Consider the following 55689-nt stretch of genomic DNA (forward strand, 5'->3'; position numbering starts at 1 on the left):
CGCTGGCCGTCCACAGCGCCCACCGCGCCGCCGTCGACTACCCGGACGGCCGGCTGTACGCGGACCTGCGCGGGGCCGACGAGTCGCCCGCCGACCCGGCCGGCGTCCTCGCCGCCTTCCTGCGCGCCCTGGGCGCGGACCCCCGGGAGATCCCGGCCTCCCTGGAGGAGCGTTCCGCGCTGTACCGCACGCTGCTGGCCGGCCGCCGCACGCTCGTCCTGCTCGACAACGCCGCCGGGGAGCAGCAGATCGGCCCGCTGCTCCCGGGCACGCCGGCGGACCCGGCCGGGCACGGGCCGGACCGCCCGGCCGTCCTGGTCACCAGCCGCGCCGCGCTCACGGCGCTGCCCGGCTCGCACCTCGTCGACCTGCACGAACTCGACGCGCCCCACGCCCGGACGCTGCTGCGCCGCATCCTCGGGGACCGCCGGGTCGCCGCCGAACCGGTGGCCGCCGCCCAGATCGTCGAGCTGTGCGGCGGCATGCCGCTGGCCGTCCGCATCGCCGGGGCCCGGCTGGCCGCCCGGCCGCGCTGGACCCTGGCCCGGCTCGCGCACCTGCTGCGCGACGAACGGCGCCGGCTCGACGAACTGGCCGCGGGGAACCTGGCCGTACGGGCCGGCTTCGCCGTCGGCTACGCCCGGCTTCCTGAGCCGACCCGCCGGACGTTCCGGCTGCTCGGACTGCTCGACGCGCCCGACTTCGCGCCGTGGGTCGCGGCGGCGGTGGCGGACATCCCGCCGGAGCGGGCCGAGCGCCAGCTGGAGGAGCTGATCGACGCCCAGCTCCTCCAGGAGACCGGCACGGAGCCGCACCTGCGCTACCGCTTCCACGACCTCGTCCGGCTGTACGCGCGCGAGCACGCCGAGGCCGCGGATGAGCCGGCCGCCCGCAGCGCCGCGCTCGGACGGGCCTTCGGCGCCTGGCTCTGGCTGGCCGAGCAGGCGGCCGACCAGGTGCCCGGGCCGTGCTTCGCGCCGATCCACGGCACCGCGCCGCGCCACCCGATGCCGTCCGGCGTCGCGGCGGCGCTGCTGGACGACCCGATGGCCTGGTTCGACGCCGAGCAGCCGGCCCTGGACGCGAGCGCCCGGCAGGCCGCCGCGCTGCGCATGGTGCCGGTGGCCTGGGACCTCGCCGCCTGCCAGGAGAAGTACTGCGACGTGCGCGGCCTGTACGACGAGTGGCGCACCACCCACCTGGCCGTCCTCCAGGCCTGCCGGTCGGCCGGTGACGGCCTGGGCACCGCCGTGCTCACCCGCGGCCTGATCGAGGTGACGACCTGGACCACCCCGGCCGACGGCTCCGGGACGGCCGTCGACCTGGCGGACGGCGCCCAGACGATGGTCGCCCTGGAGGAGCGGGCGCGGCACCTGCGGCGCCTGTTCGAGGAGGTCGGGGAGGAGCGCGGGGCCGCCGACGCCCTCGTCCTGACGGCCTGGAGCCTGGTCGCCCAGGGCCGCGCGCAGGAGGCCCTGGACGCCGGCCACCGTGCCCTGGACCTCGCCACCGCCCACGACCACCCGGGCGGCGAGGCCCGGGCGCACCAGATCATCGCCATCGCCCACGGGGAGACGGACCTCGACCGCACGATCGAGCACCTCACCGAGACGCTGCGGCTGGCGCGGCTGATCGGCAACACCCGCTTCGAGGCGACCGCGATCCAGTTCCTGGGAGCCGCCCACGGCCGGGCCGGCCAGGTGGAGCGGGGCGGCGAGCTGCTCCTGCGCTCGCTCGCCATGGCCCGCTCGCTCAAGGACCGCTACGTGGAGGCGTTCTCGCTGCTGTACCTGGCCACGCTGTACGCGGCCACCGGCGACGGCCGCGCCCGGGAGACGGCCGAGGCCGCGCTGGCCATCGCCCGCCGCTTCGACCTGGGGCACCACCTCGCCCAGGCCCTCGGCATCCTCGGGGAGCTGGACCTGGCGGCGGGGGACCACGCCTCGGCCGTCGCCCACCTGGAGGAGTCCGTGCTGGTGTGGCGCGCCCGCGGCTGGCGCTCCTTCCTCGCGGAGGCGCTCCGGGCGCTCGGCCGGGCCTACGAGGCGGCCGGGCTGCCGGAGTCGGCCGCGCGGGTGCTCACGGAGGCGCGGGAGCTGAGCGACGTCCGGTAGCGGCCGGGGCCGGGGCCGTTGCCGTTGCCGCAGCCGTACCGGTCGCGGGCCGCAGCCGTCAGTGATTGGTAAGCGATCGGTAAGCGCCCCTGCCTAGGCTCGATCCCCACGGCACGGGACAGGCGTACGCGTCAGTCCCGTACGCGCCGCATGGGCTGCCGGTCGGGTCCGCGCAGGGGACGGACCCGGCCGGAGGTGCGGCCGTCGGGACCGCGGCATCCGTCGGTGCGCGACATCTGTCGGCCGACGGGATCCGTCGCCCGGGCCGGGGCTCAGGCGAGGGTGGCGTCGAGGAAGGCGTGCCAGGCGGCGTGGACGCGCCGGGCGTGGGACCCGTCGGAGCTGTCGGACCCGTCGTCGACCCCGGCGAGCAGGTCCAGCAGCAGGCCGCGGAGGACGGCGAGCACCACGGTGGGGTTCGCCCGGGTGCCGTCGAGGACGCGTTCCAGCGGTGGCAGCCACTCCTCCAGCGAGGCGGTGCCGAAGTCCGGCCACGGCTCGCGCCGGCCGAAGGCGCGGACGTACCCCTCGAAGAACAGCCGCAGCGCCCCTCGGTGTTCGGGCTGCGTCAGCCACGCCCAGAGCAGGTCGAGGGTCTCGCGGGCGCTGCCGCCCTCGGCCTCGGACCGTTCCAGCAGCGCGAGTTGCTCGGCCCGTCCGACCGCCAGGACCTCCCGGACCAGCTGCTCCTTCGACCCGAACAGGTACAGCAGCACGCGCGGGCTGGAGCCGATCCCGGCCGCCAGGGGGCGGAGGGAGAGGTCGGACACGTTGTGCTCGGCGACGTAGCGGACGGTCGCCGCGAGGAGGTCCTCGCGGCGCGGGGACGGCTGCCGGGCCGACGCGCGCCGAGGGGATGACGGACGGGGCGACGGGTGGGAGGGCGCGTTGGTGGGAGCGGACACGTGCTCTATCGTTTCACTGAAACGAGTGTTTCAGTGAAAGGGGATGCCGCATGGCCGCCAGCGCACCCGGAGCCGCGACCATCCGCGAGGCCCTCCGGCCCGGAGACCTGGGCGCCGTCGCCGCCCTGCACGGCGTCCTCTACTCCCGCGAGTACGGCATGGACGCGACCATGGAGGCCTATGTCGCCGCCGGGATGGCCGAGTTGGTGCTGGCCCGGGCCCGTGAGGGCGGCGCGGCACCCGGCCGCCTGTGGGTCGCCGAGATCGACGGCCGGGTGGTCGGCGCCACCGGTCTCGTCCGGGCGGAGGAGCGCCCCGGCTGGGGCCAGCTGCGGTGGGTGATCCTCGACCCGGACGCCCGGGGCCGGGGGCTGGGCCGCCGGATGCTGGAGACGGCCCTGGACGAGGCCCGGGCCCGTGCGTACGAGGGCGTGCTGCTCTGGACGGTCGAGGGACTCGGCGCCGCCCACCACCTCTACGCGACGGCCGGGTTCGAGCTCACCGTCTCCCGCCCGGCCCGCAAGTTCGGCGTCGACGCGGTCGAGCAGCGGATGGACCTGCGGTTCTGAGGGGACGGCGGTCGGGCGGGCGCGCGGGTTCACCCCCGTGCTCGGCGCGCGCCGTCGCCCACCGCCGTCCCGTCCTCAGTGCGCGCCGCTCAGATCTTCACGGTGAGCCAGGCGCCGAGGCCGCTGCAGCCGCGCGCGTCGTAGGTGGTGCTGCGGTACCCGGCCGGGATCGGAGAGTACGGGCAGGTCCAGACGCCGTTGCGGACCAGCTCGTGGTACCAGGCGCCGACGCCGCTGCACCCCCGGGAGTCGTAGTTGGTCAGCACGTAGCCGGAGACGATCGGCGAGCCGGAGCAGGTCCAGAGGCGGTCCTGCGCGGGCCGCTGGTACCACGAGCCGTGGTTGTTGCAGCCGCCGGCGTTGTACATGGTGATGACGTAGCCGGCCGGGACGGGCGCCCCGGAACAGCTCCAGCCGCCGGCTGCGGCGGCCGCCGAGGCTGAGGAGGCCGCGGAGGCCGTGCCGGCCGCCGTCGTGCCGGTGAGGGCGGCCGCGAGCACGGCGACCGTGGCGGCCGCCCTCCCCGTACGGGTCATCAGCTTGCGGAGGATCGTGGTCACGGCGACACCGTTCCGATCGGTCGTCTCCCCGCCGTCGGTGCGGCGCGGGGAGGGTGTAACAGCGGGGATGCGCCGCACCTTAGCGGCGGTGATCAGGTCGCTGATAGATCCAGATCGATACATCGACGGACCTGACCGAAAACGATCCCAACTGACCGTCATGGCGCCGCCCGGCCATGCTCCGGACGGCGGTCGCCGGATGCGTCCGGTTGGTCGTCCCACGCGCCGCCCGCCCCTGCCCGGACCTCCCCCAGGACCGTCCCGCTGACCAGGGCGTTCGGGCGGATCCGGCAGGAAATCCGTCACGCTCCGTAGTGCTCCCGATTGCCGCGCGCCTCCGGCCGGAGAAATCTTGTGGATGCTCGACCGCCCGATTTCTCCCGATTCTCCCAAGGAGCCCCACGTGTCATTCCCAGCCCGTCCTCGAACCCGCCCGTCCGCCTGGCCGGCGACCGTCGCCGCCCTCCTCTCCCTCTCCGGGATCTGGACCGGAGCCGTGACGGCCGAGGCCGTTCCGACGCCGTCCGCCCTGCCGGCGGCCGCCGGTATCACGGCCACCGGTCAGACGCCCGGCGCCTATTCGGACTGGACCTTCAACACCACCGACACCGTGACGGACGTCGACTTCCGCAACACCGTGGTCACCAGCCCGGGAGACGGCGACGTGTACTGGGCGCACCAGTTCAACTTCGACGGGAACCTCTCCTACACCGGCTTCCAGCTCGGCAAGCAGAACAGCGGACAGTTCCTCTGGTCGACCTGGGCCGACAAGGACCTCCAGTTCAAGGACGGGACCGAGGGCTCGCACTGCTGGAACAACGAGGGTGAGGGCCAGCACCTGCAGTGCTCCAACACCACCGTCAACCACGGCCGTCCCGTCACCGGGGACACCTACGCCTTCCACGTGGAGATCGACCCCGTGACCCACTGGGCGAAGGTCACCGTGAGCGACGAGACCGCTGGCACCAGCTTCGTCCTGGGCGAGGCCCTGCTGCCGAACTCCTCGAAGATCCAGCACAGTTGGAGCAGCTGGGTGGAGTACTTCGACTGGAACGACTCCCGGTACGTGTGCGACGACAACGCGTACGCCGAGAACCGGTGGGGCAAGATGACCGGCAACGGCGGCACCCTCACCGCCGAGAACACGGGAACGTCGACCAGCGGCACCTGTCAGGACATGGTCCGGCAGCAGAAGCAGGACGACGGGACGCTGATCACCGAGACCGGTCTCGGCCAGTCCGCCCGCTGGCCCCTGCGCTTCACCAACGGCGCCTGTCTGGACCGCGGCGGCGCCACCGGCGTGATCACCTACGGCTGCGCCGAATCGCCCAACGGCAACCAGCTGTTCGTCTTCGCCCGCGACGGCAGCATGCGCAGCGCCGAGGGCAACGAGTGCCTGGCCGCGCCGTCCTCCGTCGGCGGTCAGATCACACCCGCCGCGTGTGACGGCTCGGCCGCCCAGCAGTGGACGTACGACGTGATGAACGAGGCCGTGGTGAACTCCGCCGGCTGGGCCATGACTTCCAGCACGTCCGGGGGCAGCGGCGACCCGGTGACCGCGCAGGTCTTCGACGGGCGCGCCGAGCAGACGATCACGCCCTTCGAGGTGTGACGAGCCACCAGGTGTCAACGCCCCACGAGGTGTCATGAGGTACGAGGTGTCGACGCCCTACGGGGTGTGAACGAGCCGACCCGCCCACGGCCGCGCCGGAACACCCGGCGCGGCCGTTCGTACCCACCCTCTATGATCCCGCCCGGGGGGAAGGTCGCTGAGCTGGGGTACGACACCGCTGTGTCCGCTCTCCCCTCGGGGGCGCACACCCGCGTCGCCGATTCGACGACCGGGAGACGAACACTCGGTGATACTCACTCAACGCCTGGGCCGCGGGCTGCTCGCCGGCGCCTCGGCGCTCGCGCTGGCACTGCTGCCCGCGGGCCTCGCACCCACCACGGCGGCCGCCGCACCCGCCGGCTCAGCACCCAGCGGCTCAGCACCCGGCGCACCGGCCGGTGACGGGTCCGGCCCGACCCCGGTGGACCTCACCACCACGCGCGCCTTCGCGGACACCTTCCGGCTGGACCCGGCCCAGGACACCGACCCGCTGTACGGGCTGAACGTCGGCCTCGACGCCCGGCAGTCGCCCCCGGCCGGGCAGCACGGGATCTCCTACACCCGGGTCTCCGGCCGCTGGGACACCTCGACCGCGCCCGACCAGTGGTTCGTCCAGACCAGTCATCCGGACCACCCCGACAAGCTGCTGTTCGCCAAGGGCGTCTCCGCGATCATGCTCGGCGCGCCCGCCGTCGCGGACGGCACCGGCCACTACACCGTCTCGACGGTGGTCGACCCGGTCGTCGGCGACACCGGCGGCGCCGACTGGGGCTCGATCGTGCTGAGCCGCAGCCACCGCGGCAACGGCTACGTGACCGGCGGCGACGTCGACCTCGGCCTGACCGTCACCTCGGGCGGCAAGCTCGCCCTCTTCCACGGTGGCGGCGGCGAGAACCCCTTCTGGACCGGCACGGTGGCGCCCACGGCGCAGTACGCCGTCTCGCTCACCGTCTCCACCGGCGCCGACCGCGCCGTCACCCTGACGGTGAACGGCACCCCGTTCACCGTCTCCGCGCCGGCCGGGGTGACCCGCTGGCCGGGCAGCGAGTTCCTCTACCTCGGCGCGTACCTCTCCGACCCGAACCGCGTCACCACCTTCGGTGACGGCGCCGGCCACGGCCTGAACGTCAGCCGGATCGACACCAGCGCCACCCGCAGCGCCAAGCCGTTCGTCGACACCTTCGACGGCGCGCCCAACGCCACCGCCGACCACGGCCTCAACCAGGACCTGGCTGCCCGCCAGCCGAGCCTGATCTCCGCCAACTACACCGCCGTGTCGGGCGTCAAGGGCCTGGCCCTCGACCCGCCGGCGGGCTCGGTGCAGGTCAACAGCCCGGCCCACCCGAACGTGCTCTCCTTCCCCCAGGGCACCTCGGCGGTCCGCCTCGACAAGCCGGCCACCTCGGACGTCCAGAGCGGCGCCTACACGGTGCACGCCGTCCTGACCCCCGTGGTCGGCAGCACCTCCGGCCAGGACTGGGCCTCCCTCGCCGTCGGCAACGCCTCGGGCGGCACGGGCGCCGTCGACGCCGAGGACATCGCGCTCGGCCTGCGCGTCCAGGCCGACGGCGGGCTGACGCTCTTCCAGGGCGGCACCCCGACCGCGCTGCCCGCCGTCCCGCCGGCCGGCTCCTACGAGGTGTCGGCCGCGCTGGCGACCGGCGACCGGCAGCAGGCGACCGTCAGGGTCAACGGCATGACGGTGTTCTCCGGCCGCACCGCCGCCAAGCTGCCCCGCGACGGCTACGTCTCGCTCGGCGCCCACCACTCGGCGGTCGGCCAGGTCACCACGGCGGACGACCTGCGGGTCTCCATGCTGGGCGGGCTCGGCTACTACGGGTTCTTCGACATCCGGGACCCGAACGAGCCGAACTTCAGCGCCGACCACGCGCCGGAGGTGGCGCAGTGGACCAACTTCAACAACTACCTGCGCGACCAGGACCCCCGCTTGGAGTTCCTGGACCAGTGCCGGCCGGCCGCCTGCGTGATCGACCTCAACCAGGAGACGGTGGTCCCGCGTGCGCCGGGTTCCTGGGCCGTCGACCCGAACCCGAACGCCGCGCGGAACCTCCTGGACCTGGTGCGGCGCATCGGGCCGAACATCGACAAGATCGGTGCCGTCGACGTGAGCGACGAGCCCTACTCGCACGGCCTGAGCCCCGCGCAGGTCCAGACGCAGGCGGGGCAGATCAGGGCCGCGTTCCCGGACAAGACGCTGATCATGAGCCTCGACCGCTGGAACGCCGAGCAGACCGCGCCGATCCCGTCCACGGTCGACATCGTCGGCTTCGACTACTACTGCGAGGGCCGCGGCGAGATCCAGCGGCTGCTGGCGAACCTGAAGACCTTCCTCTCCTCGCCGGACCAGCACCTGATGCTCTTCCCGGAGTCCACCAACGAGTACCGAGTCGCCGACGGCTGCTACTCCGGCAAGACCGACGCCGACATCGCGGCGTACAACGCCGAGTACCGCGCGATCGCCGCGCAGGACCCCCGGGTCGTCTACCTGCAGAACTTCCGCTGGCTCGGCCCGGACCAGCCGAACAAGGTGCCGCTGACCGTCGCGGCGCAGAAGAGGATCGGCAAGGCCGTGGTCGACGCCACGCCCACGCCGGCGCCCGCCTCGGTGGGCGTGTACCGGCCCTCGGACGGCAGCTTCGGCCAGGCCGCCCACAACGGCTGGTACACCGGGCAGGCCGTGTTCGGCGGCGGGGGCGGCGACGTCGTCCCGCTGACGGGCCACTGGAACGGGCCGGGCACCGACACCGTCGGCGTCTACCACCGCGACACCGCGACCTTCCAACTGTCCTACGACAACGCCACCGTGGCAGCCACCTTCCCGTTCGGGGCCCCCGGTGACGTCCCGCTGGTCGGCGACTGGAGCGGGCAGGGGCGGAGCACGGTCGGCGTCTACCGGCCCAGCGACCAGTACTTCTACCTGTCCGACGACAATGCCACCGTCAGGTACCGGATCAAGCTGGGCAACGAGGGCTGGAAGCCGCTGGTCGGCGACTGGGACGGCAACGGCACCACCACCGTCGCCGTCTACGACCCGCAGACCCAGACCTTCTACCTGAACGACTCCAACGAGACGGAACACCCGCGCCCGGGCGTCAGGTTCGGCAATCCCGGCGACCGCCCGGTCAAGGGCGACTGGGACGGCAGCGGCAAGGAGACCATCGGCGTGTACCGGCCCGGCGACCAGACCTTCTACGGGGCCGCCGAGAACTCCGACCTGGTGGTCTACAGCAGGAAGTTCGGCAACCCGGGCGACATCCCGCTGGTGGGCAACTGGGGCTGACACCCCGTCCGCCCGTCCGAAATCGGCGCCCTCCCGACCGCCGCGCGGCGATCGGGAGGGCGCCTTCGGGCCGGCCGCGCGGCGCGGGTCAGCAGCGCCCCTCGCCGAGCATGATCCGCGCGATCAGCTCCTGGCGGCTGCCCACCCCGGTCTTGGTGAACACCGACTTCAGGTGGTCCTGCACCGTGTACGGCGTCATCGCGAGGGCCCGGGACACGTCCCGGGTGTCGCCGCCGCGCACCAGCAGCAGCGCCACCTCCCGCTCGCGGGCGGTCAGCCCGTACGCGGCCAGGTACAGCGGCATCACCTCGGCCGGCGAGGCGGGCGAGGCCACCACCGTCACCGCGCCCGCCGCCCCGCCGTCGCGCAGGGCGGAACCGTGCAGCAGGTACCAGCGGTCGTCCCGGCTCCACACCCGCACCGGGGCCTGCGGCACGGGCAGCCCGTGCGCCGCCCGGCGGGCCTGCTCGGCGGCCATCGCCACGCCGGTCGGGACGGTCAACGAGGACGGCGTGGGGTCGGCCAGCCGGGCGAGCAACTCCTCGGCCGGTCCGGACAGCGCCTGCAGCCGGTTGCGCCGGTCCAGCACCAGCACCACCGGCCCCGCATCCGCCTCCTCGGGCGGGCCCGCCGGTACGTGACAGGCCCTCAGCGCGTGGCCCAGATGCCGGGCGGCGGCGTCGGCGAGCTGCCGCTGGCCCTCCAGGTACGGACCGCGGTCCGGAGCCCGCAGGAACGCCGCGCACCCCCACATGCCGCCGGCCGCGTCGAACACCGCCCGCAACTCGTCCCCGAACCCGGCCGGCCTGACCTGCTCCCGGAACCGCACACTCTCCCGCAGCGACCCCCGCGTCGCCCGGCTCAGCGTCTCGGCCTGCACCCCGCTGCGCCGGATCTCGGGAAAGGTCGCCACGTCGTCCGCCCACACCTCCAGCCGCACGGCGTGCTCGAACGCGTCCAGGGTGAGGTCCTCGCTCTGCACTGAGTTCACCAACCCGGTCGCCGGATCCGCGGTGTGCCAGCACACGGCGTCGAACTCCAGCACCGGCCGCAGCAGTTCATCCGCCCGCCGGAAGACCTCGGGTGCCGTCAAGCCCGCCCCGGCAAGCTCCCGCACCCCCTCGATCGCCGCCCGCCCCGCCACCCCACGTCGCCCCATCCGGTGAAGCTAGCACGACAGTTCGCGCCCCACCCACGCACCGAACGGCAGCGCGGAGGCTCCCTCCCCGGGTACGAAGAGGACCAGGGGCGGTCCGAACCGCCGCCCTGGGCGCGGGCCGGGCGAAATCCGCATGACAGCGGTGGAAGGCTCCGGGATCATGGGGCGGTGGCCACGGAACCGGACATCCTCGACCTGAACATCCTCTGCCCGCCGCCCGGCGAGGGCTACCTGGAGGTCCGCCCGGTCGTCAGCGGCCGGGACCTCCTGGCCGAACTGACCCTCCACAACAGGGAGTCGGGCGGCCCCCGGTTCATCGGATCAGGCCCCCGGTACCTCCTGGGCCGGGGTGGGCGCTTGCACGCCACGGCCGTGCCCCGGGAGGTCCGGCTCGGTGTGTCCGGGTGCGGCCTGGAACAGTGCTGCAGCACCCTGTACGTGACGGTCGCTCGGGACGGGGAGCACGTCGTGTGGGCGGGCTGGCGCGACCCGGCCGAACGGGGCTTCGACCTGCCGGAGTTCCGGTTCGCCGCGGACCAGTACGAGGCCGAGGTGCTGCGAGCCGAAGCGGACCGCGGCTGGGAGTGGCCGGGGGCAGTGGTCGCGACGCTGCTGGAGGAAGGGCTGAGGGGACGCGAGGACTGGCTCGCCAGGTGGGAGTGCGAGCTGGAGGCCGTCTGGGCCTCCCGCCTGGAACCCGACCGGATCGACGTCATCCTGCGGCATCCCCCCGGCCGGGAGGAGACGGGTCTGCCCTGGGCCCAGTTCTCGATGATCCTCCCGATCTCCGCGGAGGACCCGTCGGACCAGGCCGAGCGCCTCGAAGCGCGGCTGACCGCGGGCGACCCCCGTGCCACCGCCGAGCTCTGCGGAGGCTACGAACCCGAACAGGTGGGCTACCCCTGGCCGTAGCGCCCTTAGCCCTGGCCCCCTGCCGGCGACGCCCCGCGGCTGCCCCGCGGCTGCCCCGCCCGGCGCTCAGGCGGCCTGGGCTTACGGTCGTTCGTGTCGGTTTTCCGCCGGACAACGGTGGCAGCCGCTGGTTGCCTTGGGGGCATGATCAACGCCAGCAAGTCCGCGCTCTTCCGTTCCCTCCACACGCCCGCTCGTCCGCTCGCGCTCGCGAACGCCTGGGACGTGGCCAGCGCCCGCGTCATCGAGGCTGCGGGGGCGACCGCGATCGCCACCACCAGCGCCGGGGTGGCCTGGTCGCTCGGCGCCCCGGACGGGGACCGCGTCGCCCGGGGCCCGGTGCTGGAGGCCATCGCCCGCATCGCGGCGGCGGTCGCCGTCCCGGTGACCGCTGACATCGAGGGCGGTTACGGACAGAGCCCGGCGGAGGTCGCGGAGACCGTCACGCGGGTGCTGGAGGCCGGCGTGGTGGGCGTCAACATCGAGGACGGCACCCGCCCGCCGGGCACCCTTGCCGACCGGATCGCGGCCGCCCGCGGTGCGGCGCGGCGGGCGGGCGTCGACCTGTTCGTCAACGCCCGTGTCGACACCTACCTGCTCGGGCTGGGCGACCCCGCCACCCGGCTGCGGGAGACACTGGGACGGGCGCGCCGCTACGTGGACGCCGGCGCGGACGGGATCTTCGTCCCCGGTGTCGCGGACCCCGGCGTCATCAGGGACCTGGCCGCGGGTCTGACGGTGCCCCTCAACATCATGGCGGGGCCGGGCACCGCGCCGGTGGACGAACTGGGGGCCCTGGGCGTGGCCCGGGTCAGCCTCGGCTCGGGGGTGGCCCAGGCCGCCTACGCCGCGGCCCGGCAGGCGGCCCTGGACCTGCACCGCGCCGGCGGCTACGACTCCCTCCGGAAGGCCATCGACTACCCGGAGCTCAACGGCCTGTTCACCGTGAGCGGCTGACCGAGCCCCGGCTGCGGCGGTCCGGCCGAAGACCCGGCGCCGGCGCACGGGCGTCGGGTCTCCGGTGGCGGTCCGCCGGGCTACTTGGCCAGGCGGGACCAGTCGGCCGGCTGGGCGGGGTCGAGTTGGCGGAGCTGGTCGAGGACCTTCGGGTCCTGGGCGTCGAGCCAGTCGGCGACCTGGCGGAAGGAGACGCAGCGGACGCCGTCGCGCTTGCAGACGCCCTTCATCACGTCCTCGATGGCCTGCATGTAGATGCCGCCGTTCCAGGACTCGAAGTGGTTCCCGATGAACAGCGGGGCGCGGCTGCCGTTGTAGACGCGTTCGAAGCCGGCGAGGTAGCTCTCGCGGGTCTCCTTCTCCCAGGTGTCGTACTTCTTGGGGTCGCCGTTGGTGGTGTTCCCGGACTGGTTCGCCAGGAAGTTGAAGTCCATCGAGAGGCTCTGGGTGGACTTGCCGGGGGTGGGGAGCAGCTGCAGCGGGAAGTTCCAGATGCCCTCCTTCTTCGTCGGCCAGACCTGGAACTCGCCCGGGGAGCTGGCGTCGTAGCGGAAGCCCGTCGCCTTCTCGGCCGGCAGCAGGTTCTTCTGGCCCTCCAGGCAGGGGGCGCGGCCGCCGACCAGTTCCTTGGTGTAGTCGAAGGGGAGCGGCGGGAGGTCCTTGAAGCCGGTGTTGGTCTTCCAGTTGGTGACGAAGGAGACGGCCTGGTCGAGTTCGCTCTTCCACTCCTCGGTGCTCCACTCGCCGCCGCCCTTGGCGTTGCAGAAGTGCCCGTTGAAGTGGGTGCCGATCTCGTTGCCGTCGAGCCAGGCGAGGCGCAGCTGTTCCAGGGTGTCCTTGATGTGGGGGTCGGTGGCGTAGTCGATGGAGGCGTCGCCGGGCTTGTGCTGCGGCGGCTTGTAGAGCGTGCTCTTGGACTTGGGGAGGGTGTAGAGGCCGCTCAGGAAGAAGGTCATCTGGGCGTTGTTCTCGGCGCCGAGCTTGCGGAAGCGGGAGAACTGGCGGTCGTCGCCCTCCAGGGCCCCGTCCCAGGAGAAGACGACGAACTGCGGCGGCTTCTCCCCGGGCTTGAGCTTCTCCGGCACGGGCTGCTTGGGCTGCGGGCCGGTGTCGGAGGTGGAGCCGTCGCCGAGCACCTTGACCTGGCCGTCCCAGGTGGGGGTGGGGGCGGGCGGTGGCGGGGCGGGGGCCTCGGTGGTGGTGCTCGGGGCGGGGCTGGGCGGGGTTGTGCCGGTGGTGGCGGTGGGTCTGCTCGGTGTGCCGTCGCATCCCGTCGCCAGGGCGGAGGCCCCGAGGACCCCCATCGCCAGCAGGATGGCCGAGCCGCGAGCAGTCCGCACGGGACCCCATTTCTCTGATCTTCAATCAGGAGCTGTTCGGAAGATGATCGATGAATGTGATCATCAGAACACTTTTGATCGACCTCTGTCGAGGTCGGGAAGGTGTGGCTTTGGTGGGGGTGGGTTTGGTGAGCAACTTCCTTGTGCTACACGGGAGATGGCGTTCCAAACGGCTCCGGACGGGTTTCGCGGCATTGACAGGGGACATCCTCGGGCTGAATGCTAAGCAAGCGCTTAGTCAATGAGGATCCACCCCGAGGAGCCGCCCGATGGCCGAGACCCCCGTCGACCCGCCCGGACTGGACCTGGCCCGTCTCCGGTCCCGGCTGGAGCGCGAGCTGCCCGGCCTCCTCCAGGGGCCGCTGCGGGCCGACCTCGTCGAAGGGGGCCGCTCGAACCTGACGTATGTCCTGGGCGACGGCGCCTCCCGCTGGGTCCTGCGGCGCCCGCCGCTCGGGCACGTCCTCGCCACCGCCCACGACATGGGCCGCGAGTACCGGGTGATGACGGCGCTGCGCGACACCGGGGTGCCCGTGCCCCGGACGCTCCTGCTCGACCCGGACGACGAGACCCTCGGCGCCCCCTGGTACCTGATGGAGTACGTCCCCGGCACCGCCCACCGGGACGTCGCCCCGCTCGCCGCCCTCGGCGAGCGGCGGGTGCACGCGCTCGGGCAGCGGCTGGTCGACACCCTCGCCACCCTGCACCGGATCGACCCGGCCGCCGTCGGCCTCGCCGACTTCGGCCGGCCCGAGGGCTACCTGGAACGCCAGCTGCGCCGCTGGTCCAAGCAGTTGGCCGCCTCCCGCAGCCGCGACCTGCCCGAGCTCGACCGCCTGCACGCCAGGCTCGCCGAGCGCCTGCCGGCCTCGCCCACGCCCGCGCTCGTGCACGGCGACTACCGCCTCGACAACGTCCTGGTCGACGACGCCGACACCATCACGGCCGTCCTGGACTGGGAGATGTCGACCCTCGGCGACCCGCTCACCGACATCGGCCTGCTGGTGATGTACACCGAACTCGCGGGCGTCGGCGGCGGCATCATCCCCTCCGCGATGACCGCCCCCGGCTTCCCGAAGGCCGACGAGATCGTCTCCCGCTACGCCGACGCGACCGGCCGCCGGGCGGAGGACCTCGACTGGTACGTCGCCTTCGCCTCGTTCAAGCTGGCCGCCGTCGCCGAGGGCATCCACTACCGCTTCCGGCAGGGCCGCACCCTGGGCGCCGGCTTCGAGCGCGCCGGCGAGATGGCCCCGATCCTCGCCCGGCACGGCCTGAGCACCCTCAAGGAGAGCTGAGAACCGATGGACTTCGCCTACGACGCCCGGACGGAAGAACTCCGCGAGCAGCTGCTCGCCTTCATGGACGAGCACGTGTACCCCGCCGAGCCCGTCCTCGCCGCCCAGCTCGCCGACCCGGCCCGCGACCGCTGGGCCGTGCCCCCCGTCGTCGCCGACCTCCAGGCCGCGGCCCGCAAGCAGAAGCTCTGGAACCTCTTCCTGCCTGGTGAGCTCGGGGCCGGCCTCAGCAACCTCCAGTACGCCCCGCTCGCCGAAATCACCGGCCGCAGCATCCAGTTGGCCCCGCCCGCGCTCAACTGCGCGGCGCCCGACACCGGCAACATGGAGCTGCTCGCCCAGTTCGGCAGCGCCGAGCAGCGCGAGCGCTGGCTGCGCCCCCTCCTCGACGGCCGGATCCGCTCGGCCTTCGCGATGACCGAGCCCGAGGTCGCGTCCTCGGACGCCACCAACATCGAGACCCGGATCGAGCGGGACGGCGACGCGTACGTGGTCAACGGCCGCAAGTGGTACATCACCGGGGCGATGAACCCCGACTGCCGGATCCTCATCGTGATGGGCAAGACCGATCCGGCCGCCGAGCCGCACCGCCGGCAGAGCATGCTGCTCGTCCCGCGCGACACCCCGGGCGTGACCGTCCGGCGCGGCATGACGGTGTTCGGCTACGACGACGCCGACCATGGCGGCCACGCCGAGGTGCTGTTCGAGGACGTCCGCGTCCCGGTGGGAAACCTGATCGGCGAGGAGGGTACGGGCTTCGCCATCGCCCAGGCCCGGCTCGGCCCCGGCCGGATCCACCACTGCATGCGGGCCATCGGCATCGCCGAGCGGGCGCTGGAGCTGATGTGCCGTCGGGCCAACGAGCGGGTGGCCTTCGGGAAGCCGCTGGCCGAGCAGGGCGTGGTGCAGGACTGGGTCGCCGAGTCCCGGGTGCGGATCGAGCAGCTGCGGCTGCTGGTGCTGAAGACCGCCTGGCTGATGGACACCGTCGGCAACCGGGGGGCGCACACCGAGATCCAGGCGATCAAGATCGCCACCCCGCGCACCGTCGAGTGGATCCTGGACAAGGCCGTCCAGGCGCACGGCGCGGCGGGCGTCAGCCAGGACACCCCGCTCGCCCAGCTCTGGGCCGGCAACCGCACCCTGCGACTGGCCGACGGCCCGGACGAGGTGCACAAGCGCTCGCTGGCCCGGAGGGAACTGCGGCAGTACCGGCGCTGACCCGTAGGGGTGTGATACCCGGGTATTCCGGGGCCGGTTGGCCCCCAGGTATGACGGCGGCGGCCCGTTCCCGACCGTAGTGTCCTGCGTGTTCGATCGATCGGAACGCGGAGGGACACCATGGGAATTCCGGGACGGGCGGTGGCGGCGGCGGTGCTGGCGGCGGCAGCGGCGGTGGGCACGATCGGCACGGCCGCGGGAGCGGTCCTGCCGCCGCCGGGGGAGACGAGCCCCGGGCGGCAGGCCCGGGCCTGGCTGCCGGAGCCCAGCGGGCCGTACCCGATCGGGACCACCGCCGTGCACCTCACCGACACCGCACGGGAGGACCCCTGGCACCCCGGGCAGCGGCGCGAGCTGATGATCAGCCTCTGGTACCCGACCTCCCGGCCGGCCGCGGGCGACGACCGGGCCCCGTACATGGAGCCCGCCGCCGGGCGGCACTTCGACGGCCCGGACGGCGTCGGCCTGCTCAACTACGGCACCACGCCCGGCCGCACCGACTGGTCGGCCATCCGCACCCACGCCCGCCGGGACGCCCCCGCGCTGCCCGGCGGCCCGCGCCCCGTGGTGCTGTACTCGCCCGGCCTCGGCGACCCGCGCACCTGGGGGACGGCACTGGTCGAGGACCTCGCCTCGCGCGGCTACCTGGTGGTCACCGTCGACCACACCTACGAGGCCTCCGAAGTCGCCTTCCCCGACGGCGACCTGGCCCCCTCGGTGTTCCCCGGCCTGCGCGGGCAGCCCGGAGTGGACATCGGCGCGGTGCTCCGCAAGGCGATCGACGCCCGGGTGGCCGACACCCGCTTCGTGCTGGACCAGCTCGCCGCGCTCGGCGAGCGGCCGGGCCTGCCCACCGGGGTCGCCGGGGCCCTCGACCTCGGCCGGATCGGCATGGTCGGCCAGTCGGCGGGCGGCTTCACCGCGCTCCAGACCATGCACGACGACCCGCGGATCGCGGCCGGGATCAACATGGACGGCCAGCTGCACTTCCCCGGCCCCGACGGCCACACCGGCGTCTTCCTGCCCAGCGTCGCCGAGGACGGCCTCGACCGCCCGTTCCTGCTGATGGGCACCGGCAGCGAGGACTCCGGCGGCTACCGCGACCAGCCCGGCTGGAACGCCCTGTGGCGGCACAGCACCGGCTGGCACGCCGACGTCACCCTCACCGGCTCCCGGCACGGCTCGTACACCGACGCCCAGCCGCTGCTGCCGCAGCTCGCCCGGCAGGGCGTGCTCGGCGCCGACCAGCTGCGCGACGACGTCGGCGACATCCGCCCCGGCCGGGCCGAACTCGCCACCCGCAGCTACGTCGCGTCCTTCTTCGACCGCTGGCTGCGCGGCCAGGACGACCACCTGCTGGACGGGCCCTCGGCGCGCTTCCCGGAGATGGCGTACGAGCGGTAGCCGGGCCCGGCGTGCCGGGGGCACCGGACGGGGTCAGCGGATCCCGGAGCCCGGGTTGGTCCCGTCCCACCGCCGCCGGGAGTCGACGATCGCGTCGTGGTGGCCGTACGACCAGTCCGTCATCGCCCGCACCAGGTGGGTCAGGCTGTGGCCGAGCGGCGTCAGCTCGTACTCCACCTGCGGCGGGATGGTCGGGTGGACGGTCCGCGAGACCATGCCGTCCCGTTCCAGGCGGCGCACGGTCAGGGTGAGCATCCGCTGCGAGATGCCCGGCAGCGCGCGCTGCAGCTCGCGGAACCGCCGTACGCCCTGGGCGAGTTCGACGACGGTGAGGACGGACCACTTGTCGCCCAGGCGGTCCAGCAGGTCGCGGATCCCGCAGTCCACGCCGTCCTCGCACCAGACCACCGGGCGGGGGGTGGTTACCGCGGTGTGCCCTGCTGACATGGAAGTGCCTCCTTACGCCGGACGCCCAGGCTACCGAGGATGGTCGCGAAGCCGACGACCGATCATCTGCTCGACCGACCATCCCTGGAGGAACCCCATGCTGCTCGTCACCGGAGTCAACGGAGGCCTGGGCGCGCTCGTACTGGAGCGGCTCGCCGGGCGGGAGGGCGTCGTCGCGGGCTCGCGCACACCGCAGCGGGTGCCGGAGGGCGTCCCGGCCCGGCTGGTGGACTTCGACCGGCCGCGGACACTGGCGGAGGCCTTCACCGGCGTGCGGACCCTGCTGCTGATCTCGGCCGGCGCCGCCGAGGACGACGTGGTGATCGCCCGGCACGGCGCCGCGATCGGGGCGGCGGAGCGGGCGGGCGTCGATCACGTGGTCTACACCAGTCTCTCCGGCGACGGCGACCACCTGCCCTACGCCCTCGCCCACCGCTGGACCGAGCGGCGGCTGCGCGCGTCCGCCACCCTGCGCTGGACGGTGCTGCGCAACGGCCTGTACGCCGAGTTCCTGGGCGCGATCGCCGCCCCCGGCCCGGACGGGGTGATCAGCGCCCCGCTCGGCGACGGGCGGCTCGCGGCGGTGGCCCGGGCGGACCTGGCCGAGGCGGCGGTGAACGTCGCCCTGGCGCCCGACGGGCACGCGGGCCGGACGTACGAGCTGGTGGGGGAGCGGGCGGTGGGCGGCGCGGAGGTGGCCGAGGCGCTCGGCGCCGCGTACCGGCCGGGACGGCTGACGGACGCCCGGGCGGCGGTGGCGGCCTCGGACGCGCGGGACTTCCAGGTGCCGATGGTGGTGGGCACCTACTCGGCGATCGCCCACGGCTTCCTCGCCGGCCCGGGCGGGCCGGGCGACCTCGCGGCCCTGCTCGGCCGCGCGCCCCGCCCGGCCCTGGAGGTCATCGCCGAGGGGCGGTGACCTCCGGGTCACATGCCGCCGCCCAGGGTGACCCCGCCGTCGACGACCAGGGTCTGGCCGGTGATCCAGCCGGCGTCGGGGGAGAGCAGGAAGGCGACGGCGCCGGCGATGTCCTCGGGGACGCCGAGGCGGCCGAGCGGGTAGGCCTTGGCGACCTTCTCCTCGCGGCCCTCGTACAGGGCCTCGGCGAACCTGGTCTTGACCACGGCGGGGGCGACGGCGTTGACCCGGATGCCCTGGGGGCCCAGCTCGGCGGCGAGTTCGGTGGTGAGCCGGATCAGCGCGGCCTTGCTGACGCCGTACATGCCGATCCCGAGCGAGGAGCGGATGCCCGCGATGGAGGCGACGTTGACGACCGAGCCGCCGTGCTCGCCCATCCACGCGGCGTGCGCGCGGCGGGTCCAGGCCAGCGGGGCCAGCACGTTGACGGCGAGGATCTTGGCGGCGGCGGCCTCGTCGGTGTCGAGGACCGGCCCGTAGACCGGGTTGATGCCGGTGTTGTTGACCAGGTGGTCGAGCCGGCCGAAGGCCTCCAGGGTGCGGGTGACCGTCTCCTCCTGGTGCGCCGGGTCGTCGGCCTTGCCCGCGACGGCGATCGCGTTCTCCGGGCCGCCCAGGTCGCGGACGGCCTCGGCCAGCGGCTCCGGGTTGCGGGCGGTGAGGCAGACCCTGGCCCCGCGGTCGACCAGCTCGCGGGCGATGCCGAGGCCGATGCCCCGGCTCGATCCGGTGACGACGGCCACCCGGCCCTTGAAGGAGTGCACCACGGAGCGTCCTGCCTTTCGTGCGGGGATCCCTGCTGTCAGCTGACTAAGCGCTTGCTCAGCATGCTGTCGGTGCGGGAGGCTGTCAACAGTCCGCCGACCGCTTGCCCGTCGCACGCCGGCCCGGGCCGGGGGTCGGGCCGAGGGGTGGCCGGCGCGAAAGCCTGTACGAGTTTCTCTGGGAGGATGACGCCATGACCAGCACCCCGCTCGCCGACCTCTGGCCGACCCTGCCCGGCGCCGACGCCCGCCCCGAAGCGGCGTACCGGCTGCTCCAGGCCGCCGTCGAGTCGTTCGCGGAGCGCGGCTTCCACGCCACCACCACCCGGGACATCGCCACGGCGGCGGGGATGAGTCCGGCCGCGCTGTACATCCACTACCAGTCGAAGGCCGCGCTGCTGGCCGAGATCAGCCGGGCCGGGCACGCCGCCACGCTGACCCTGGTCCGGGGCGCGGTGGCCGGCGGGGGCGGACCGGCCGAGCGGATGCGGGAGCTGGTCGAACAGTTCGCCGCCTGGCACGCCCGGGCCCGGATGGTCGGCCGGGTGGTCAACTACGAGCTGCACGCGCTGCCCGAGGACGCCTACGCGGTGGTCGCGGCGCTGCGGCTGGACATCGAGCGCGAGGTCAGCGCGCTGATCGAGGCGGGCGTGGCGGCGGGGGAGTTCCAGGTGGCGGAGGTGCGGACGGCGGCCCGCGCGGTCACCTCGCTGGGCATCGACGTCTCCCGCTGGTACACCGACAACTCCTCCGAGGCGCCGGAGGAGCTCGGGCGCCGCTACGGGGAGCTGGTCCTGCGGATGCTCGGCGCCCGGGTCTGAGCCGGCGCCCCGTGCCGCCCGTGCCGCCCGTGCCGCCCGCGCCGCTCCGGGCCCCTTGACCTGCTGCGACGAGGCGAGCAGACTCGTATACGCAGTACGTGTCCCTCGTACGTGTGCCTCGTAGACGTACGGCGCCGACGACGTTCGGCACCACCCGGCCCCGAGAGACGGCCCCCCGCGCGGCCCCGCGCCGCGCCCCCAGCAGCACCCTCCCGCGGCGGCCACGCCCCCGACCGGCGGCGCCGACGGGAGCAGACCCCGACCCGGGCCGGTCCGGCCGGCCGTGTCGCGGGGCCCGTGCGGCCCGGCGGCACCGGGACGGCGCGCGTGGCGCGCCGGGCGCGGCCCGGGTGGAGGGAGAGGGGAGGCGCGGCAATGCCTTCCCAACAAGCCCCCGCCCATCGACGACCGAGCCCGGTGCGCCCGCGATTCTGGCTGGAGACGGCCCTCGGCGCGCTGTCCGGGCTCCTGTTCCTGCTCACCCTGGTGTGGCCGCAGTGGATCGAGACGCTGCTCGGCCTCGACCCGGACGCCGGCAGCGGCGCCGCGGAGTGGCTGGTGGTCGCGCTCGCGGCCGCCGTCACCGCCGGGTGCGCGCTCGGCGCGCGGACCGAATGGCGCCGGGCGCACCCGGCCCCGGTCCGCGCCGCGCGGTGAGCGGATCGGAGGACCGTCATGACCGACACCGCACCAGCTGCCGCACCCCGGCTGACCGACCTCGTCCGGAGTGCGCCGCTGAGCTTCCTCGGCACCGTCACCAGGGTCGGCGGCACCTCGCTCGCCGCCCTGCCGGCCGAGGCCAGGAACGAACGGACCGCCGTGGTCCGGGTGGACCAGGTGCTGCACGCACCCGCGGCCTTCCGGCAGCTCGGCGGCAGCGAGGTCACCGTCCAACTGGCCACCGACGCCGAGCTGTTGAAGGTCGGCGACACGGCGGCCTTCTTCACCAGGGGGATGGTCTACGGGGAGGGCCTGGGCGTGGCCGAGGTCGGCCGGCTGCCGGCCGACGCCGTCCGGCAGCACGTCTCGCTGGCCGCCACCACGGCCGACGAACTCCCCTTCTCCTCGGTGCAGCGGGAGATCCGCGACCAGGACCTGGCCGCGCACGCCGCAGAGGCGGACGCCGTCGTGGTCGCCACCGTGGTCGGCCTGGAGGACCTCGGCCTGGCCGAGTACTCCGAGCACGACCCGCACTGGTGGCGCGCCACACTCGACGTCTCGCTCGTCGAGTCCGGCGGCGCCGCCCCCGGACCGACCACCGTGCTCTACCCGGCCAGCGGGGACATCCGCTGGCGCGCGGTGCCCAAACCGACGCCCGGGCAGCTGGGCCTGTGGCTGCTGCACGCCACCGGGGGCGAGCTCGCCGCGCGGGCGCCGTACCGGCTGCTCCATCCCGAGGACTACCAGCCGGCGCAGAAGCTCGCCGTGCTGCGGGAACGGAGGTGAGCCGACATGCCCACCATCAAGGTCGTCAACATCACCCCGAAGGCGCTGAGCGGCGACACCAACCTGGACAGTGAGCCCAACCTCGCGGTCGACCCGGAGAACCCGCTGGAGATGGTCGCGACCGCCTTCACCCCCGACCCGATGAACGGGCCGCTCGCCCCCGTCTACGTCTCGACGGACGGCGGGGACACCTGGGTGCTGAACAGCGTCGTCCCGGGCAACGGGGCACTCGGCACCGGGGACATCAGCGTCGGCTTCGGCGGGGCGGGGGGCCGGCTCTACACCGGCATCCTCAACGGCCAGAGCGGCGACCTGCAGATCCTGCGCGCACCGGACATCACCGCGAGCACGCCGATGGCCGTGCTCGTCGACCGGAGCGGGGAGGACCAGCCCTGGGTCGTCGCCACCACCGTCGCGGCGAACGGCGGCAGCGGCGACCGGGTGTACATCGGCAGCAACGACGTCGCCCAGCCCGGCGGCACCGCCACCGTGGACGTCTCGAACGACGCCGGCACCGGGCCCGCTCCGGCCGGTTTCGCGCCCGTCAAGCTCGACCGGCACACCGGCACGCTCTTCGACGGGCCGCCGGTGCGGATCGCCGCGCACCCGGACGGCACGATCTACGTCGCCTTCCTGAGCGTGACCGCCACCGGCGCGGGGGCCCTGATCACCTTCGACGTCGTGATGACCCGTGACGACAAGGGCGGCGTCGGACCGAACCCCTTCGAGGACCTCCTCGACTCGGCCGTCGGCGACGTCGGCCAGCGCGTGGTCACCGGCCGCAAGGCCCGGTTCAACCCGCACCAGCGGTCGCTGGGCCAGGAGCGCACCGGTGCGGACCTGGCCGTCGCCGTGGACCCCACCGACTCCAACAGCGTCTGGATCGCCTACTGCGACAACCTCGGCGGAACCGCCCCCACCGACTACGTGCTGCACAGCCGTCACTCGGCGGACCGGGGCCAGACCTGGGCCGCGGCGCGCCCGGACGTGGTCAACGGCAAGAACCCGTCGCTGGCGGTCAACTCCGACGGCCTGGTCGGGCTGGTCTACCAGCAGTTGGTCCACAACCAGTGGTCGACGGTGCTGGAACTGACCGCCGACGGCTTCGGGACGACGGAGAGCCATGTGCTGCACCAGGCCCCGGGCGACGTGCCGCCGGCCGGGACGCAGCTGCCGTACCTGGGGGACTACCTCCGGATGGTCACGGTCGGAAAGGACTTCTACGGCGTCTTCGCCGGCAACAACACCCCCGACCGGGCCAACTTCCCGGTGGGCGTGACCTACCAGCGCAACGCCAACTTCACCACCCACCAGCTGCTCAGCTCGGACGGGGTCACCCGGGTGCCGCCGTCCATCGACCCGTTCTTCTTCCACCGGGCCGCCTGAGCACCCGCGCACCCCCGCATCCCAAGGCGCCCGCCACGACCGGTCGTGGCGGGCGCCCTGCTGTCGGGCACTGTGGCTTTCGGGGCAGGGGTTCAGGCGGTGGCCAGGCAGAACCGCACGAGCCCGGCGTCCACGTCGAGGACGATCCGCTGCATCTCGGCCCACGGCGGGTGGAACTGCGTGCCCCACTCGACGGTGAAGCCGAGCACCTTCCCCAGCTCGGGGTCGACGAAGTGGCGGGCGAAGACGTAGTCGTCGCTGGTGCCGCTGGTCGGGTACAGGTGGAAGCCGCTCAGCGGCTTGTACGCCAGGCCGCGCACGCCGTGCAGGCCCTGGCAGAAGGCCTCGGCGAGCAGCACGGCGGTGTCGGCGTCGGTCTTGGGGATGTACTCCGCGTACGCGACGTCGCCGGGCAGGCCGCGCTTGCCGTCGTACTGGCTGTTGCGGAAGTTCATGGCGGGGGTGACCGACTGGTTCTCATCGTCGCCCCAGTTGTAGAGCATGTCCTGGGAGTAGCTGTGCACGTCGACGAACCACCCGGTCCGCGGGAACTGGTCCAGCAGCCAGCGGACGTTGCGGGTCTCGGGCTCGGAGAAGGCGCTCGGGCCCTCGTAGACCTGCTGGTCGCACGGGTCGGCCGACACCTGCGGGGTGGCGGTCGGGGCGAAGGCGGTGGCGAAGTCGAAGAGGAAGTCGTAGTTGCGGTTGAGGTCGACGCCGACGCAGTCGGGGTTCGTGCTGCCCCCGGCGTTGGCCGGGTTGCGGTTCTTGCGCCACATCGGGTCGGCGGTCTGGCTGAACAGCCGGCCGTCCGGGTTGACCAGCGGGAAGAACACCAGGTCCAGCCGCTGGATCAGGTTGCGGACCTGGTCGGCGGTGAAGACGGTGCCGCCGTAGCCGAGGCCGGTGCCGTCGCGCTGGGCCTCCAGCAGGTCGGCGGCGAGGTGGACGAGGATCTCGCAGCTGCCCCATTCACGGGCGTGCACACCGCCGATCATCATCACGCAGCTCTTGGGGACCGGGGCCGGTGCACCGATCTTGAGGGCGTGGGCGGTGCGGCCCTCGATGGAGGGCTCGGGCAGGGTGAGCAGTTCGGACGTGCCGGGGTAGGCGGTGGCCAGACTGGCCACGGCGGACTCGACCTCGGTGATGTTCAGGTACGGCATGACGACCTCCCGGGTCAGCCGGCGGGCTTGGCGGCGAGGCCGTGCGGGACGGCGTCGGCGGCGGCGAACCGGTCGCCGGTGCCGACCTCGGCCTGGGCGGCGCGGCCGGCCTCGCTGGCGTTGCCGATCCGGGTGACGGTGACGCCCTCGCGTTCGAGGGCGGCGATCCGGTCCTCCGGGGCGTAGACGTCGATGCCGACGCTGCCGTCCGGTTCGACGTGCGGGCGGCCACCGGTGTCGGGGCGGGCCTCGCGCAGCAGGGCGCGCAGGACCTCCGGGTCCCTGGCGGTGACGCGGAGTCGCAGGATGTCGGGTCGGGGCGGTCGGGTGGGAACGGCGGACATGGCGACCTCTTCTCGGGCGCCGGGGGAGCGCGGCCCACGGCCGGCTCAGCGGTGCCGGATTCAAGCGGATATGTCCGACGTGTACCTCGTATCCTCAGGATGCGTCGCCGCCGTAGAAGCCGTCAAGGGGCGGCTCGGGCATCCCGTCGAGCAGGCTGTCCAGGCCGCTCAGCATCTCGGCCTCGTCGTCGAAGTCGGAGAACCGGGGCACCAGGGCGCGCAGTCTGGGGTAGTCGGTGGCGGGCAGCCGGTGCAGGCCGAGCCGCAGGGCCGGGTCCGGCTCGTTCGGGTTGTCGACCACCTGGCGCTTGTCCACCAGCAGGCAGCCGAGGTTCCAGGCGACGAAGGTGCGGTAGACGGTCAGCGCGCCGGCGTCGTCGAAGCCGGCCCGGCCGAGCACGGCCAGGATGTGCTCGGTGAGCTCCAGCACCGAGGCCGGGCGGCGGGCCACCGGGACGGCCAGCGGGCGGGTCGCGACCAGCGGCAGGATCTCGGGGTGGGCGTGCGCGGTGGCGGCGAACGCCCGGGCGATCCGGCGCAGTTCGGCGCGCCAGCCGTCCTCGTGCGGGCCGCGGGCGGCGCCGGCCCGCAAGCGGGCGTTGATCTCGTCGAAGTAGGCCTCGACCAGGCCGTCGATCAGCGCCTCCTTGCCCGGGGTGTAGCGGTACAGGGCCATCGACTCCACGCCGAGATCGGCGGCCAGCCTGCGCATGGTGAGCGCGGCCAGGCCCTCGCGGTCGACCAGGGCCACGGCGGCGCCCAGTACCAGCGGGCGGCTCAGTCGGCCCCGCCTCTCGGGGGCGTCCTGCTCGGCCATCTCCGCACTCCTCCGGGTCGGTGGCGGCGTCGTCGGGCGGTCGGCTCGGCTTGGGCGCGGGGCCCGCTGCCGGGCTGGGTCTTCGGCGGATGTCACTCAGCGGATACAGAACCAGGATACAAGGGAGGAATAGGACGTAAACGGGCGCGCGGCCGCGCGGCGGCGGTGCTGCCGATCCCGCTGGTCAGATGACCGGGGGAGGGGCGGTGGGGGCGGCGACCGGGGTGGCGGGGACGGTCGCGGTGTGTGACGCCACTCCGCACCCGCTCGCCAACCTCCTTCCGGCGCCCGGTCGCTGAGCGCGTCCGACCCGGCGGCGCCGGTCACCACGCCCGGCGCCGGCCTCAGTCGAGCAGCAGCCGGACGGCGAGCGAGGCGACCAGGGCGGCGGAGCCGAGGGCGGTCAGCAGCCGGCCGCGCGGGCCGGTGAGGGCCCGGCCGAGCAGGGCGCCGCCGGAGGCCAGCAGCAGTTGCCAGCAGGCGGAGGCGGCGAAGGCGCCGAGGGTGAAGGCCGCCCGGGCGGGGACGCCGTCCTGGCTGCCGCCGCCGAGCACCAGGGCGGCGAAGTAGAGCACGGTGAGCGGGTTCAGCAGGGTGATGCCCAGCAGGGTGAGGAAGGCCCGGGCGGGGGTGGGCGGCGACGGCCGCGCTCCGGCGGCGGGGCCGGAGCGGCCGCGCAGCGCGGTGGCGGCCGTCCGGGCGGCCAGGGCGAGCAGCACCAGGGCGGAGGTGATCCGCAGCGGCCGGGCGACCGGTTCGAGCAGCGGTGCGAGGCCGGTGCCGCCGGCCGCCGCGAGCAGGGCGTACAGCCCGTCCGCGGTGGCCACGCCGAGGGCGGCGCAGGCGCCGGTGCGCAGCGAGGTGCGTGCGGTGAGCGACACCAGGTAGGCCCCGACGGCCCCCACCGGGACGGCCACGCCGAGCCCGGCGAGCAGCCCCGCGGCCAGCGCGGCCCTCATGCGCGGGGGGCGTCGGGCCTCCGGGGGCGGCCGGGCTGCTGCTGGACCGGGGCCGGGCGGGTGGCGGCGGGTACGGGCAGCGGGCGGGTGGCGGAGACGGTCATGGGTCGATGGTGACGGCCCGGGGCGGGGGTGGCAAACGGCTTTCCGCGGGCCCGGGATAGCGTGGGGCGATCCCGTGATCACCGTCCCGAGGAGAGCCGATGAACAGTCAGAACGATCCCGTGCGCGTGCTGTTGGCGGAGGCCTGGTCCTCCTGGGCGGAGCGGGGCGCGGCCCTGGCCGCCGAGGACTGGGACCGGCCCACCCGGCTGCCCGGGTGGACCGTACGGGAGCTGTTCGCGCACGTGGCGCCGGTGCCGGAGATGTTCACCGGGCTGCGCGCGGCCGTCCTGGACACGCCGGCCGAGGTGGCCGACGGGGCCGGCATCCTGCGGGCCTACAACCGGCCGGGCGGCATCGCCCACACCGCCGCCGGGCAGGTCGCCGAGGCGGCGAAGCGGACCGCCGAGGTGGCCGAACCCGCCGTGCTGATCGCCCGGTTCGGTGTCGAGGGCCCGGCGGCGCTGGCCGGCCTCGCGGACCTGCCGCCGGGGGCCACGGTGGCGCACCCGCTGCTCGGCAGCGTGACGGTCGGCGCGCTCGGCGAGGTGGCGCTGATGGAGGCGACCGTCCACCTGCTCGACCTGATCGCGGCCGTCGGCGGCCCGCCGCCCGCCGAGGGGGCGCTGCACTTCACCCGCGCCCTGCTGGCGGAGGTGGCCGATCCGGTGGCCTTCATCGAGGCGGCGACCGGCCGTAGCGCCGAGGCGGTGCTCCCGGTGCTGCGGTAGGGCTTCCGTCGGGTGGGGTGAGGCGTATGCGTCTCATGTCATGAGCCTTTCAAAGGTGCGGGTTTGCTGTCACGCTGCTGCTCCCGGCCCGCTCCCCACGAGAGGCTCCGATGAGAAGACTCCTGCCTGCCCTGACCGGCGCCGCCCTGTTCGCGGCGACCGGCCTCGCGGCGCTCGCCACCCCCAATGTGGCGAGCGCCGCGGACTGCACACCCGCCCAGGTGGTGGCCAACGGCGGTTTCGAGTCCGGTGGTTCGTCCTGGTCGGCGCCGAGCGGCGCGATCACCGCCGACACCGGCCAGAGCGCCCACTCCGGCAGCTCCTACGCCTGGCTCGACGGCTACGGCTCCAGCCACACCGACACGCTCTCGCAGTCCGTCACCCTCCCCGCCGGGTGCGGCACCGCGACGCTCGGGTTCTGGCTGCACGTCGACACCGCCGAGACGACCGGCAGCACCGCGTACGACAAGCTGACCGTCAAGCTCGGCTCCACCACCCTGGCCACCTACTCCAACCTGGACGCGAAGGCCGGGTACGTGCACAAGACGCTCGACGTCTCCGCCTTCGCCGGCCAGTCCGTGACGCTCGCCTTCACCGGCGTCGAGGACGCCAGCCTGCAGACCAGCTTCGTGCTGGACGACGTCACCCTGGACGTCTCCGGCGGCGGCACGTCGCCCCAGCCCGGCGACCCGACCCGCACCCCGGTCGCGCCGACGTACACCGTCGGCCTCACCAGCGACTCCTCCGGCGGCAGTTGGACCGGGCACGAGAGCGTGACCTTCACCAACGCCTCGCCCGACCCGCTGAACGAGGTGTACCTGCGACTGTGGGACAACGCCCACGGCAGCTGCCCCAGCACCCCGATCACGGTGACCAACGTGACCGGCGGCACGCCCTCACCGCTCACGGTGAACTGCACCGCGCTCAAGATCACCCTGCCGGCCCCGCTCGCCCAGGGCCAGAGCGGCACCGTCGCCTTCGACCTCGGCATCACCGTGCCGAGCGGCGCGGACCGCTTCGGCCACGACGGCGCGTACAACTTCCTCGGCAACGCCCTGCCCGTCCTGGCGATACGGGACGCGGCCGGCTGGCACCTCGACCCGTACACCAACAACGGCGAGTCCTTCTACTCGGTGGCCGCGGACTTCGCCGTCACCCTGGACCACCCGAGCAGTCTGCTGGTGCCCGCGACCGGCACCTCGGTGGACACCCCCGGCACGGCCGGACGGACCGTCACCAAGGCGACCGCGAGCAAGGTGCGCGACTTCGCCTGGGGCGCCGGGCCGTTCACGAAGATCTCCGGCACCTCCGCCGCCGGGGTGAAGGTCAACGTCTACTCGGTGGCGGGCATCAGCGCGGCCGACTCCCAGTCGATGCTCTCCACCGCGACCTCGGCGGTCGACGCCCACGCCCAGCGCTTCGGCGCCTACCCATACGGCGAGTTGGACGCGGTGCTCGACAACAACTTCTGGTTCGGCGGCATGGAGTACCCGGGCTTCGTCCTCGACCTGGTCAGCACCACGGCGCTCACCCACGAGATCGGCCACCAGTGGTGGTACGGCATCGTCGGCGACGACGAGTACAACGGCCCCTGGCTGGACGAGGCCTTCACCGACTACGCCACCGACCTCGCCCTCGGCAAGACCGGCAACGGCTGCTGGAACAGCGTCTCCTGGGCGTCCTCGGCGGAGCGGATCACCAACTCGATGGCGTACTGGGACGCCAACTCCTCGCGCTACTCGATGGTCGTCTACGGCTACGGCAAGTGCGCCCTGCACGACCTGCGCCGGACGATCGGCGACAGCGCGATGACCACGCTGCTGCGGAACTACGCGCAGGCGCACTGGTACGGCGTCTCCACCACCGCGGAGTTCAAGGCCGCGGCCCAGGCCGCCACCACGGTGGACCTGAGCTCCTTCTGGAGCCAGCACCGCATCGACGGCTGAGCCCGGACATCCGTACATCCCGGACGTCGCCCCCGGTCCAGGCCGGGGGCGACGCCCTTTCCGCGGGGTCAGCCCAGGGCGAGGGCGCGGAGGCGGTCGGCCGCGCCGTTGAAGTAGTTCTGGTCACCGGGGAAGGTGCCGGAGTCGGCGAACTGCCAGAAGGTCTGGTAGCCCCAGCCGTTCGGCAGGGTGCCGACGGAGGAGGCGTAGCGGGCTATCCAGAGCGGATTGGTGGTGCCGAAGCCGCCGTTGTCGCCGGTGCACTGGCTCCACCAGTTGGTGGTGGTGTAGATGGTGGGGTAGCGGCCGGTGCGGGAGTGCACGGTGTTGCTGAAGTCGCGGATCCAGCTGACCATGGCGCTCTGGCTGAGGCCGTAGCAGGTGGCGCCGTAGGGGTTGTACTCGATGTCCAGCGCGGGCGGCAGGGTCTTGCCGTCGGCGGACCAGCCGCCGCCGTGGCTGACGAAGTAGTTGGCCTGGGTGGCGCCGGAGGAGGCGTTCGGCAGCGCGAAGTGGTAGGCGCCGCGGACCAGGCCGGCGTTGTACGAGCCGTTGTACTGCTGGGCGAAGGACGGGTTGGTGTAGCCGGTGCCCTCGGTCGCCTTGACGTAGGCGAACTTGGCGCCGTTGGCCGCCACCGAGGACCAGTTGACGTTGCCCTGGTAGCCGGAGACGTCCAGCCCCGGGGTCTGGGTGGCGGCGAGGGAGGCGAACGGGGCGGCGGTGCTTCGCCCCTCGCGGGCGGCGACGGTGGAGCCGGCGAAGTCCTGCTCGGGGTGGAAGCCGGGACGGCCCTCGGCGACGGGGGCGACCGGGGCGGGGTCGGCCGCGTACGCGGGGGCGGCGGCACCGGCGACCAGGGCGGTCGCGGCGGCGAGGGCGGCCAGTGCGGGCAGGCGGCGGCGGGCCGGTCTGGCGGCCGCGGCGGTGCTCGCGATGGTGGCCGTGGTGCGGGCGGAGCGGGAAGAGCGGGGCATGAGCACTCCTCTGGTCCGAGCGTGGGGAAGGTCGAAATGACCCGGTTCGGCCGGGGTCTGACCGGCCGTACCGCAGAGTAGCCATGTACCTGGCACCGCCACCAGGCATCTTTTTTCACATGGTGAACGCACGTCACCTCGGTCGGAACGCCATGACCGGCAACCGGCGTTGCCGGTTCTGCCGGTGCGGCCGGCCCCGGGGAGGGATCGGCGGCTGGGGCGACGGAGGGGTCGGGAGAGGGGCGGGCAGCGGAGGCGGCGCCGGGTGCGGCGGGGGCGCTGTGGCACGATGCCCGCGGGCCGGCCACCACGGGCGGCCCCCTGCACGTGAGGAGAGACCAGCCATGATCGAGACCGCCACCGACTCCGCCCGGCCCGCCGGGGAGCCCGTGTTCCGGCCCGCCACGCCCGCCGACGTCCCGGCGCTGGTCGCGCTGGTCGAGTCCGCCTACCGGGGCGACTCCAGTCGGGCCGGGTGGACCACCGAGGCGGACCTGCTGGGCGGCCGGCGCACCAACCCGGAGGCCGTCGCCGAGGCCGTGGGCCACCCCGACGGCGTGGTGCTGCTCGCCGAGCGGGACGGCGAGCTGGTCGCCTGCTGCCAGCTGGAGCGGCGCGGCGGCCTGGCCTACTTCGGCATGTTCTCGGTGCGTCCGGGCCTCCAGGGCGGCGGCATCGGCCGGGCCGTGCTGGCCGAGGCGGAGCGGGTGGCGGGCGAGGAGTGGGGCGTCGGCGCGATGGAGATGACGGTGATCGAGCAGCGCGCCGAGCTGATCGCCTGGTACGAGCGGCGCGGCTTCCGGCGCACCGGCGAGTTCAGCCCGTTCCCGTACGGCGACGAGCGCTTCGGCATCCCGCGGCGGCCGGACCTCCGGTTCGCGCACCTCGTCAAGGAGTTGAAGGCGGAGTCCGCCGGGAATTGACGTCCGTGTACGGAAGTTGACGGCTGTGTGGGAGTCGGGGCCGGGTCGTCCGGGCGGTCGTACCAGTAGTCGTACCGGTGGTTGACGGCCTCGGAAACGGCCCGCCCTCGGGGTTCGGTTCAGTTCCGCTGGACCGGGTTTCCGCAGGTGATCCGCCGTCAACTCGCTGAGCTGGGGCGATGCGGAGATGTCATACCTCGTTCATTATTGGTCTAGGCCAATGTGAGAGGCTGAGTGCGAACGGCCACGTTCCGTCCGCTGCCCAGGGGGGCCATTTCCGCATGCCCGTTCTCCATGGCACCGCCATGCCCGCACCCGACACCGGTCCGCGCCGGACACCCGCGGACCCCGACGACCACCGGCTGCCCAGCCCGCCCGACGACGAGGAGCTCTACTGGTACTTCGGTCCGCAGCGCCGCTGGGTGCTGCTCTGCGCCACCCTCTCCTACGCGGGAGCCACCGCCACGCTCGGCCTGTTCGCCCTCAGCAAGCCGCTGCTCTGGCCCTTCCTGGTGCTCACCGTGCTCAACGCGGCCACCTGGCTGCTCTCGCTCACCGACGGCCAGCGCGCCCGGCGCTTCACCCGCGACTCGCACGACCTGCTGCTGCGCGCCTGGAGCCCCGCCCGCGCCCCGAGCGTGGACCTGCTGCTGCCGACCGCCGGCGAACCGCTGGCCGTCCTGGACAACGCCTACCGGTACACCGCGGCCGTCCAGTGGCCCGGTGAGCTGACCGTCCTGGTCCTCGACGACGCCGGCCGCCCCGAGGTGCGCGAACTCGCCGAGTCCTACGGCTTCCGCTACCACGCCCGCCCCGACCGGGGCCGGTTCAAGAAGGCCGGCAACCTCAACCACGGCCTGGCCGAGGGCACCGGCGAGATCGTCGCCGTCCTGGACGCCGACTTCTGCCCCCGCCCCGACTTCCTGCACCACCTGGTGCCCTACCTCGACAACCCCGGGGTCGGCATCGTGCAGAGCCCGCAGTGCTTCGACACGGACGCCGACATGTCCTGGCTCGAACGCGCCGCGGGAGCGACCCAGGAGATCTTCTACCGCTGGATCCAGCCCTCCCGGGACGCGCAGGACGGCACCGTCTGCTGCGGCACCAACGCCCTGTACCGCCGCGCCGCGCTGCAGCGGATCGGCGGCTTCGCCGAGATCGACCACAGCGAGGACCTCTACACCGGCCTCGCCCTCGCCCGCGCCGGATGGTCCACCCGCTACGTCCCCGCGCTGGTCGCCAAGGGCATGTCGCCCACCGGCCTGCCCGCCTTCATCAGCCAGCAGTACCGCTGGTGCCTCGGCTCCCTGGCGCTCGTCCGCGACCCGGACTTCCGCCGCGGCCCGCTGCCGAAGTCCGCCCGGCTCTGCTTCTGGAACGGCATCCTCGGCTACGTCACCAGCGCGGTGAACGTCTTCGCCGTACCGCTGCCCGCCCTGATCATGCTGTTCTTCCGGCCCGAGGAGATCCAGCCCTGGCAGGTGCTGCCGTTCCTGCCGCCGATCTGGGTCGCCCTGGTGCTGCTGCCCGCGATGTCCCGCACCCGCTGGCGCTTCGAGGTCACCCGGGTCCAACTCCTCGGCGGGCTCTGCCACGTGGTCGCCATCGCGCACGCGCTGCGCCGCCGCTCCGCCGACTGGGTGCCCACCGGCGCCGTCTCCGGCGGCAGCACGCTCGCCCGCGCCGTCGCCCGGATCGGGGTCGCCTGGCTCGGGCTCGTCGTCCTCGCGGGCGCCGCCGGGCTGGTCCGGGCCGCGCTGTTGTACGGCTGGCGGCCGTACTGGGCGCTCGCCGGACTGCTCGCGCTCACCACCTACACCATGGTCCCGCTGATCCGGGAGCTGTGGCCGCTGCTGAACGGGACCAACGGGGGCAAGGGCGCCGCCGTCGGTGAGGTCGCCGCGCCCGCACCGGGCCGCTCCGACCTCGGGTTCGGACGGGCCGAGGCCGTCGCCGTCACCGCCGCGCTGCTGCTGTGCGGGCTGTTGGCCTCCGGCTGGGCCGACCCACTGATCTTCTGACGGACCGTCACTTCCACTGCAACACCTGCCTGTTGCGTTTCCTTGCGCGTCGCCCCACCGGCGCGGACACCGCCCGGCCGCCCCATCGGCCCGGCGGGCCCGACAAACCGCTGCCAGCCCTGCAAGGAGCACCGCCGTGTCAACGGCCGTACCACCACCGTCGTCGTCCTCCTCTTTCGCTGACGTCCAGCCCTCCGTTCCGACCTCCGCCGCGTCCGGCCCAGTCGTCGACCTGCTGCCCGGCGTCGTCCGGGTCGACCGGGAACTCGCCGCCCCGCAGCGCGCCACCGTCGCCGAGAGCGGGCAGGCCCGCCGGCGCACCGCCTTCCGCCCCGACATCGAGGGGCTGCGCGGCGTCGCCGTGCTCTCCGTCCTCGCCTTCCACTCCGCCGTCCCCGGCCTGACCGGCGGCTTCGTCGGCGTCGACGTCTTCTTCGTCATCTCCGGCTTCCTGATCACCGGCCTGCTCGTCGGCCGCCCGCTCGGCCTGTGGGACTTCGCCGCCCGCCGCGCCCGGCGCATCCTGCCCGCCGCCGCCACCGTGCTGGTCGCCACCGCCGTCGCCGGCGGCGCCCTGCTCGACCCGCTGCGCGGCACCGACCTCGCCCGCGACCTGATCGCCTCCGCCGGGCAGTTCGCCAACTGGCGCTTCGTCGGCCAGCAGACCGACTACCTGGCCGCCGAACACGACCCCAGCCCGCTGCAGCACTTCTGGTCGCTGGGCGTGGAGAACCAGTTCTACCTGCTCTGGGGCGTGCTGCTGCTCGGCCTCGCCCGCTACCTGCGCGGGCGCCGCCGCACCCTCGCGATCACCCTCGCCACGGTGGCCGTCGGCGGCGTCTCCCTGGCGCTCTGCCTGCGCTGGACGGCCACCTCCGCGCCGCTCGCCTACTTCTCCACCGGCAGCCGGCTCTGGGAGTTCGCGGCCGGCGCCTGCGCGGCGCTGGCCGGCCCGGCCCTGCTCTCCCGCGCCGAGCGGCGCCCGGTGGTGTGGTCGCTGCGGGTGGTCGGCTGGCTCGGCCTCGCGGCCGTGCTCGCACCGGTGGTCCTGTACGACCGCGACACCCCCTTCCCCGGCACCGCCGCGCTGCTGCCCGTCCTCGGCACCGCCGCCGTCCTGCTCGCCGGACACGCCGCCGGGCACGACGGCCCCGGCGCCGCCGACGCCGGACGGCTGCTCGCCACCCGCCCGCTGCGCGCCGCCGGACGGCTCTCGTACGCCTGGTACCTGTGGCACTGGCCGGTGCTGACCATCGCCCAGGCCCGGTACGGTGCCCTGCCCTGGACCACCCTGCTCGCGCTCACCGCCGCCAGCGCGCTGCCCGCCTGGCTCACCCTGCGGCTGGTCGAACAGCCGCTGCGGTACGGCAGCAGCCCGGCACCCCGGCGCGGGCTCGCCGTCGGCGCCAGCGCCCTGGTCATCCCGCTGATCGCCGCGCTCACCCTCGGCGGCGGCACCGTACGCGCCCTCGGCGACCCCTCCTCCGGGCCCGTCGCGGCGCCCGCCGGAGCCGCCGACGGCCCGGGCCTGCTCGCCCCCGGCACCCGGGTGCTCACCCTGACGCCCTCGCTGGCCCGGGCCCGGGAGGACTTCCCGCCCGGCAAGGGCTGCGAGATCCCGCTCAACGCCGACAGCAGCCCGCGCTGCCTCTTCGGCGCCGAGGACAGCCCCGACCGGATCGTGCTGCTCGGCGACTCGCACGCCGGGCAGTGGATCTCCGCCGGCCTCGCCCTCGCCGAGCAGCGGCACTGGGCCCTGGAGGTCCTGGTCAAGCCCGGCTGCCCGCTGGCCACCCTCACCGTGCGCAACAACGTGCTCGGCCGGACCTTCGAGGAGTGCGACCGCTGGCGCGAGAACACCCTCACCCGGCTGGCCTCCGGGCCCAAGCCGCGGCTGGTCCTGATGGCGGGCCTCAACCGCTACGGCAGCCCGGAGGAGCGCACCGAGGGCTGGACCCGCACCCTGGACCGACTCACCGCGCTCGGCGCCCCGCTCGCCTACCTCGGCGACACCCCGATGCCCGGCAAGGACATCCCGACCTGCCTGGCCGCCTCCGACGGGCGCTCCGACGCCTGCTTCTTCCCGCGCGACACCGCCTTCGAGCCCGACCCCGTACTGGACGGCGGGCTCGCCGCCCGGTACGGGGTACGGACCCTCGACCTCGGCCCGCTGCTCTGCCCCGGCACCGGGCCCTCCTGCCCGGCCGTGCTGGAGGGCGTGGTGCTGTACCGGGACACCGGTCACATCACCGACACCCTGGCGCGGGTGCTGGCGCCGCGGCTGGACAGGGGGCTGCTGGGCGCCCCGGGGGCGTCCGCGGCTCCGGCGGGTCCGGGCGCTTCGGCCGCTTCTGCGGCTCCCGGGCCGACGTCGGACCGGCCGGTGCAGCCGGACCAGCAGATTCAGCCGGTGCTGCCGGGCCAGCCGGGTCAGCCGTAGAGGCTGTGGCAGACCCGGGCCTGGTCAGAGCCGGGCGGCCAGTGGCCCGCCCGCTCGGCCTGGTCGCAGATGGTGTTCTGGCCGCCGCCCGCCCCGGTACTCGCCGGGGCGGGCGCGCCCGACGGGCCACGGGCCGGCGTGCTGGTGTGCGGGCTGTGCCCCGGCTTGGGGCGCGCACTCGCCGAGGCGTGCAGGGCGTCGGGCGTCGCGCTGCCCCCGGCACCGGACGCGGCCGGCGCCGTGCCCGGCCCGGTCACCGGGACCGCCGCGCCCGGGGTGGGCGGCGGCAGCGGGGACGGCGCCGGCGTGACCGGCGACGGGGAGACCGGCAGCAGCCGCGCCGCCGTCGAGTCCGAGGCGGTGGGCGAGGCGTCCGGCAGCGCCGCCACGCTGAGCTCGTCACCCGACCCCGGCCCGCACATCGCCAGGACGGACGCCAGCACGGCGCCCGTGCCGACCATCGCGGCCGTCCAGGCCTTGCGCGACAGGCGCCTCGGCGGTGTGGCGGTGGACCACGGCGGTAGCGGATCTGTCGGAACCGGCGGCGGCTGCCAAGCGTTCTGCGGCCACTGCCACTGCCCTCCGGTGGGCTGCCCAGTCATGTGCTCGTCCTTCCAGCGGCCCCCCTAGAACCTTGCCGTGCTCAACGAGCGCGCCGACGCCGGGACATGACCCGGAAGAGGGGTCTGGACGGGCGTTGATTGCCACCGCGCCACATGCTGGGGGGCATGGAGACCAACAGCACGGCCACCCCCCTGGTCGAGGTGGCCGAGTTCCGCACCGACAGCCGCTACCGCCTCGTCCGCTTCGAGGGCCACGGCTGGGAGCCGCTCGCACCGGAGGAGTTCGAGCCGCGCGTCCACCAGCTCTTCCCCGACCTCGACCCGCGCGACCCCCAACGGGTCCACTGGGCCGACCGCCCCTGGGAATGGCCCGCCTGGCACGCCGGAGAGGCGTGAACGCGGTCCGACTGGGCCCGAACGCGGCCTGACGGGGCCCGAACCCCGGTTTGACGAGGTCTGAACGGCTCGGCGCGGGATCGGCACCCCGCGACTTCGTTACGCTGGGCGGGTGAGTGTGGATCACTTCTGGCGCCGCCTGCCGGGTCAGGCCGTGGACACCTGCTCGCCGGAGGAACTCGGCGAACTCGTGCCCCGCGACCGCGACCTCCGGTACGACCGGCTGGCCGCCGCCGGGCTCGCCCTCGGCGTGCGGCGCACCGCCGTCCTGATGGAACTCGCGCTCACCGAGAACGGGCTGCACCCCGACCCGGCCGCCCGACTGCCCGTCTACGGCGGTGGGCGGCACGAACCGGACGGGGCACTGCCGGGCGGCGCCATGCCGGTGCTGCGCCCCGAACAGGTCGCGGCGGCCTCCGCCTTCCTGCGCGGCTCGGCGCTCGGCGAACTCGTCCGCCAGCAGAACAGCGTGCTCGCCCGCACGGCCGCGCACCTCGGGTACCCGACGCCCTGGTCCGAGACCTGGGCGGCGCTCGTCGTCCACGACCTGCGCGAGCTGCGGGACTTCTTCGCGAGCGCGGCCGCCGCCGGGGACGCGGTGGTCGTCCGGGAGGCCGAGGAGACCGGCCGGCCGGACGCGGCGCCGCAGCGGCGCAACTCGCCGTCCAGCACGGGGGCGTGAGCCTCGGTCCCGCCCGCACGGGGCCAGGCCTCAGCCCGTAGCGGCGGCGAGGAGCGTCAGTCCGGCCGCGGTGGCGGTGTGGATCGCCGTGTTGCGGTCCCGCAGGGTGGTGACCAGCCCGGCCGCCCGCAGCACCGTCGTGTGCTCGCTGGCGCTCGCCGCGGAGATGCGGACGGCGGCGGCGACGTCCCCGGTCGTACAGCCCTCCCGCTGCGCGAAGGTCCGCAGCACGGCGGCGCGGGTGCGGCCCAGCAGTGCGTCCAGAGCCGGTGACGACCCGTGCGGCGCCGCCAACACCCCTGCTCCGGTGGGCTGGTGGGCGGGATGGACCAGCATCGGCTGCGGCTCGGTGTCGTAGATCACGACGGGTGCGCCCGTGACGAAGACGGACGGGACCAGCAGCAGCCCCCGGCCGTCGAGGTGGATGTCCCGGTCCAGCCCGGAGGCCAGCTCGACGTGCAGGACCGGGGCCTCCCAGTGGATCCGGCCCGGCAGCAGCCGCTCGAAGAGCCGCTCCACACCGCCGTGCAGCAGATCGCGTCCGCGGACCGCGCGGTCCGCGGCCAACGCGTCCTCGGCGGACGCCTGGTACGGGGCGAGCAGGACGTCGTGGACGTGGCCGAGGGCCTCCACCAGGCGGCGCATGAGGTCACGGTCCTCGCCGAGCGTACGGGCCCAGCCGGGTAGCGGACGGGTGGCCGCCGCGTCGGCGAGGTCCGCGCGGATCCGCCCGGCCGGCGTGGCGGCGACGCCCTCCAGCAGCTCCGCGACGCTCCGGGCCCCCGGCGGACTCAGGAAGCCGGGCGACACCCCGTGCACCGGCACCAGGTCGAGGACCATCCGGGCCTGCGGCCCCAGCCGCCCGCGCGCCGTCCGCCGCCAGGCCCCGAACCGCGCCTCGTGGTTGCGGTCCCGCAGGACGCGCACCGCCACGTTCAGTTCCACCATCGCCGCCATCGCCCCCGCGACCCTGGTGCGCGCCAGGTCCTCGCCGGTGAAGTGGAACCGGAACGCCATCCCGCCTCCTGTGATGGGGAGCTGACGGAGAGTCAGCTCCCGTCCATGATGCCAGGGGAAGCCGTGGACGGGAGGGGCAGGCGCAGCCGCGACGACCGGGGTGCGATCGGATGGATGCGAAGCGCCCGCGCCACGCGGTGATCCTGGCCCGCGCCATCGCGGCCGTTTCGCCGCGCCGGTGTCGAGCAGGACCCCGCCGCCCGGGCCACGCGACCGGGTCAACGAGGGGTGCGGATCCGGGGGGCCCGACCTACGGTGAGGATCGGGACGCCGGGCGGCCGTACGCCGCCGGTGGCGCCCCCCACCGTTGGCGATGGCCCGCTCGCCGGGCGCCCGCACCGTGCGGGTCCGGTCCCGTACGGAATCGCCGAATCCGGTCATTCGGAAACCAGACACTCGTCGTCATGACGAGTGGGAGGCATCATGAGAAAGCTCCCGGTCGCACTGGCCCTGATCCCCGCCGCCGCGCTGATCACGTCGTGCTCCGACAACGGGGGAGCGGCGTCCGGCGGCACCGCCGCGCAGAAGCCCGCCGTCGTCACCGCCGAGCCCGTGCAGTCCCAGGCACCCCAGTCCCAGGCCGCCCAGGCGCCGCAGACGCAGGTGAAGGTGGTGACGGACGGGCTGGGAGACCCGTTCGAGCTCGCCTACGCCCCCGACGGCCGGCTCTGGGTCAGCGAGAAGTCCGGGCTCAAGATCACCCGGGTCGACCCGCAGAGCGGCGCCAAGAGCACCGCCCTCGACCTCACGGGAAAGGCCTTCCACAGTCAGGACGGGCAGGACGGCGTCCTGGGCTTCGCGTTGCACCCGGACTTCGGCAAGGGCAAGGGCAGCGACTACCTCTACCTCGCCTACACCTACAAGAACGGCAACGACTCGGCCACGAAGATCGTCCGCTACACCGCGAAGGACGGCGTGCTCTCCGACGAACAGCCCATTCTGACGGGGCTGCCGGGGCACAACCAGCACCAGTCGGCCCGGATCCGGTACGGACAGGACGGCAAGCTCTACTACTCGATCGGCGACCAGGGCCACAACTACATGGCCGACTACTGTCTGCCGAACCACGCGCAGGACCTGCCGACCGCCGCCCAGGTCGCCGCGTCGGACTGGTCGCTGTACCAGGGCAAGGTGCTCCGCATCAACCCGGACGGCTCCGTCCCCGACGACAACCCCGAGCTGAACGGCGCCCGCAGCCACATCTACGCCTACGGCATGCGCAACCCGGACGGCATGGACTTCGGCGGCAAGGACCTCTACACGGCCGAGAACGGCCCGCTCACCGACGACGAGTTCAACCTCATCACGAAGGGCGGCAACTACGGCTGGCCCAACGTCGCCGGGTGGAAGGACGACAAGGCGTACGTCTACTCCAACTGGTCGCAGGCCAAGGGCGGTTGCGAGAAGCTCACCTACAACCCGGACCCGAACACGCCGCCGGCCGAGGTGCCGACGACGAAGGAGACGGACTTCACCAAGGACATGGTCTCCCCGCTCAGCACGTACGGGACGACCGTCGAGAGCGGGCACAACTTCGGCACCACGCCGGTCTGCCCCGACGCCGCCTCCGCCTACATGTGCTGGCCGACCATGGCGCCCGGCAGCCTCAAGGTGTACGGGGACGACGTCCTCGTCACCTCGTTGAAGAACGGCACCGTCTTCCGGCTCTCCAAGGACGGCAAGAAGTACGAGGAGCTCTTCCGGACCGTCAACCGCTACCGCGACGTCGCCCTCAGCCCGGACGGCAAGACGCTGTACATCGCCACCGACAGCGAAGGCCAGCACATGGTCCGCGGTGACGGCGGTACCCCGACCACCCACCTGGCGAATCCGGGCGCGATCCTCGCCGTCCCCTACGACCACACCACGACGCAGTGAAGCCCCGACACGGAGGTGAGACAGTCATGACCCGTCACGAGGAACAGCCCAGGCGTGCCCGGCAGTCCCGGGAGCGCACCACCGACCGGCCGAACACCCCGACGGAAGGCGCCCGTTGGCGCAAGCCGAGCTACCAGGTGGTGGAGGCGTCTCTGGAGGTCTCGGCGTACTACCTCGCCAAGCGGTAGCGGCCACCGCACCGCACCGGTAGGACCACCACTCGAAGAGGGAGGAAGCGCTGTGCGACTGCACGTACTCGGTACGGCAGCCGGCGGCGGTGTCCCGCAGTGGAACTGTGCGTGCCCCGGCTGTGCCGGGGCACGCGCGGTTCCGTCGCGCCGGCGGCTGCACGCGTCCGTCGCCGTGGAGACCGAGCCCGGCCGGGTGTACCTCGTGAACGCCACACCGGACATCGCCGAACAGATCGAGCGCTGCCCCTGGCTGCGCCCCGAGGGCCGGCGCACCCGGCTGTCGGGCGTGATCCTCACGGACGCCGAACTCGACCACACGCTCGGCCTGGCGCGGCTGCGCGAGGCCGACGAACTGGAGGTCATGGCGACCGACGCGGTCCGGGACGCCGTGCACAAGGGGCTCGGCCTCGGCGAGGTCCTCGCGCCCTACACCCGCCTGCGCTGGCGGGACTTCGACGGCGTCGCGCTCGAACCGCTCTCCGGCAAGCGCCCCCGCTACGCCCGGGACGCCTGCGACGGGGACTGGGTGAGCGCCCTGCGGGTGGGCGGACTGCTCTACGCGCCGTCGACCGGCGTCTGGACCGACGGGTTCGGCGAGGACGCCGACCTGGTCCTGGTCGACGGCACCTTCTGGGACGACGAGGAGCCGCGCACCGCCGGGTTCTCCACGAAGTCCGCCACCGGGATGGGCCACCTGCCCGTGCTCGCCACCCGAGACCGGCTCGCCGCCCTGTCCGCCCGGTGCCTCTACACCCATCTGAACAACACCAACCCGCTCGTCGACCCGGACTCCCCCCTCCACGCGGAGCTGGCGGACCGGGGCCTCGGGGTGGCCGCGGAAGGAGCGGTCCTCACATGGTGACGACCTTCGAGAGCGAGCTCAGGGCCGTGCCCGAGCGCCGCTACCACCACCGGCACCCCTTCAACCTGAGGATGCACCAGGGGCTCCTGCTGCCGGAGGAGCTGCGCACCTGGATCCTCAACCGGTTCCACTACCAGCGGCACATCCCGGTCAAGGACGCGCTGATCCTCGCCAAGCTGGAGGACCCCGCCCTGCGCCGGCTGTGGATCCGCCGGATCACCGACCACGACGGCGGCGACGGCGACGAAGGCGGCATCGAGCGCTGGCTGCGGCTCGGCGAGGCGGCCGGGCTCGATCGTGCCGACCTGCTCTCGGGCCGCGGGGTGCTGCCCGGAGTGCGGCTCGCCGTCGACGGCTACGTCAACCTCTGCCGTCACGGCACGCCCCTGGAGGCCGTGGCCGCCTCGTTGACCGAACTGTTCGCGCCGGACCTGATGGCCACCCGGATCGCCGCCTTCGAGCGCCACTACACCTGGATCGAGCCCGTGGGCCTCGCCTACTTCAGGACCCGCGTCGGTCAGGGCCGCCGGGACAGCGACGAGGCGCTGTCCCTGGTGCTGTCCTGGGCGCGCACCCGGGCCGAGCAGGAGGCCGCCATCGCGGCGCTCTCCTACAAGTGCGAGCTGCTGTGGACCCTCCTCGACGCCGTCGAACGGGCCCCGGCGTGACCTGGCGACCGGCCCTGAGCGGGTACGCGCGGCTGCGCCACTGCCCGGTGCGGAACAGCACGCTGCTGGTCGTCCCGGAGCGCATCGTCGTCCTCAGTGCCGAGGCGGCCGCGATCGTCGGACTGTGCGACGGCACCCGGACCGTACCGGAGATCACCACCGAGTTCCCGGCCGAGGGGGCCGACGACGTCGTGGTCTTCCTCGACGACCTGAAGGAGCGGGGATGGCTGCGGTGAACCCGCCCTGGGCCATGCTGGCCGAACTCACCCACGGCTGCCCCCTGCGCTGCCCGTACTGCTCCAACCCGATCGAACTCACCTCCCGTGAAGCGGAACTGACGACAGATCAGTGGCTGGACGTGCTGACGCAGGCCGGTGAACTCGGGGTCGCGCACGTCCACCTGTCGGGCGGCGAACCGCTGTTGCGGCGCGACCTGACCGAGATCGTCGCGGGGGCCGACCGCGCCGGGATCTACGCCCAGCTCGTCACCAGCGGACTCGGCCTGACCCGGGAGCGGCTGGCCGCGCTGACCGCGGCCGGGCTGCCCAGCGTCCAGCTCTCCGTCCAGGGCGCCGACGCCGCCTCCTCCGAGCTGATCGCCGGACGGCGGTCGTTCGCGGCGAAGGAGCGGGCCGCCGCGCTGGTCCGCGAGGCCGGACTGCCGCTGGGCCTCAACGTCGTCCTGCACCGCCTGAACCTCGACGACATCGACGCGATCGTGGACCTCGGCATCGCCTGGGGCGCGGTGCGCGTCGAACTCGCCAACACGCAGTTCTACGGCTGGGGGCTGGCCAACCGGGCCGCCCTCATGCCCACCCGGGACCAGCTGGACCGCGCCCGGGAGGCGGTCGAGCGCCGACGGCGGCGGACCGGCGTCGAACTCGTCTGGGTCGTCCCCGACTACTTCGACGGCGTCGCCAAGCCCTGCATGGGCGGCTGGGGCGCGGTCTCCCTGACCGTCGCCCCCGACGGCCGGGTCCTGCCCTGCCCCGCCGCCTACGACCTCCCACTGGACCTGCCGAACGTCCGCGACCACGCCCTCGCCTGGATCTGGTCCGAGTCGTCGGCCTTCCGGGCCTACCGCGGCACCGACTGGCTGCCCGAGCCCTGTGCCTCCTGCGCCCTCCGGGAGGTCGACTTCGGCGGCTGCCGCTGCCAGGCCTTCGCCCTCACCGGCGACCCGGGGCGGACCGATCCCGCGTGCGCGCTGTCGCCCGACCACGGCCTGATCACGGAGCTCGCCGCCCGGCAGGACGGGGACCTCGTCTACCGGGACCCGGCCGGCCGCTGAGGCCGCGCTCCGCGGGTCGGCGTTCCCTTCGGATCCGGTCGGCCCGCCGCCCGTCCGGTGTTCGGGTTCAGGTGGCGCTTGCGTGGTCCTGCGTAGCGCCGAGCAGCCGCCGGACGGCCTGCCGGGCGTGGTCCAGCGGTTCGGGGCCGCGCCGGACGGAGGCGAGCAGGACGGCGCCCTCCACCAGGGCGAGGGTCTGCCCGGCGGCGACCCGGGCCTGCGCCGGGCCGAAGCCCTCGTCCTCCAGCCGGTCGGCCAGGATCCGCTGCCAGCCCGCGTACAGCTCGGCGCAGAGCGCCCGCAGCGCCTCGTTGGTGCCGGCCACCTCCAGGGCGACGGTGGCGATCGGGCAGCCGCTGGTGTACCGGGAGCGCTCCAGTCGTTCGGCGAAGGCGTCGATCAGCCGCCCGGCGAGGGTGACGGTGCCGGCGCCCTCACCGGCCAGGGAGGCGAGCAGCGCCTCGACCTCCTGGCCGGCCTGGGTGAGCGCGGCGGCCACCAACTGGTCCTTGCCGCCGGGGAAGTGGAAGTAGAGCGAGCCGCGCGGGGCGCCGGTGGCGGCGACGATCCGGTTGAGTCCCGTCCCGAAGTAGCCCTGCGCCTCGATCAGTTCCCTGGTGCCGGCGATCAGCCGGGCCCGGGTCTCCTCACCCTTGACTCCCATGCGGCGATAGTAGACCGGTCTGCATATTCCTGTCGACGGGCCTTCGAGCCTCCCTTGAGCGATGATTGACCGATCGTCAGAAACGGTACTGGGGCGGGTAGCCGGTCCAGTGCAGCTCCTCCGGCAGGTGGCCCTGGTCGTTCAGCAGCAGAACGGCGGGCGGCCGTCCGGGCGTGTAGCGCAGGACGGTCAGCGCCGCGTTGGCGGCGTTGACGCCGAGCCACCGCCAGGCCGGGGCGTCCAGGGCGTGCCGGACCAGCCAGCCGACCAGGAAGGCGTGGGTGACGACCAGTTCGTGCCGCTCCTCGCGGCCCGGCACCGGCCCGGTGAACCGTTCGACGGCCCGCCGCGCCAGCGCCGCGCCCTCCTCCCGCTCCGCCGCCGTGGTGCCCCCGAGGAAGTCCAGCAGGAACCGCGCGCCGTCGGCGGGCAGTTCGTCCCGCGCGGGCACGTACGGAACGAAGTCCCCGGCCTCCTCGCAGGGTTCCGGCCGCACGCCGGTCAGCTGCTCCGCGACCAGCCGCGCGGTCTCGGCCGCCCGGGGCAGCGGGCCGTGGTGCAGCGCCGAGACCGGGCGGCCGGCCAGCCGCCGGCCCAGCAGCGCGGCCTGCCGGCGCCCGGCGGCGGTGAGTCCGCTGTCGTCGCCGTGGGACTCGGCCTCGCCGTGGCGGGCCAGGTAGAGGTAGCGGGTGGCGGTGTCGGTCATGCCGTGGGACTCCTCGGGAGGGACGAAGATCATGTCGTCCCGAGTGACACACCGGGGGCCGCGCCCGGTTCCGGCTCAGCCCGTGGGGGCCGCGTCCGTGTGGGCCCGGCCCGTGTGGGCCTCGTCCAGCAGCGCCAGCTCCTCCGCCGACAGCCGCAGCGCCCCGGCGGCGACGTTCTCCTCCAGGTGCGCCACGTCGCCGGTGCCCGGGATGGCCAGCACGTGCGGGCCGCGGTGCAGCGTCCAGGCCAGCCGGACCTGGGCGGTGCTCGCCCCGCGTGCCTCGGCCACCGCCCGGACCTGGGCGGGCTCGGCCTCCCCGGCGCCGTCCTGCCGTCCGGCCCCGGCGATCGCGTAGAAGGGGACGAAGGCGATGCCCTGCTCCCCGCAGATCCGCAGCAGCTCGTCCTGCTCCGGCGTGGCGCCGATGCCGTACGGGTTCTGCACGCAGACCACCGGCGCGATGGCCTGAGCCTCGGCGAGCTGGTGCGGGTGGACGTTGGACAGGCCCAGCTGCCGGATCAGCCCGGCCTCGCGCAACTCGGCCAGCGCGCCGAAGCGTTCGGCGACCGAGTCGGTGCCGAGGATGCGCAGGTTCACCAGGTCGAGGTGGTCGCGGCCGAGCTGGCGCAGGTTCTGCTCGACCTGGGCGCGCAGCCGCGCGGGGGTGCGGGCGTGCTCGACCCACTCGCCGTCGATGCCGCGGCCGGGGCCGACCTTGGTGGCGATCACCAGGTCGTCGGCGTACGGCGCGAGCGCCCGGTTGATCAGCTCGTTGGCGGAGCGCAGCGGGGAGAAGTAGAAGGCCGCCGTGTCGAGGTGGTTGACGCCCAGCTCGACCGCGCGGCGCAGCACCCGCAGCGCCTGCTCACGGTCGCGCGGGACGGCGTGCGGGACGAGTGCCGGGCCGGTCTGCGGCAGGCGCATCGTGCCGAAGCCGATCCGGTGGACGGTGCGGTCGCCGAGCTTCCAGGTGCCGGCGGCGGCCGCGGTGGTGGCGGGGGTGGCGGCTGCGGTGGTGGCGGTGCCGTCGGACGTCATGCCGGTCATGATCGCTACTGAACCGGCCTGACCGCCAGTGATTCGAACATGTCCATGAGGATGGGGGCGGGGGCCGCGTTGGGGGAGGGGTGGCCGGGCGTTCCGCCGTCCGTCGTCATGTCGGCCGGGCACACCGGTGTCGGCGGCGAGGGCGCGTCCCGCCGACCGTAGCGTGCGGGACATGACACCCCAACGGCACCCCCGGCACCCCTACACCCGACGGGCCGTCCTCGTCGCCGCGCTGCTCGGGGCCGCCCTCGGCGCCGTCGCGCTCACCGGGACACCGGCACGACCGTCCGCTGCCCGGCTGCGCCCGGCCGGTGCGCCGCCGACCGTGTACGCGCACCGCGGCGCCTCCTCCGCCGCGCCCGAGAACACCCTGGTCTCCGACGAGGTGGCCCGGCGGGCCGGCGCCGAGTGGATCGAGGACGACGTCCAGCCCAGCAGGGACGGCGTCCCGTACGTGCTGCACGACGACACGGTGGACCGCACCACCGACGGCACCGGCCGGATCCGCGAGCTGACCGCCGCCCAGCTCGACGCGCTGGACGCCGGCTCCTGGTTCGCCCCCGCCTACGCGGGCACCCGGCTGCCGACCCTGGCCGCCCAACTGGAGGACCTGCGCAGCCGCGGCGGCAGGCTGCTGCTGGAGATCAAGGGCCCGCACAGCCGCGACGAGGTCGCCCGGATCGTCCAGGAGGTGCGCGACCACGGCATGGCCGACCGGGTCCTCGTCCAGAGCTTCGAGGTGGACGCCCTGCGCCACACCCGCGAGCTGGCCCCCGAGCTGCCGCTCGGCCTGCTCCGCTCCACCCTGGACGCCGACCCGGTCGCCACCGCCCGCGACCTCGGCCTGTCCGCCTACAACCTCGCGGACGACGCGCTGTCCGCCCGCCCCGGCGTGGTCGGGGAGCTGCACGCCGCCGGGGTGGCGGTGAACGTCTGGACGGTCGACCGGCCCGCCCGCTGGCAGGTGCTCGCGGCGGCGGGCGTGGACGGGATCATCACCAACCGCCCGGCCGAGCTGGCCGGTTGGAGCGCGGCCTGGTCGGCGCGGGGCGCCGCCGGTTAGGCTGCCGGGCGTGGAGCAGGAGAACGCGGCGGGCGCCCGGCCGGTGGACGAACAGGCCGGGGCGGACTGGATCCGCGAGCACCTCGGCGTGGTCCTGGAGCCGCAGGGCTCGCTGACCGCCTTCGACGGGCGCCTCGTCATCGACCTGGACACCCAGGTCGTCACCGTGGACGGCCGTGAGGTCCGGCTCCACCGCTCGGACGTCAAGCTGCTGCGCGGCCTGATCGCGCTGGGCGAGGGCGTGCACGCGCCGGACACGATCCTGTGGAAGGTCTACGACGCGACGCTTCACCCCCACGAGCTGAGGTACCCGATGGCGCTGCTGCGGGCGAAGCTCGGCGAGCCCGACTGGATCGTGCGGACCGAGGAGGGCCGCTACGGCCTGCGGCCCCCGGAGCTGCCGTAGCCGCATACTGACGGCATGACGGGTGGAGACGGCGGCCGGGGTCCGGACCGGCGCGGGGTGCTGCGGGCGGGCGCGGCGGCGGCGCTGGCGCTGGGCGCGGCGGGGTGCACGGGCGGGAGCACGTCACGGGCGGCCGGGCCGAGTCCGAGCACGACGACGCCCGCGACACCGGCCGGAACGCTGACCGAGACACCCGCGCCCACCCCGCTGCCCCGCCCGCCCCTCTGGCAGCCCGGCCCCGGCGAGATCCAGCCCGACGTCAAGCGCCGCGCCGTCGAGCTGGTCGCCGCGCTCGGCGCCTGGCCGCCCGGCGGGCAGGGAGTGGAGGCGGCCCGGGCCCGGGTGGCGGCGCTCGGCCTGCCGCCCGCGCTGGCCGACGCCGCCGGTCCGTTGGCCCCGGCGGCGTCGGAGGCGAGCCTGGAGGTGGTGGTCGCCCAGTACGGCGGCATCCTCGACGACTCGGCGAGCGTGCTGGTGGTGTGCCGGCAGTGGACCCGAGGCCCGGACGGCTCGGTGGCCGAGGGCGGCACCACGGTGGACGTCCGGCTGGGCCGGGCCGAGCCGCGCTGGACCGTCACCGACCTGCGTCCGGGTGTCGCGGGCCCGGCCGCCGCCGCGCCGTCGCCCGCGGTGGCCCGGGTGCTGGCCGAGCCCCGGATCGAGCTGCCGCCGGAGGCCGCCGCCGACCTGCGCGGCGGCACGGTCCACGACAGCGTGCTGGAGGCGATGCTGCGGCTGGCCGGCCCGTACACGCTCTCGGTGAGCGTGGTGCGGACCGGCCACCCGCTGGACGTCTTCGGGACGACCCGGCCCAGCGACCATCCGCTGGGCCGGGCCTTCGACGTCTGGCGGATCGACGGCCTGGCGGTGGTGGACCCGGGTACGTCCCGGCAGCTGGTCGAGTCCTTCATGCGGGACGCGGCCGCCGCCGGTGCGTACAACGTGGGCGGTCCGGTGGCGGTCCCGGGCGGCGTCGGCAACCAGTTCTTCACCGACGACACCCACCACGACCACTGCCACGTGGGCTTCAACCACTAGGCACCGTACGTCAGTTGACGTTGACGCCGCTCCAGGCCGCCGCGACCGCGTTGTACTCGGCGCTGCCGGCGCCGTACAGGTCGCGGGCCGCGTTCAGGGAGGCGGAGCGGGCGCCCTTGTAGGTGGTGGTGGAGGTCATGTAGACGGTCAGCGCGCGGTACCAGATCTTGGCGACCTTGGCGTTGCCGATACCGGCCAGCGTGGAGTTGTTGCAGGTCGGGCTGGTGTAGGTGACGCCGTTGACGGTCTTGGTGCCGCTGCCCTCGCTGGCCAGGTAGAACCAGTGGTTGCCGACGCCCGAGGAGTAGTGGACGTCGAGCTTGCCGACGCCGCTGCTCCAGCAGTCGGCCGAACGGCCGTCCAGCGAGGGCTTGTCGAAGCGGCGCAGCCACGGCGGGGTGGACTGGTCGCTGAACAGGTAGTCGCCCTTGTCGACGCTGTTGTTGGCGTACCACTCGACCATGGTGCCGAAGATGTCGCTGGTGGACTCGTTGAGGCCGCCGGACTCGCCGCTGTAGCGCAGGTTGGCGGTGGCGCTGGTGACGCCGTGGGTCATCTCGTGGCCCATGGTGTCGAGGTCCACCTGCTCCGGGTCGGTGGTGCCGTCGCCGTCGCCGGTCATCATGCAGAAGCAGGTGTCGGACCACTGGGCGTTGTCCCAGTTGGTGCCGACGTGGACGAAGACGGTGGCGCCCTTGCCGTCGTTCTTGATGCCGCTGCGGCCGTGGACGTTCTTGTAGTAGTCGTACGTCCAGGCGGTGTTGGCGTGGGCGTCGACGGCGGCGGTGGTGCGGTCGGAGGAGAACTTCTTTCCGTCGCCCCAGACGTTGGTGGTGCTGGTGATCGCGGTGCCGGAGGAGGCCTTGAGCGAGCTCGCGGCGACGTTGTTGGCGTCCTTGGTGACGTGGCCGCGGACCGGATCGGTCAGGGTGTAGCCGCCGTTCGCGGCGGTGGTGTCGATGGTGACCGTGCCGGTGTACTCGGAGTTCCCGGTGCCGGCCGCCTGGTGCTCGGCGTCGTAGGACTCGATCTGCTCGCCCGTGGTGGCGTCGGTGACGACCACCTTGCCGGCCGGCTGGCCGTGCTCGCCGGTGCCCTCGACGGTGGTGCGCCAGGCCAGCCGGGGGGTGCCGTCGGCGGCCCAGACGACCAGCTCGGGGCTGCTGACGGCGTCCTTGACACCCGGGGCGGCGGCCAGCGCGCCGGCCGCGCCGGACTGCGCGGTCACCTTGGGGACGGTCGACTTCACGGCGGCGTCGTGGGCGGCCGCGCGGGAGGAGTCCTTGAGCCGGCCCTTGGCGTCCTGGTGGACGACCAGGTCGCCGCCGACCACCGGCAGGCCCTGGAAGGTCCGGTCGAAGCGGACGTGGGTGGCACCGTCGGCGTCGACCACGACGTCCTTGAGCACGAGGTCCTGGCCGGCGCCGAAGCCGAACACCCCCGCGTTGTGGGCGACGTTGGCTCGGGCCTGGGATATCGCGGCCTCGCGCATGCCGGGGGCGGCGGAGGCGGTGGCGGCCGGGACGGTGGCGCCGGCGAGGGCGGCGACGACCACGAAGGCCGCGGCCACGCGGGCACGGCGGGAGGAGGACGTGGGGATCACTCGGACTCCAGTGGGGGTAGCTGTGCAGGGAAAGGAGCTGCGACCGAGATTGACGGGGGTCAGTCAGATTGAGCTAGAGGAAAGGTCATAACTTTGCCAAGTCGTGTCCTTGGTCGATAAAAAATGATCGGAAGTTAACAAGGGCTCTACAGTGCCGTCGTGACGATCGACTACCTGTGGCGCGGCCAGCTCACCGATCCCGAACTCGACGCCCTGCACGCCGAGGCCTTCGGCCACCCCGTGGAACCCGGCGGCCGGCTCGCCCGGCTGGAACGGCACAGCCTCGGCTGGGTCACCGCCCGCCGCACCGCCGACGGCGCCCTGCTCGGCTTCGTCAACCTCGCCTGGGACGGCGGCGTCCACGCCTTCCTGCTCGACACCGCGGTCTCCCCGGACGCCCGGCGGCAGGGCGTCGCCACCCGGCTGGTCGCGGAGGCCGCCGACGGCGCCCGCGCGGCCGGCTGCGCCTGGCTGCACGTCGACTTCGAGCCGCACCTGCGCCCCTTCTACCTCGACGCCTGCGGCCTGCGCCCCACCGACGCCGGGCTGTTGGCGCTCTGACACCTTGCCGCCGGGCCGCCGCCAGGCCGCCGGACCTCTGGTGCTCCGACACTGGGCGGCCGGCCCGCCGAGGCCCTACGCTTCCGCCCCATGGACGGATGGGTGGGGGCCTGGACCGGCGGCCGGGCGGCGGTCCACGTGGGCGACGTCGCGGACTTCAACGCGCAGTTCTTCGCCCCCGGCATGGACCCGGCGCAGCGCCTGCGACGGCTGCGGCACGCCCACCACTACGCCTGCCTGGCCGCCTGCTACAGCCCCGAACCGGCGCTGCTGGTGCTGCCCGCCGAGGTCGCCCCGGAGTGGACCGACTGGCTGGCCCGGGAGTTGGCCTGGGGCCCGGTCGAGGTGCACAGCGGCGTGGCACCGGACCGCACGGTGGCCGAGGCCCTCGCCGACCGTCCCGCCCTGGCGGCCCGGATCGCCGACTCCGGCCGTCCGGTGGTGGGGTGGGGCCGGACGGCCGCGCAGGGCGAGGGGCCCGAGCTGGCCGCCGTCCGCCGCTACGAGTCCAAGGCCGCCGCGCACGACCTGTTCACCGCCCTCGCCCCCGGGCACCCCGGCATCCGGGTGCCGCACCAGGAGCGCCCGGGCGGCCGACGCCGGGCGGCCCGCCGGCTGACCGCCCGCGCCGTCCGGGGCCTGACCACGGTGCTGAAGAGCCCGTACGGCGTCGGCGGCTACGGCACCGTCGTGGTGGAGCCCGCCGAACTGTTCGCCGCGGGCGGCGGCCGGGCCCTGCTGCGGCGCCTGGTCCGCACCGAACTCCTGCCCGCCGACGGGGAGTTGCTGCTGGAAGAGTACGTCGACGCCGGCCCGTCCGCCCGGCTTCGCGACCTCACCCAGGACGCCCTGGTCGGCCCGGACGGCACCGTCCACCCGGTCGGCGCGGGCGCCATGGAGGTGGCCGGCACCCGCTACCAGGGCGTCACCGTCGGCCCCGGCGCGGTGCCGGGGGACGCCGCCGACACCGCCCGCCGGTTCGCCGTGGCGGTGGGGGAGCGGCTGGCCGCCGAGGGCTACCGGGGCTGGTACGACGTCGACTTCGTCACCGACCGGGAGCGCCGGCTCGCCCCCACCGAGATCAACCTGCGGCTCACCGGCCCGGCCGTCGCCCTCGTGCTGCGCGCCCGCCTCGACGCGGTGCGCGGCCCCGGCCACCTGGTCCGCACCCTGGACGCGATGCCGCTCGGCGCCCGGCTCGACCAGGCCGCGCTGCACGACCATCTGGAACGGCTGCGGCCGCGCTGCGCCCGGCTCGGCGTCACCCTGCTGCCGCTGATCCCGACCGCCTCCCGCGAGCCGGAGCCCTTCGTCGGCCTCGCCCTGGCCGGGCCGGACACCGAGTCGCTGGACGCGGCCGAGGCGCTGGTCGCCGCCGCGAACCACGGGCTGGCCCGGATGTTCGAGGCGCTGCGCTGAGCCGCCGGCGACGTCGGGCGCGCCTGAGCAGTCGCCGCTGGAGTCGGACCCGCCTGAGCCGCCGCCGGGGTCCCGTCACTCCTTCCCGGCCGGCGGCCGCCAGAGCACGAAGCGCACCAGCACCAGCGCCGCGAGCATCAGCGGGACGTTGAACGCGAACACCATCGCCGTCTCGCGCGGCCAGTCGGTGGCCCTGGTGAGCCGGTAGAGGTTGTCCTGCGGCCACCAGTTGACCAGCAGCCAGGCGATCGCCAGATGGGTCAGCAGCGACAGCCCGAACGGCCTGCCCAGCCGCAGGACGGCCTCGAAACCGATGGTGAGGTAGACGATCCCGGCGCCGAAGGCCAGGTTCTCGCAGAGGTACAGCAGCTGGAAGAAGCCGCGGTACGGGGAGGGGACGCCCGTGAGGTCGGTCGAGCCGGGGAAGAGCGCGAAGGTCATCGCCCAGGCCGCGAAGGCGAACACCAGGACGCAGACCACCGCCGCGCAGCCGCCGGTGAAGCCCGCGTTCCCGGAACGCCGGCCCCCGGCCTTGCCGCCGCCCTTGCCGCCGCTCCGCCCGCCCGCCTTGGCGGAGCGCGGGGCGGCGTGCTCCGGCGGGGCCGGCAGCGGCAGTGCCGCGCGGTCCAGCTTGCCCGCCCGGGTGCGCGGCAGCTCGCGCAGCGTGACGACGGCGGCGGGCACCGGGCGGCCCCTGAGCTTCCTCTCCAGGTACTGGGAGAGCGACCAGCCGTCCGCCCCGTACACGGCCGGATCGGTCACCGCGTAGCCGACCAGCCGCCGCCGCCCCGGTACCGGCTCCACGTAGACGACGGCCGCCTCCCGCACCGCCGGGTGCCCGCGCAGCGCGCCCTCCGCGTGGACCGCCGCCCGCACCCGCGCCAGCACGCCGGTCGGCCGCTCCGCGCCGAGCGGGCCGACCACGGTCGCGGCCCGGGCGGTGAACTCCAGTACGCCGTCCGCCCGCAGCACCCCGAGGTCGCCGGTCAGCAGCACCCGGCCGTCCGGGTCGAAGTCCGCGCGGACGAAGCGGCGGGCGGTGTCCGTCGGCCGGTTCAGGTAGCCGCGGGCCAGGCCGGCGCCGGCGATCGCGATCTCCCCCGTCATGCCCTGCTTGGCGGGGGTGCCGTTCGGGCCCAGCACGTACACCCGGGTGCCGGGGAAGGGCCGGCCGACCAGCGAGACCCGTTCGGCGCCCTCGGCGGCCGCGGTGCCCCGGGCGTCGAACCAGGTGCTGTCCACGGTGGCCTCGGCCAGCCCGTAGACGTTCAGCACCCTCGCCTCCCCGCCGAGCAGCCGCTGCAGGCCCAACTGCTCGTCCAGGTACCACTTCTCGGCGCCCACGGTGAGCAGCCGCACCCCGGGCAGCCTGCCGCCGGTCCGCGTCAGCAGGGCGGTCAGCCGGCGCGCGGTGCGGACGTTCAGCTCCAGGACGGTGATCCGCTCGGCGGCGACCAGGGCGGGCAGCGCGCCGAGGTCGGCGGCGCGGTCCAGGGTGAGGTTGAACGGGGTGACGACCAGGGTCGCGCCGGTGCCGAGGGCCCGGACCCAGTCGGCGGTGAAGACGTCGAACTCCAGGCTCGCGGTCTGCAGGATCCGGTCCTCGGCGGTGAGCCCGTACACCTCGCGCCAGCCCGCGTACGCGGCCAGCAGGTTGCGGTGCTCGATCAGCGCGCCGAGGGGCAGGCCGGTGGCGCCGGAGGTGTAGAAGACGCAGGCGAGGTCGGCGGCGGTGACCTCGGGCGGCTCGAAGGGGGCCCGCGCGGGGGCGGCCGTGTCGACGCAGACCAGCGGCGCCCCGCCCGCGTCCGCCAGTCGGACCCGGTGGCGCTCCTCGGTCACCACCACGTCCGGTGCGGCGTCCGCCAGCACGTGCCGCAGCAGCGCGTCCGGCGCGGTGGGCTCCAGCGGCACGAACGCCGCGCCCGCCGTCAGCACGGCCAGCAGCGCCACGTACACCTCGGTGCCCCGGCCCAGCGCGACCGCCGCCCGCCCGCCCGGGGCCAGGCCCCGCTCCGCCAGCACGGCGGCCAGCCGCCCGGCCCGCCCCACCAGCTCCCCGTACGTGAGCTCCTGCCCGCCGCAGCGCACGGCCACCGCGGCCGGCGCCCGGCGGGCCCATTCCTCGACCAGCCCGTGCAGCGTGCCGGCGGCCCGTTCCCCGTCCGCGGTCATCGAGTCCCCCCTCGTCCCCCCTCGGAAAGGGCACCATCCTCCTCCCAACTCCCGCCGGGCGACAGGGTTCTGGCGCGTCCACCCCTCGGACGCCCCGACCTCCCGCGACTCGACGGTTGTACTCTGCACGCGGACGGACGGCGCCGGACCGTCCCGTGCGGCGCCCCGCCCGCACCCTGCCCGGCACCGTGATCGGAGTCCCATGAACTCATCCGCCCCCGACTTCGCCGGGCCCGTGCTGCGCACCCGCGACGTGGACGTCGTGCGCGACGGCCGCCACCTGCTGCGCGGGATCACCCTGGAGATCCGGCCCGGCGAGCACTGGGCGCTGCTCGGCCCCAACGGCGCCGGCAAGTCCACCCTGCTCGCGCTGCTCGGCGCCGTCTCCCACCCCACCCGCGGCGAGGTGGACGTGCTCGGCCGCCGGCTCGGCCGGGTGGACGTCCGCGAGCTGCGCGCCCATCTCGGGCACGTCAACCCGCGCCACCCGCTGCGCTCGCCGCTGAGCGTGCGCGAGGTGGTGCTCACCGGCTACACCAACACGATCGAGCCGGAGTTCCACCGCAAGCCGGCCCCGGAGGCGCTGGAGCGGGCCGAGCAGCTGATCGACACGCTCGGCATGCGCGCGATGGCCGAGGCCGCGTGGACGACGCTCTCCCAGGGCGAGCGCGGCCGGGCCCTGATCGCCCGCGCGCTGATGCCCAGCCCCCGGCTGCTGCTGCTCGACGAGCCGGCCACCGGGCTCGACCTGACCGCCCGGGAGCTGCTGCTGGACAGCCTGGACCTGCTGCGCCACCAGCACCCGGAGCTGGCCAGCGTGCTGGTCACCCACCACCTGGAGGAGCTGCCGGAGAGCACCACCCACGCCCTGCTGCTGCGCGGCGGCGAGTGCGTGGCGGCCGGGCCGGTGGACGAGGTGATGACCACGGAGCTGATCAGCGAGACCTTCGGCCACCCGATCCGGATCAGCCGGCACGAGGGCCGCTGGACGGCCCGGGCCGCGGCCCGCCGGACACCGGGACGGTAGCCGCCCGCCGGGACGGTGGCGGCCTGCCGGGCAGGACGGCCGCCCGCCGGACACCGGGACGGTAACGGTTCAGGGGGTGGGTGTAGACGGAAAATCGTCTTTACGTAAGGTATGCCTTAGCTAATGATGGTCTGCTGGTCCCCGGCCGGCCGCACTGCCTTGGCACACCCATGCCCTTTCCCGTTGGAGCCCGCATGTCCGCCCGTCGCCGTTCCACCGCAGCCGCGCTGCTCACCCTCGCCGTGGCGACCGCAGCCCTGGCCGGCTGCGCGTCCAAGAAGGACGACAAGGCCGGCGGCTCCGACGCGGTCAAGGTGAACGCGACCGACACCGCCTGCGAGGTCTCCAAGACCACCTTCCCGGCCGGCCACGTCGTCCTGGACATCAGCAACAAGGGCTCCAAGACCACCGAGGTCTACGTCTACGGCGACGGCGACAAGATCGTCACCGAGCGCGAGAACATCGGCCCCGGCACCAAGGCGAGCATCAACGCCGAGATCAAGGCCGGCTCGTACGAGATCGCCTGCAAGCCCGGCATGGTCGGCAACGGCATCCGCCAGAAGATCACCGTCACCGGCGAGGGCGGCAGCGCCGCGCCGGCCGACCCGCGCCTGGCCGCCGCCGTCGACGCCTACCGGAAGTACGCCCAGGAGCAGGCCGACGCCACCATCCCGGCCGTCGAGGCCTTCGCCGCCGCGATCAAGGCGGACGACCTGGAGAAGGCCAAGTCGCTGTACGCGCCCTCGCGCACCGGCTGGGAGCGCACCGAGCCGGTCGCCGAGAGCTTCGGCGACGTCGACCCGAAGACCGACACCCGCGAGGACAAGCTGGAGCCGGGCCAGGCCTGGACCGGCTGGCACAAGCTGGA

General features: G+C 74.2%; 52 protein-coding genes (2 of these 52 cut by a window edge). 34 read left to right on the forward strand and 18 right to left on the reverse strand.

Going from position 1 to position 55689, the window contains the following annotated elements:
• On the forward strand, nt 1-2114 hold the 3' portion of the coding sequence (locus ACLWS4_RS12230) for an ATP-binding protein (protein WP_416874097.1). Its footprint begins 874 nt before the window's first position; the window shows 2114 of its 2988 coding nt (coding positions 875-2988); its start codon lies off the left edge, out of view; the stop codon is at nt 2112-2114.
• A gap of 272 nt (nt 2115-2386) precedes the next feature.
• Here ACLWS4_RS12230 and ACLWS4_RS12235 read toward each other — a convergent pair whose 3' ends face one another.
• On the reverse strand, nt 2387-3019 hold the full coding sequence (locus tag ACLWS4_RS12235) for a TetR/AcrR family transcriptional regulator (protein ID WP_416874098.1): 633 nt from the start codon (nt 3017-3019) through the stop codon (nt 2387-2389).
• Between the two features lie 50 nt (nt 3020-3069).
• On the opposite strand from ACLWS4_RS12235, the gene ACLWS4_RS12240 reads away from it, so the two are divergent.
• Complete coding sequence (locus tag ACLWS4_RS12240; RefSeq protein ID WP_375877023.1) at nt 3070-3588, forward strand: GNAT family N-acetyltransferase; 519 nt, start codon at nt 3070-3072, stop codon at nt 3586-3588.
• 89 nt (nt 3589-3677) lie between these two features.
• Here ACLWS4_RS12240 and ACLWS4_RS12245 read toward each other — a convergent pair whose 3' ends face one another.
• Nucleotides 3678-4148, reverse strand: coding sequence for a hypothetical protein (locus ACLWS4_RS12245; protein ID WP_375877022.1), 471 nt, complete (start codon nt 4146-4148; stop codon nt 3678-3680).
• Between the two features lie 403 nt (nt 4149-4551).
• Here ACLWS4_RS12245 and ACLWS4_RS12250 point away from each other — a divergent pair, with 403 nt between their 5' ends.
• Both ACLWS4_RS12250 and ACLWS4_RS12255 read left to right on the forward strand, forming a co-directional pair.
• Entirely contained in the window at nt 4552-5760 is a 1209-nt protein-coding gene (locus ACLWS4_RS12250; RefSeq protein WP_143204599.1) for an RICIN domain-containing protein, read from the forward strand.
• A gap of 247 nt (nt 5761-6007) precedes the next feature.
• Nucleotides 6008-9061: a hypothetical protein gene (locus ACLWS4_RS12255; RefSeq protein ID WP_416874099.1), complete on the forward strand. Its 3054-nt coding sequence runs from the start codon at nt 6008-6010 to the stop codon at nt 9059-9061.
• A gap of 88 nt (nt 9062-9149) precedes the next feature.
• On the opposite strand, the gene ACLWS4_RS12260 is transcribed toward ACLWS4_RS12255, so the two are convergent.
• A complete protein-coding gene (locus ACLWS4_RS12260; RefSeq protein WP_416874100.1) occupies nt 9150-10220 on the reverse strand; it encodes a helix-turn-helix transcriptional regulator in 1071 nt (356 codons plus the stop codon).
• 168 nt (nt 10221-10388) lie between these two features.
• Here ACLWS4_RS12260 and ACLWS4_RS12265 point away from each other — a divergent pair, with 168 nt between their 5' ends.
• Complete coding sequence (locus ACLWS4_RS12265; RefSeq protein WP_416874101.1) at nt 10389-11132, forward strand: hypothetical protein; 744 nt, start codon at nt 10389-10391, stop codon at nt 11130-11132.
• Nucleotides 11133-11276: 144 nt separating this feature from the next.
• Nucleotides 11277-12089: an isocitrate lyase/PEP mutase family protein gene (locus ACLWS4_RS12270; protein ID WP_416874102.1), complete on the forward strand. Its 813-nt coding sequence runs from the start codon at nt 11277-11279 to the stop codon at nt 12087-12089.
• An 80-nt stretch (nt 12090-12169) separates the two neighbouring features.
• Here ACLWS4_RS12270 and ACLWS4_RS12275 read toward each other — a convergent pair whose 3' ends face one another.
• Entirely contained in the window at nt 12170-13393 is a 1224-nt protein-coding gene (locus tag ACLWS4_RS12275) for a hypothetical protein (protein WP_416874138.1), read from the reverse strand.
• A 305-nt stretch (nt 13394-13698) separates the two neighbouring features.
• Here ACLWS4_RS12275 and ACLWS4_RS12280 point away from each other — a divergent pair, with 305 nt between their 5' ends.
• The 3 genes from ACLWS4_RS12280 (at nt 13699) to ACLWS4_RS12290 (ending at nt 17352) form a co-directional block, all read left to right on the forward strand.
• The gene (locus ACLWS4_RS12280; protein WP_387824123.1) at nt 13699-14727 is read left to right on the forward strand and encodes a phosphotransferase family protein; all 1029 of its coding nucleotides are present in this window, start codon (nt 13699-13701) and stop codon (nt 14725-14727) included.
• 6 nt (nt 14728-14733) lie between these two features.
• Entirely contained in the window at nt 14734-15948 is a 1215-nt protein-coding gene (locus tag ACLWS4_RS12285) for an acyl-CoA dehydrogenase family protein (RefSeq protein WP_416874103.1), read from the forward strand.
• A gap of 120 nt (nt 15949-16068) precedes the next feature.
• Nucleotides 16069-17352 carry an alpha/beta hydrolase family protein gene (locus ACLWS4_RS12290; protein ID WP_416874104.1) on the forward strand — a complete coding sequence of 428 codons (1284 nt, stop codon included), beginning with the start codon at nt 16069-16071 and terminating at the stop codon, nt 17350-17352.
• 33 nt (nt 17353-17385) lie between these two features.
• Here ACLWS4_RS12290 and ACLWS4_RS12295 read toward each other — a convergent pair whose 3' ends face one another.
• A complete protein-coding gene (locus tag ACLWS4_RS12295; RefSeq protein ID WP_416874105.1) occupies nt 17386-17799 on the reverse strand; it encodes a winged helix-turn-helix transcriptional regulator in 414 nt (137 codons plus the stop codon).
• A gap of 97 nt (nt 17800-17896) precedes the next feature.
• Between ACLWS4_RS12295 and ACLWS4_RS12300 the strand changes: the two genes are divergently transcribed.
• Nucleotides 17897-18718 (forward strand): NAD(P)H-binding protein, encoded by an 822-nt coding sequence (locus ACLWS4_RS12300; protein ID WP_416874106.1) that lies wholly within the window; start codon nt 17897-17899, stop codon nt 18716-18718.
• An 8-nt stretch (nt 18719-18726) separates the two neighbouring features.
• Here the strand turns inward: ACLWS4_RS12300 and ACLWS4_RS12305 are convergent, their stop codons facing one another.
• Nucleotides 18727-19485, reverse strand: coding sequence for an SDR family oxidoreductase (locus ACLWS4_RS12305; RefSeq protein ID WP_416874107.1), 759 nt, complete (start codon nt 19483-19485; stop codon nt 18727-18729).
• Between the two features lie 191 nt (nt 19486-19676).
• Between ACLWS4_RS12305 and ACLWS4_RS12310 the strand changes: the two genes are divergently transcribed.
• The 4 genes from ACLWS4_RS12310 to ACLWS4_RS12325 all read left to right on the forward strand — a co-directional run bounded on the left by ACLWS4_RS12310 (nt 19677) and on the right by ACLWS4_RS12325 (nt 23135).
• A complete protein-coding gene (locus ACLWS4_RS12310; protein WP_416874108.1) occupies nt 19677-20303 on the forward strand; it encodes a TetR/AcrR family transcriptional regulator in 627 nt (208 codons plus the stop codon).
• A 375-nt stretch (nt 20304-20678) separates the two neighbouring features.
• Nucleotides 20679-20960 carry a hypothetical protein gene (locus ACLWS4_RS12315; protein WP_049658726.1) on the forward strand — a complete coding sequence of 94 codons (282 nt, stop codon included), beginning with the start codon at nt 20679-20681 and terminating at the stop codon, nt 20958-20960.
• A gap of 18 nt (nt 20961-20978) precedes the next feature.
• The gene (locus ACLWS4_RS12320) at nt 20979-21749 is read left to right on the forward strand and encodes a hypothetical protein (RefSeq protein ID WP_416874109.1); all 771 of its coding nucleotides are present in this window, start codon (nt 20979-20981) and stop codon (nt 21747-21749) included.
• A 6-nt stretch (nt 21750-21755) separates the two neighbouring features.
• Nucleotides 21756-23135: a hypothetical protein gene (locus ACLWS4_RS12325; RefSeq protein ID WP_416874110.1), complete on the forward strand. Its 1380-nt coding sequence runs from the start codon at nt 21756-21758 to the stop codon at nt 23133-23135.
• Between the two features lie 92 nt (nt 23136-23227).
• Here ACLWS4_RS12325 and ACLWS4_RS12330 read toward each other — a convergent pair whose 3' ends face one another.
• From ACLWS4_RS12330 to ACLWS4_RS12345, 4 genes are all read right to left on the reverse strand, one after another.
• Entirely contained in the window at nt 23228-24301 is a 1074-nt protein-coding gene (locus ACLWS4_RS12330) for a M14 family metallopeptidase (RefSeq protein WP_416874111.1), read from the reverse strand.
• Between the two features lie 14 nt (nt 24302-24315).
• The gene (locus ACLWS4_RS12335) at nt 24316-24645 is read right to left on the reverse strand and encodes a hypothetical protein (protein WP_049658719.1); all 330 of its coding nucleotides are present in this window, start codon (nt 24643-24645) and stop codon (nt 24316-24318) included.
• A gap of 94 nt (nt 24646-24739) precedes the next feature.
• Nucleotides 24740-25462: a TetR/AcrR family transcriptional regulator gene (locus ACLWS4_RS12340; RefSeq protein WP_380782494.1), complete on the reverse strand. Its 723-nt coding sequence runs from the start codon at nt 25460-25462 to the stop codon at nt 24740-24742.
• Between the two features lie 344 nt (nt 25463-25806).
• Nucleotides 25807-26421 carry a LysE family transporter gene (locus tag ACLWS4_RS12345; protein ID WP_416874112.1) on the reverse strand — a complete coding sequence of 205 codons (615 nt, stop codon included), beginning with the start codon at nt 26419-26421 and terminating at the stop codon, nt 25807-25809.
• A 203-nt stretch (nt 26422-26624) separates the two neighbouring features.
• Between ACLWS4_RS12345 and ACLWS4_RS12350 the strand changes: the two genes are divergently transcribed.
• Together ACLWS4_RS12350 and ACLWS4_RS12355 are read left to right on the forward strand one after the other, a co-directional pair.
• Entirely contained in the window at nt 26625-27254 is a 630-nt protein-coding gene (locus ACLWS4_RS12350; protein WP_416874113.1) for a maleylpyruvate isomerase N-terminal domain-containing protein, read from the forward strand.
• A gap of 110 nt (nt 27255-27364) precedes the next feature.
• Nucleotides 27365-29200: a M1 family aminopeptidase gene (locus ACLWS4_RS12355; protein WP_416874114.1), complete on the forward strand. Its 1836-nt coding sequence runs from the start codon at nt 27365-27367 to the stop codon at nt 29198-29200.
• A gap of 68 nt (nt 29201-29268) precedes the next feature.
• Here ACLWS4_RS12355 and ACLWS4_RS12360 read toward each other — a convergent pair whose 3' ends face one another.
• Complete coding sequence (locus ACLWS4_RS12360) at nt 29269-30177, reverse strand: lysozyme (protein WP_416874115.1); 909 nt, start codon at nt 30175-30177, stop codon at nt 29269-29271.
• Between the two features lie 344 nt (nt 30178-30521).
• Here ACLWS4_RS12360 and ACLWS4_RS12365 point away from each other — a divergent pair, with 344 nt between their 5' ends.
• The 3 genes from ACLWS4_RS12365 (at nt 30522) to ACLWS4_RS12375 (ending at nt 35561) form a co-directional block, all read left to right on the forward strand.
• Nucleotides 30522-31100, forward strand: a complete 579-nt coding sequence (locus tag ACLWS4_RS12365; protein WP_049657166.1) for a GNAT family N-acetyltransferase — start codon at nt 30522-30524, stop codon at nt 31098-31100.
• A 281-nt stretch (nt 31101-31381) separates the two neighbouring features.
• Complete coding sequence (locus ACLWS4_RS12370; protein ID WP_380776727.1) at nt 31382-33121, forward strand: glycosyltransferase family 2 protein; 1740 nt, start codon at nt 31382-31384, stop codon at nt 33119-33121.
• Between the two features lie 136 nt (nt 33122-33257).
• On the forward strand, nt 33258-35561 hold the full coding sequence (locus ACLWS4_RS12375) for an acyltransferase family protein (RefSeq protein ID WP_416874116.1): 2304 nt from the start codon (nt 33258-33260) through the stop codon (nt 35559-35561).
• On the opposite strand, the gene ACLWS4_RS12380 is transcribed toward ACLWS4_RS12375, so the two are convergent.
• A complete protein-coding gene (locus ACLWS4_RS12380; protein WP_416874117.1) occupies nt 35552-36163 on the reverse strand; it encodes a hypothetical protein in 612 nt (203 codons plus the stop codon). The two genes, ACLWS4_RS12375 and ACLWS4_RS12380, sit on opposite strands and share 10 nt — an antisense overlap.
• A gap of 126 nt (nt 36164-36289) precedes the next feature.
• On the opposite strand from ACLWS4_RS12380, the gene ACLWS4_RS12385 reads away from it, so the two are divergent.
• Together ACLWS4_RS12385 and ACLWS4_RS12390 are read left to right on the forward strand one after the other, a co-directional pair.
• Nucleotides 36290-36520, forward strand: a complete 231-nt coding sequence (locus tag ACLWS4_RS12385; protein WP_049654693.1) for a hypothetical protein — start codon at nt 36290-36292, stop codon at nt 36518-36520.
• 112 nt (nt 36521-36632) lie between these two features.
• On the forward strand, nt 36633-37202 hold the full coding sequence (locus ACLWS4_RS12390) for a hypothetical protein (protein ID WP_387967621.1): 570 nt from the start codon (nt 36633-36635) through the stop codon (nt 37200-37202).
• Between the two features lie 30 nt (nt 37203-37232).
• On the opposite strand, the gene ACLWS4_RS12395 is transcribed toward ACLWS4_RS12390, so the two are convergent.
• A complete protein-coding gene (locus ACLWS4_RS12395) occupies nt 37233-38219 on the reverse strand; it encodes a winged helix-turn-helix domain-containing protein (protein WP_416874118.1) in 987 nt (328 codons plus the stop codon).
• Nucleotides 38220-38642: 423 nt separating this feature from the next.
• On the opposite strand from ACLWS4_RS12395, the gene ACLWS4_RS12400 reads away from it, so the two are divergent.
• Genes ACLWS4_RS12400 through pqqE form a run of 6 tightly spaced genes read left to right on the forward strand, consistent with a single transcriptional unit; the run spans nt 38643 to nt 43109 of the window.
• Nucleotides 38643-40097, forward strand: a complete 1455-nt coding sequence (locus ACLWS4_RS12400; RefSeq protein WP_416874119.1) for a glucose/sorbosone family PQQ-dependent dehydrogenase — start codon at nt 38643-38645, stop codon at nt 40095-40097.
• Between the two features lie 26 nt (nt 40098-40123).
• Nucleotides 40124-40285, forward strand: a complete 162-nt coding sequence (locus tag ACLWS4_RS12405; protein WP_107418802.1) for a pyrroloquinoline quinone precursor peptide PqqA — start codon at nt 40124-40126, stop codon at nt 40283-40285.
• Nucleotides 40286-40337: 52 nt separating this feature from the next.
• Nucleotides 40338-41150: a pyrroloquinoline quinone biosynthesis protein PqqB gene (pqqB, locus tag ACLWS4_RS12410; RefSeq protein WP_416874120.1), complete on the forward strand. Its 813-nt coding sequence runs from the start codon at nt 40338-40340 to the stop codon at nt 41148-41150.
• Entirely contained in the window at nt 41144-41818 is a 675-nt protein-coding gene (gene pqqC, locus ACLWS4_RS12415; protein WP_049654684.1) for a pyrroloquinoline-quinone synthase PqqC, read from the forward strand. Before pqqB ends, pqqC begins: the two co-directional genes overlap by 7 nt.
• The gene (gene pqqD / locus ACLWS4_RS12420) at nt 41815-42054 is read left to right on the forward strand and encodes a pyrroloquinoline quinone biosynthesis peptide chaperone PqqD (RefSeq protein ID WP_049654686.1); all 240 of its coding nucleotides are present in this window, start codon (nt 41815-41817) and stop codon (nt 42052-42054) included. The genes pqqC and pqqD overlap by 4 nt, the downstream gene beginning before the upstream one ends.
• On the forward strand, nt 42042-43109 hold the full coding sequence (pqqE, locus tag ACLWS4_RS12425; RefSeq protein WP_416874121.1) for a pyrroloquinoline quinone biosynthesis protein PqqE: 1068 nt from the start codon (nt 42042-42044) through the stop codon (nt 43107-43109). The genes pqqD and pqqE overlap by 13 nt, the downstream gene beginning before the upstream one ends.
• A 67-nt stretch (nt 43110-43176) precedes the next feature.
• On the opposite strand, the gene ACLWS4_RS12430 is transcribed toward pqqE, so the two are convergent.
• The 3 genes from ACLWS4_RS12430 to ACLWS4_RS12440 all read right to left on the reverse strand — a co-directional run bounded on the left by ACLWS4_RS12430 (nt 43177) and on the right by ACLWS4_RS12440 (nt 45520).
• Nucleotides 43177-43773 carry a TetR/AcrR family transcriptional regulator gene (locus tag ACLWS4_RS12430; protein WP_416874122.1) on the reverse strand — a complete coding sequence of 199 codons (597 nt, stop codon included), beginning with the start codon at nt 43771-43773 and terminating at the stop codon, nt 43177-43179.
• Nucleotides 43774-43849: 76 nt separating this feature from the next.
• The gene (locus tag ACLWS4_RS12435) at nt 43850-44479 is read right to left on the reverse strand and encodes a histidine phosphatase family protein (RefSeq protein ID WP_416874123.1); all 630 of its coding nucleotides are present in this window, start codon (nt 44477-44479) and stop codon (nt 43850-43852) included.
• Nucleotides 44480-44554: 75 nt separating this feature from the next.
• Nucleotides 44555-45520 carry an oxidoreductase gene (locus tag ACLWS4_RS12440; RefSeq protein ID WP_416874139.1) on the reverse strand — a complete coding sequence of 322 codons (966 nt, stop codon included), beginning with the start codon at nt 45518-45520 and terminating at the stop codon, nt 44555-44557.
• Between the two features lie 181 nt (nt 45521-45701).
• On the opposite strand from ACLWS4_RS12440, the gene ACLWS4_RS12445 reads away from it, so the two are divergent.
• From ACLWS4_RS12445 to ACLWS4_RS12455, 3 genes are read left to right on the forward strand one after another with little or no spacing between them, the layout of a single operon-like run.
• On the forward strand, nt 45702-46592 hold the full coding sequence (locus ACLWS4_RS12445; RefSeq protein ID WP_416874124.1) for a glycerophosphodiester phosphodiesterase: 891 nt from the start codon (nt 45702-45704) through the stop codon (nt 46590-46592).
• Nucleotides 46593-46602: 10 nt separating this feature from the next.
• A complete protein-coding gene (locus ACLWS4_RS12450) occupies nt 46603-46998 on the forward strand; it encodes a hypothetical protein (protein ID WP_416874125.1) in 396 nt (131 codons plus the stop codon).
• A 15-nt stretch (nt 46999-47013) separates the two neighbouring features.
• The gene (locus tag ACLWS4_RS12455; protein ID WP_416874126.1) at nt 47014-48036 is read left to right on the forward strand and encodes a hypothetical protein; all 1023 of its coding nucleotides are present in this window, start codon (nt 47014-47016) and stop codon (nt 48034-48036) included.
• A 10-nt stretch (nt 48037-48046) separates the two neighbouring features.
• On the opposite strand, the gene ACLWS4_RS12460 is transcribed toward ACLWS4_RS12455, so the two are convergent.
• Nucleotides 48047-49639: a M4 family metallopeptidase gene (locus tag ACLWS4_RS12460; protein WP_053112463.1), complete on the reverse strand. Its 1593-nt coding sequence runs from the start codon at nt 49637-49639 to the stop codon at nt 48047-48049.
• A gap of 159 nt (nt 49640-49798) precedes the next feature.
• Here ACLWS4_RS12460 and ACLWS4_RS12465 point away from each other — a divergent pair, with 159 nt between their 5' ends.
• Entirely contained in the window at nt 49799-50200 is a 402-nt protein-coding gene (locus ACLWS4_RS12465) for a GNAT family N-acetyltransferase (RefSeq protein ID WP_416874127.1), read from the forward strand.
• Between the two features lie 90 nt (nt 50201-50290).
• On the forward strand, nt 50291-51619 hold the full coding sequence (locus ACLWS4_RS12470) for a hypothetical protein (RefSeq protein WP_375876987.1): 1329 nt from the start codon (nt 50291-50293) through the stop codon (nt 51617-51619).
• A gap of 75 nt (nt 51620-51694) precedes the next feature.
• On the opposite strand, the gene ACLWS4_RS12475 is transcribed toward ACLWS4_RS12470, so the two are convergent.
• Nucleotides 51695-53794, reverse strand: coding sequence for an AMP-binding protein (locus tag ACLWS4_RS12475; RefSeq protein WP_416874128.1), 2100 nt, complete (start codon nt 53792-53794; stop codon nt 51695-51697).
• Between the two features lie 202 nt (nt 53795-53996).
• Here ACLWS4_RS12475 and ACLWS4_RS12480 point away from each other — a divergent pair, with 202 nt between their 5' ends.
• On the forward strand, nt 53997-54821 hold the full coding sequence (locus tag ACLWS4_RS12480; protein ID WP_049655803.1) for an ABC transporter ATP-binding protein: 825 nt from the start codon (nt 53997-53999) through the stop codon (nt 54819-54821).
• 194 nt (nt 54822-55015) lie between these two features.
• A protein-coding gene (gene efeO / locus ACLWS4_RS12485; RefSeq protein WP_117486588.1) for an iron uptake system protein EfeO crosses the window boundary here: on the forward strand, nt 55016-55689 show its 5' portion. 475 nt of this gene lie beyond the right edge of the window; 674 of the gene's 1149 nt are visible here — the first part of the coding sequence; the start codon lies at nt 55016-55018; its stop codon lies beyond the right edge, outside the window.

The sequence above is a fragment of the Kitasatospora sp. SC0581 genome, from assembly GCF_048159585.1.
Classification (GTDB): Bacteria; Actinomycetota; Actinomycetes; order Streptomycetales; family Streptomycetaceae; genus Kitasatospora.

Excerpts from the sequence above, each read along its gene's own strand:
- ACLWS4_RS12240 (WP_375877023.1), top strand. The coding sequence starts at position 3,070 with ATGGCCGCCAGCGCACCCGGAGCCGCGACCATCCGCGAGGCCCTCCGG.
- ACLWS4_RS12260 (WP_416874100.1), bottom strand. The coding sequence starts at position 10,220 with ATGGGGCGACGTGGGGTGGCGGGGCGGGCGGCGATCGAGGGGGTGCGG.
- ACLWS4_RS12270 (WP_416874102.1), top strand. The coding sequence starts at position 11,277 with ATGATCAACGCCAGCAAGTCCGCGCTCTTCCGTTCCCTCCACACGCCC.
- ACLWS4_RS12275 (WP_416874138.1), bottom strand. The coding sequence starts at position 13,393 with ATGGGGGTCCTCGGGGCCTCCGCCCTGGCGACGGGATGCGACGGCACA.
- ACLWS4_RS12280 (WP_387824123.1), top strand. The coding sequence starts at position 13,699 with ATGGCCGAGACCCCCGTCGACCCGCCCGGACTGGACCTGGCCCGTCTC.
- ACLWS4_RS12285 (WP_416874103.1), top strand. The coding sequence starts at position 14,734 with ATGGACTTCGCCTACGACGCCCGGACGGAAGAACTCCGCGAGCAGCTG.
- ACLWS4_RS12290 (WP_416874104.1), top strand. The coding sequence starts at position 16,069 with ATGGGAATTCCGGGACGGGCGGTGGCGGCGGCGGTGCTGGCGGCGGCA.
- ACLWS4_RS12295 (WP_416874105.1), bottom strand. The coding sequence starts at position 17,799 with ATGTCAGCAGGGCACACCGCGGTAACCACCCCCCGCCCGGTGGTCTGG.
- ACLWS4_RS12300 (WP_416874106.1), top strand. The coding sequence starts at position 17,897 with ATGCTGCTCGTCACCGGAGTCAACGGAGGCCTGGGCGCGCTCGTACTG.
- ACLWS4_RS12310 (WP_416874108.1), top strand. The coding sequence starts at position 19,677 with ATGACCAGCACCCCGCTCGCCGACCTCTGGCCGACCCTGCCCGGCGCC.
- ACLWS4_RS12315 (WP_049658726.1), top strand. The coding sequence starts at position 20,679 with ATGCCTTCCCAACAAGCCCCCGCCCATCGACGACCGAGCCCGGTGCGC.
- ACLWS4_RS12320 (WP_416874109.1), top strand. The coding sequence starts at position 20,979 with ATGACCGACACCGCACCAGCTGCCGCACCCCGGCTGACCGACCTCGTC.
- ACLWS4_RS12325 (WP_416874110.1), top strand. The coding sequence starts at position 21,756 with ATGCCCACCATCAAGGTCGTCAACATCACCCCGAAGGCGCTGAGCGGC.
- ACLWS4_RS12330 (WP_416874111.1), bottom strand. The coding sequence starts at position 24,301 with ATGCCGTACCTGAACATCACCGAGGTCGAGTCCGCCGTGGCCAGTCTG.
- ACLWS4_RS12335 (WP_049658719.1), bottom strand. The coding sequence starts at position 24,645 with ATGTCCGCCGTTCCCACCCGACCGCCCCGACCCGACATCCTGCGACTC.
- ACLWS4_RS12340 (WP_380782494.1), bottom strand. The coding sequence starts at position 25,462 with ATGGCCGAGCAGGACGCCCCCGAGAGGCGGGGCCGACTGAGCCGCCCG.
- ACLWS4_RS12345 (WP_416874112.1), bottom strand. The coding sequence starts at position 26,421 with ATGAGGGCCGCGCTGGCCGCGGGGCTGCTCGCCGGGCTCGGCGTGGCC.
- ACLWS4_RS12350 (WP_416874113.1), top strand. The coding sequence starts at position 26,625 with ATGAACAGTCAGAACGATCCCGTGCGCGTGCTGTTGGCGGAGGCCTGG.
- ACLWS4_RS12355 (WP_416874114.1), top strand. The coding sequence starts at position 27,365 with ATGAGAAGACTCCTGCCTGCCCTGACCGGCGCCGCCCTGTTCGCGGCG.
- ACLWS4_RS12360 (WP_416874115.1), bottom strand. The coding sequence starts at position 30,177 with ATGCCCCGCTCTTCCCGCTCCGCCCGCACCACGGCCACCATCGCGAGC.
- ACLWS4_RS12365 (WP_049657166.1), top strand. The coding sequence starts at position 30,522 with ATGATCGAGACCGCCACCGACTCCGCCCGGCCCGCCGGGGAGCCCGTG.
- ACLWS4_RS12370 (WP_380776727.1), top strand. The coding sequence starts at position 31,382 with ATGCCCGTTCTCCATGGCACCGCCATGCCCGCACCCGACACCGGTCCG.
- ACLWS4_RS12380 (WP_416874117.1), bottom strand. The coding sequence starts at position 36,163 with ATGACTGGGCAGCCCACCGGAGGGCAGTGGCAGTGGCCGCAGAACGCT.
- ACLWS4_RS12385 (WP_049654693.1), top strand. The coding sequence starts at position 36,290 with ATGGAGACCAACAGCACGGCCACCCCCCTGGTCGAGGTGGCCGAGTTC.
- ACLWS4_RS12395 (WP_416874118.1), bottom strand. The coding sequence starts at position 38,219 with ATGGCGTTCCGGTTCCACTTCACCGGCGAGGACCTGGCGCGCACCAGG.
- ACLWS4_RS12400 (WP_416874119.1), top strand. The coding sequence starts at position 38,643 with ATGAGAAAGCTCCCGGTCGCACTGGCCCTGATCCCCGCCGCCGCGCTG.
- ACLWS4_RS12405 (WP_107418802.1), top strand. The coding sequence starts at position 40,124 with ATGACCCGTCACGAGGAACAGCCCAGGCGTGCCCGGCAGTCCCGGGAG.
- pqqC (WP_049654684.1), top strand. The coding sequence starts at position 41,144 with ATGGTGACGACCTTCGAGAGCGAGCTCAGGGCCGTGCCCGAGCGCCGC.
- pqqE (WP_416874121.1), top strand. The coding sequence starts at position 42,042 with ATGGCTGCGGTGAACCCGCCCTGGGCCATGCTGGCCGAACTCACCCAC.
- ACLWS4_RS12430 (WP_416874122.1), bottom strand. The coding sequence starts at position 43,773 with ATGGGAGTCAAGGGTGAGGAGACCCGGGCCCGGCTGATCGCCGGCACC.
- ACLWS4_RS12435 (WP_416874123.1), bottom strand. The coding sequence starts at position 44,479 with ATGACCGACACCGCCACCCGCTACCTCTACCTGGCCCGCCACGGCGAG.
- ACLWS4_RS12440 (WP_416874139.1), bottom strand. The coding sequence starts at position 45,520 with ATGACGTCCGACGGCACCGCCACCACCGCAGCCGCCACCCCCGCCACC.
- ACLWS4_RS12445 (WP_416874124.1), top strand. The coding sequence starts at position 45,702 with ATGACACCCCAACGGCACCCCCGGCACCCCTACACCCGACGGGCCGTC.
- ACLWS4_RS12455 (WP_416874126.1), top strand. The coding sequence starts at position 47,014 with ATGACGGGTGGAGACGGCGGCCGGGGTCCGGACCGGCGCGGGGTGCTG.
- ACLWS4_RS12470 (WP_375876987.1), top strand. The coding sequence starts at position 50,291 with ATGGACGGATGGGTGGGGGCCTGGACCGGCGGCCGGGCGGCGGTCCAC.
- ACLWS4_RS12475 (WP_416874128.1), bottom strand. The coding sequence starts at position 53,794 with ATGACCGCGGACGGGGAACGGGCCGCCGGCACGCTGCACGGGCTGGTC.
- ACLWS4_RS12480 (WP_049655803.1), top strand. The coding sequence starts at position 53,997 with ATGAACTCATCCGCCCCCGACTTCGCCGGGCCCGTGCTGCGCACCCGC.